The sequence below is a fragment of the Chryseobacterium sp. StRB126 genome, assembly GCF_000829375.1.
Taxonomy (GTDB): Bacteria; Bacteroidota; Bacteroidia; order Flavobacteriales; family Weeksellaceae; genus Chryseobacterium.
The window spans coordinates 2,419,477-2,477,147 of record NZ_AP014624.1 but is presented as its reverse complement, the minus strand read 5'-3'; the positions used below and the strand labels follow the sequence as shown (position 1 = coordinate 2,477,147).

Sequence of the window (57,671 nt, the reverse complement as noted above, 5' to 3'; positions counted from 1 at the left end):
GCTTGATTGGACTCTGAAACAGACTCAGCAAAAAACCTTCAGCATTGGTCTTATCTTATATCTTTTTGTTGAAGGAATCCGCTATGGAAGTAATTTCATGAATTTGAATACAGCAACCCGCGAATTCATCTATGCAGACTATATTCCGCCTGTGTTACCTTTTCTCCTGAATACAATAGGGTTTGGGATGATGCTTATTACAGGTTTTATGTTGATCAGTCAATATATTTCTGAAAAAAGCTGGGCGATGGATCTGGCAAGAACAGGACAAATGACTCTTACCCATTATGTATCTCACCTCAGCATTGGTCTTATTGTATTGGCTTTATTCCAAGGGAAAAACTATTCGGAAGTGGTAAGTGGAAAAAACACGTTGGAACCTCTTTATATTTTACTGTATTCCATAGGATTTTTTATACTCAGTATGTATTTCAGTAAAATTTGGGGCAAAAAGTTCAAACAGGGTCCCTTGGAAATGCTGATGCGAAAAATAACAGGTTAAAAATATAAATCATTTAAAATCAATAAAAACAACCCGTTATAAAATACTCTAGTAACTTCCAGTCTCCTGCTGCCAGCTTTCCTCTGTTAAAAATCTTTGATTTGTACCATTTTCATTCTGATTTCTATCAGTAAAGCCTCATAGACCTTCTCTAATTTTGTATCAATAAATTTTATAACAATGACGGAGATAAATCAGAACGTACAGGAAATGATTCATTGAAGCTTTTTCAGTTTTATGCTGAATAAGTGTTATCCAGGCAAAATGATAACGCCTGTAGTGAATCTGTTAAAAGTGAAACTGGAAGACTGGCTAGTGCATTCTACTGCTTTTACACCTGTGCTTATTGGTCTTACCATCACCATAGAGAATGAGGAATACCGGGCACTCAGCTTTAAACGTTGAACCTTACGCCCAGCCCGTTTTCTTTCTCCAGATTAAATATCCTTCATCTTTTCCATCAATATCCGGGATCTCTTCCACATCAGGAATTTGACTAATTTCTTTTTCTGATAATAGAGGTAAATTAACTTCTTCCCGTACCCTATTCAGGTTTTCTTTGTCTTCCACCGGAAAAGGGATTCCGCCAACAATAAGCTGAGTACCATATTTTTGAGGCATGCCCTGAAATACCCTGATCCGATCATAGAGATATGCTCTATTTTTTAGATTAATATCATGACTGTTTTCTGTCATCATCTTGTAACACTCCTTCATAAATTTAGGTTCCCCAATAGAATGCTGAATGATAAGCCATGCAGCATCACTTGCTTTTTGACCGACCTTTGAGATTGTTGGAAATCCTATTTCATTTATGATTTCCCGAAGCCTTTGCGCATTGCTTTTATGAACAGTCTCCATTTCCGGATGATATCCCTGAGATAACTTTCCTTCAGAGAATAGCTTTTCCCTGACTGCAAGATCATATTCTGCAAGATCTATTAATTCTTTTTCAGATGGATCAATCATTACAATTTTTTCAACAGATATTTGGGAGATTCTGTATATCCTTGTCTGTAATAAAACCGATGAGCCTGTTCTCTATGGAAATTGCAATGCAGCTCTATTCTATCACAGTTTCGTTTCCGGGCTACCTGTTCGCAATACTCTTCTAGAATTTTTCCAATTCCCGAACTTCTGTAATTTTCATCAACGGAGAAATAACTAATTCTTGCAAAATCTCCTCGGAGAGCAATTTGTGGAATAATATGAATAGATATAAAACCTACAACATTTCCTTCAGTATCTTCTGCAACAGTGAGGTATTCATCAGGATCCTGTAAAAGGTTTTTCATTTTGAGGGGCAGAAATTCTCCGGTATTAGGATATCCCAACTGATCAAGTAGTTTTACAACTGCTTCCAGATCTTCTTCATTCATTTTTCTCAGATTCATGGTTAAAAAATATCTAAAGTGTATTTAATTATTTAAAGTTACAAAAAATGAGTACTCATAAGTAAAATACACCCAAAAAACTCAATTTTTATGATGCTCTTGAATAATTTCAAGAATAAATCTGATTCGTTTCTCTACTGTTATTCTTGGTATCTCAATGATGTGATAACCATATTCCCGATAAGTCTTATACATACATTCAAAAGTACGTTCAGCGATTTCAAATGTTTGTTTTCTTTCAGGATCGTTTTCATAAATCTCTTTCCAAGGTGGAAGGATGAACACATCTGTATTATACTGTATTTCATGAGCAATTCTATCCATTTCTTTGGCAACAGGAAGCTTTTCCAACTTGAGATAGCCAATAGTGTCTAATATTCCACGATCAAAAAAAACAGGGTCAGTCCCAGAAATTTCGACTATTTTCTGATAACTTTTTACAGAAGCCTCAAACATCAGTTTTGCAAAAAGTTCTTTATCAATCCAGGGCAGTCCATTTCCATTGGAGTTTAGCTGCTCTTTGATAATTTTTCGTCCTTCTTCAGGTACAGTAGTAAATCCGATGGCGCTTAACGCTTCCAGTAAAGTGGTTTTCCCTGCTCCCGGACCTCCGGTAAGGATATAGAGTTTTTGAGAGGTATTATTATTTTTCATTTTCAATTTTTATGAGGGTTAATCAATTCTTTCAGGATGATATTGAGAAAACAGAAAAAAATATTTCTGCTTACAGTGCTAAAACAAGAAAAATACGGGGAATGTAAATCTAGAAATAAATGAATGCCCGAAAACAGGTAGAAAAAACCGGAATATTTCGGAATAAAGCTCCAATTCCATTATAAAATCAATGGAATATCCGTAAAGATAATTTATTTTTATGAAAATGAATAGGGAAACATCTGCTATTCTTTAGGCGGAAAAATAATTCCTTCATCCTGAATCAGATCATATCCATATTTCATGATGGTTTCAATTACCGGAATTGCTTTTTTTCCTTTTTCGGTAAGGCTATATTCAACTTTTGGAGGAACAACAGGATACACCTCACGATGGATCATTTCTTTACTCTCCAGCTCTCTTAGCTGGCTGGTCAGCATTTTGTCTGTGATATGAGGAATATCTTTTTTAAGTTCACTGAAACGAAGTGGTTTTTCCTGCAATCTCCACAAAATAGGCATCTTCCAGGTTCCGCCAATATGGCTTAAAGCAAATTCAATCGGCGTATAATACAATCTTTTATCGTGGAAAAACTGGGGCATAATACTGTTTTTTATTATTACACTTTCAAAAAGGTAAGTATAGAACTAAAAGGTAAGTATATAGTTTTCTGATAGTCTATTCTGCAAATTTGCACAAAAAAATTATGAAATCGAAAAGAAATCTTTATGTGCTTGCGTTAGGTGTATTCGGAATCACAACAACAGAATTTGGAGTGATTGGAGTATTGCCGGAAATTGCATCTACCTTTGGTATTTCCATTGAAAAAGCAGGTTGGCTTCTGAGTGCTTTTGCTTTGATTGTAGCCGTTTTTGGCCCATTTATGCTTGTTGTATTGTCATCATTTAAAAGAAAAAGTCTGCTGGTTTCTTCTCTGCTTATTTTTGCCGTAGCCAATATTCTCTCTGCTTATATTGGAAATTTTTATGTATTACTGGTAGTCAGAATGCTTCCTGCCTTTTTTCATCCTGTTTACTGGTCCATTGCTTTATCTTTTGCTGAAAAAGCTTCCGATCCTTCAGACAAATCAAAAGCAGTAAGTATTATTTTTTCCGGGCTTACGCTGGCTACTGTGTTGGGAGTTCCTTTAGCTACTTTAATGTCTGATCTATTTTACTGGCAGTCTTCTTTTTTATTAACAGCTGGCATTAATATTGTGGCATTCATTGGAGTTCAGCTTTTATTACCAGCCATTGAAAAAGAAATAGAATTTCCAATGGTATTTGATCTCAACATTTTTCAAAATAAAAACTTATGGATTGGTTTATTGATCGCATTCTTCACCATTGCGGCAATGTACTCTACCTACGGTTATATGGCAGAATTCCTGAAAAATGTAACCCATATGAATGGTAAACAAATCACTATCATGCTCTTTATGTTTGGTACGGTTGGGGTTTTGGGAAATAAAATTGCAGGAAAATATATGAGTAGGTTTCCGTTTCAAACCACTTGTATATTTTTGATTTTACTGACTGGCATCCATGTATTGATCTATGGTTATGGCAGTTTTTTTGCACCCATGGTTTGGATCATCGGATTCTGGGGGTTTATTCATTCAGGAGGGTTTCTCATCAGTAATCTCAATGTCACGTCTTCTGTTTCCGGCTCATCAGAGTTCATTAATAGTATCTTTACTTCCTGCGGAAATTTTGCTGTAACCACCGGAACTTTATTCGGCGGATTTTGGATTGCTCATTATGGTATTGAAAATAGTATCGGGGCAAGCATTATCTTTATAACACTCGCTTTGATAATGTTATTTATTAAAGTAAAACTTGTAAAATAAAACAACAGCTAACAGGAGAACAGCTCCTATACTAAGCGATATTTTTTTCATTTTAATATAAGATTATTTAAAGATAATTAAAATCCTCTACAGAAGATCACTTTTGATTTCAAGACCAGAATTACTTCCCTCTTCCAGCCTCCGGCTTCCTGACATTACAAAAAACACAAAACCCTCGCTTATGGGCAAGGGTTTGTTTTTTTATATTAATTAGTCGTTCCTATTATGGTTCCTGCATAATTTTTTTAACTTCATTAAATTCACTTTCAATAACTGTATCAGGTTTGTAGGTCAATAGAGAAATAATGATATTAGTTACTAAAGAAAGGATGAATCCAGGAATAATTTCATACCAGTCTTTCAACGGATGCTGAAGATATACCCATGCCAGGACTGTAATTCCTCCTACTAACATTCCGGCAAAGCCTCCCTGCCATGTTGTTTTCTTCCATAAAAGAGACAACAGGATCAATGGTCCAAATGCGGAACCAAAACCTGCCCAGGCATTTCCTACCAGATTAAGAATACTGTCTTTAGGATCTAATGATAAAAAACCGGCAATAACTGCTACCAATAAAACGGAAAGCCTGCTGGCCACCAAAAGCTGCTTGGGTGTTGCTTTTTTATTCAGGAAAGCTTTATAAATATCTTCTGTTAATGAACTTGAAGTTACCAATAACTGAGAAGAAATGGTACTCATTACTGCTGCCAGAATCGCTGTTAACAGGAATCCTGCAATAAAAGGATGGAATAAAATACGGGAGAAGTAAATGAAAATAGTTTCTGCTTCTGTCTTTGATCCATCGAATTTCATCATGGTTTCTATATCGAATTTCTGCAGATAAGCAATTCCTACCAAACCAATAGCTAAAGCTCCTGCAACAGTGAAGATCATCCATGTAATCCCGATTCTTCTTGCTTTCACCAGATCTTTTGGCTTATCAATAGCCATGAAACGAACCAGAATATGTGGCTGGCCACAGTATCCTAATCCCCACGCCAATAAAGACATAATACTCACGGTAGTGGTTCCTCTGAATAAATCCAGGTATTTGGGATCTTTAGCCTCAATTAATGATAAAGTCTCTCCTACACCTCCAATCTGAATAATGGCCACAATGGGCACTATAACCAATGCCAACACCATAATGGTTCCCTGTACAAAATCCGTAAGACTTACCGCCAGGAATCCACCTAAAAATGTATATAAAACTACTACTAAGCTTGTCAATAGTAACCCTACAGTGTAATCCATTCCGAAAGCTGATTCGAAAAGTTTTCCACCGGATACCATTCCTGCTGATGTGTACAGGGTAAAAAATACCAGAATAAAGATAGAAGAAGTAATCTTCAAAAGGTGGTTTTTATTTTTAAACCTGTTTTCAAAAAATACAGGTAAGGTGATGGCGTTTTGAGCCACTTCGGTATAAATCCTGAGCCTTGGTGCCACAATAATGTAATTGAGAAATGCTCCAAGTGTTAGCCCTATCGCAATCCATGAGCTGGAAATACCTGAAAGATACATGGCTCCCGGAACTCCCATCAACAGCCAGCCACTCATATCTGCAGCTCCTGCGGATAATGCTGTAACAGCAGCACCCATTTTTCTTCCTCCAATTAAAAACTCTTCTGAGTTGTTGGTTGATTTTCTATAAGAATATATGCCTATACCTATCATTAATAACAGATACAACCCCACAGAAATCCCTTCATATACTTGCATATCATATTTTTTATGAAGCCGAAGATAGCCATTTTCTGAGAAACAGACAGGCTGCTAGCTGGTAATAATGTTATCAATTTGTTTTCAATTTTTTAATTATGCTTTTATGAAAATCGGTTTTCCTTATTCCGCACAATCACATCCAACTGAGAGAGTCCGCAACATAAACATTTTCAAAAATTTCATCTTGTTTTCTCTTAATAAATACTTCTAATTACTTTACCAGCTTCTGTGCTCTTCTCAAATTATCTGTAGCCTGTAGAATTTTATTTTTCAAAATAACATTATAATCAGGATTTTTCAAAAGAAACTGATTAACAACCTCAAGTGCTTTTGGATTCTGATAGCTGCTGAACGTAGAACGAAGCCAGTTATCCGGGAAAAATATATCTCCGGTTTTCTGAATTTCCTGTAAAATATCTAAGGACTTAGAAAGGTAATGGATAGAAGTCTGTTGTCTTAGCGGATGATGCAGATACCCCAATGCTGAACCCACTGCAGATTCATTGGCTCTGTTTTGTTTTTGTATAAGCCCGTTGAAGAAATCATCACGCACCTTCTGATCTGATGAAGCAGCCTGCATGATAATCTTAAATCGATTGATCCTATCCTGGTTTTTAATTCTCGTTAGCTGTTCCTGCAACAGCTCATTATTATTTGAATTTCTTAATGACAACGCAAGAGCAAGATTGGTGAAGTCTTCATCATTAAGCGATACTCCTTGTGGTGGCATCTGAGACTTCCAGATCGTGTACAGATTATCATACGCTTGTTGAGACTGGAAAATATTCTGGTAACCATCAAATATAATCTTTTTGTTATTTTTTGCCGTCTGCACCTGTAATGCTTCCCATAGCCGGTCTTCCAGATTTCCGGATTCCTTCAGTCTGGCATTTTCAGGTAAAAAATTCCAATAAATAGAGGAAATATAACCTGTAATCAAACGAAGATTCAGTTCTGTAGTTTCTTTAGGCAACTGTTCTGTAAAGAAGCTCAATACTTCCTGCGTTTCAACTTCTGAACTGTTCAACATATTTTCATATAGCGAAATATAGGCGCTGGCACGGTTGATAGGGTCTTTCATCAAAGCAAAGTTTGACATGACTGTTCTGTCTGTTTTAAATACTCCATATCCTATTCCGGATGAATTTTGTAAGACAAACAGAGGTTTTGCTTTTCCTTTTAATTCTGAAATTTCCTGTTGCTTACCATCCAGTTTCACCTTTACTTTTTCAATTTTATCGGTATAAAAAAGGCTGATTTCAAATTCCTGTGGCCACAGTTTTTGTTCTTTTCCATATTCCGGCTTTTGAACAATGATAAATCGTTCTATTTTGTCACCTTTATATTTTACATCGTAATCAATAGTAGGTCTCCCGGGGTCATTCACCCATACTTTATTCCAGCTTTGCAGATCTTTTGGAGTATGTTTATCAAGGATGGCAATAAGATCCGGCCAACTTGCATTATTATATTCATACTTTGTGAGGTATTCACTTACTCCTTTTTGGAAATCCTCCTCTCCGATCAATAATTCCAGCTGCCGCATCATAATCGGAGCTTTGTTATAAATAATTGGGCCGTACATCATTCCTGCATTCTGCAGATTATCCAAAATCTGACGGATAGGATTTGCTCCTAATGTACGATCTACAGAATAAGCCGCCGGAAAATGGGTGGTTAAAAACTTCAGATCGTATACCCTTTTATCCGAGGATGCTCCGGTACTTTTATCTGCCATAAAATTGGCAAAAACTTCTTTCATCCAAACATCATTAAACCAATCCATTGTTACCAGATCTCCAAACCAAAGATGAGCTACTTCATGGGCAATTAAATTGGACCGGTTATTCAGCTGGTTCTGTGTCGCGTTTTTATCTAAAAACAAGGTAGAATTTTGAAATAATATAGTACCAGGATGTTCCATTCCTCCGAATTGGAAATCCGGAATAGCCGCCATTCCGTGCTTTTGGAAAGGATGTTTGATACCTGTCCATTGTTCATAATAATCAAGAGAATTACGATACAGCGTGAAGATAGAGTCCATGCTGTTCTTAATTTTTGCAGTATCGGTTTCACGGTATAGGATTCTGGTATCCTGCTGACTGATTTTCTCCGTATGATTTTTAAAATCTCCGGCAGCAAAAGAAAACAGATAGGTAGGAAGCAGATCTGACTGATTGAATTTCAATGTCTTTTGTCCTTGTTCTACAGTGGTATCATTCAGTTTCCCGTTGGATATTGCACTCCATTTTTCAGGAATGGTAAGAGTCAGGGAATAATGAGCCTTCAGATTAGGCTGATCGAAACATGGAAACATGGTTCTGGCACGATCCGGCACAAATAAGGCATACAGGTAACCGTCACGTCTGTTCAATGCACCGTTTCCTGCTAAAAAAATAAAATTAATCTGATTGGATCCTGATTTTAGGTATTGGGCATCAATAACCACATGTTCATTTTCCAAAATCGGTTTTATCACCTGACCGTTCACTGATACGGATAAAAGTGATGAAGGATCTTCTTTAAAATCGATCAGCAATGGAGATTCGCGTTGTTTTTTATATTGAAAACGAAGAACTTCAGTTCCGGAAATCCTTTCCGACTTATTTTCAGGAATTTTCAGACTGAGTTCATATTTAATCTCACTTAATGTACTTTTTCTAAACTGAGCCAGTTCATACGAAACCCCAGATTCAATCTTGGGCAAGGATTTCATTTGTGCATGGTAACCCGTATTGAAAACAACTAAAAATAATGCTAACAGACGTACTTTTTTCATACATCAAATATAAGAATTGGGATTGTGATGCAAAACATTGTATTCGGCTATATCTGTTGACCATTTTCAAAATGCAAATGCTCCATTGATGCACTTGTAAATCTTTGAATAAATTTTGCCCCTTTCTGATGCTCATTTTTAGCTGTAAAAAAATCTTTTTTTATGGCCCAGTCATAAAGTCCTTCATCTAAAGGATATTTGTTTAATATTCCGCTTAAAGAATATTTTTCGATCCATTGTTTTGCATTTTCTATCGTCGTAAAAACACCGGATGGAAACTGAGCTTCATTTCCAATAAATATATATACTCCTTCTTGCATTATTATTTTTTTCTTAAAACTACTAAGAAAAGTAGCTGCTATCCAATACTTCTGCATGATTTGAGTTTCAATCTAGTCCCTTTCCATCGGTTTATCTTTATAATCAGAAAGCTTTTGTTATTCTTTGATTCAAAAATCACTTCTTATCTTTCTAAATACCACATATAAAAAAGTCAATACCACAGCACCTACTATGATAATGAACCACCAATAAGGGAGTACCCAAAATAGAAAATATTTCAGAGAATTAATTCCATAAGATAAAATAGTATGAGAAGGGTAAACCTGCTGGAAGGCACTGTCTGTAAGCCCAAGTACATAGACTAATACAGACAGCAGTATTATGTTGAAAATAAAAGGCTTTATTATATTTTTTCTCATTATTCAATTGTATTTCAAATTAGTCAAGTTATAATTTAAGATCAATATTTCATAAATTCTACAAAATTTAGAATTTCTTTTACTCCTCTTTTATTATTGACTTAACACCTTTGTCAATTCACTTTCATAAAGCTATAAACTATTATCTCACCATATCATACTATTTTTTCATGAAATTAAATATATTTCCACAGAAAACAGACAAATAACCCTATTAATAAATGCTTTACAAAAAATCATCCGTCTTGTTTTTTTATCTATTTATATTAATTCCAGATAAACGAAATTATTTTCACTTATTATCATAAATTATTAATACTTTAGCGGAATAATTTAAAACGAATGGGCATACTCCTTAAACCAATTGATATTGTAGATGACATTTCACAAGAAGATTTCCGTGAAAAATATCTTAAGCCTCGCAAGCCAGTGGTAATCAAAAACATGGCGAGAAATTGGCCTGCATATCAAAAATGGACAATGGAGTATATGAAAGAAGTAGTTGGTGATGTTGTTGTTCCTTTATACGACAGCGCTAAAGCTGATCCTGCAGCTCCCATCAACACTCCCACTACCAAAATGCCATTTGGTGAATACGTTGACCTGATCCAAAGGGAGCCTACAGATCTAAGAATCTTCTTTTTTGATCCTATCAAGTTTGCCCCTAAATTGTTGGATGATTATATCCCGCCCAAGAATCTGATGGGTGGATTTTTAGATAAATATCCAAGTATGTTCTTCGGAGGGAAAGGTTCGGTAACGTTCCTTCACTATGATATTGATATGCCTCATATCTTCCATACTCATTTCAACGGAAGAAAGCATGTTCTTCTCTTCGAATACAAGTGGAAAACCCGTTTGTATAAACTTCCCTATGCTACTTATGCACTGGAAGATTATGATATCTCTAACCCTGATTTTGAAAAATTTCCGGCGTTGGATGGTATTGAAGGAATAGAATGTTACCTTGAACATGGAGACACCCTGTTCATGCCTACCGGTTGGTGGCACTGGATGAAATATCTGGATGGATCTTTCTCTCTTTCTCTTCGTGCATGGGATAAAAGCTGGGCTGTAAAAGCACATTCTTTATGGAATCTTGCTGTTCAGCGTAATTTTGACAATTTCATGAAAGGCAGGTATAAAAAAAGATACATGGACTGGAAGGAAAAAAAATCTATTGAAAGAGCCAATATCGCTCTGAAGAAGGGACTTCCGAAATAAATTACATCTACATCACCGGTTTTATGCGAGCTGCAATTTAAAAATGATTAAATTGCATAGTGAACCCGTTCCCTTAATACCTCGCGTATGTTCGAAAAATTGATTGACAGTTTCGAGAAGCTATGTCTTCAGATTATCATTGAAATTTTACTGGTCCCGGTAACTATTTTTAGATTGTTTCAGGATCCCCGCCGTTGTTATGATCTGTCTGTTCATGAAATGGAGAAAGAAGAAACTGATCGATTTCACGACTACCTGTCCCCCATCAAGCTCTCTGTATATACTTCTGTTATTGTATCTGTTCTGTTAATGGATTATGGCGGGCAACATAATTTCCTATCGAAGATCAAGGGATTAAGTATGGTGGAAAAAGCCTTATTTATCTTCCTGACAAACAATTTTACGGCAGTAATATTCAGTGTTGTATTGTTATGGTATAAAAAGGAAAAAGTGAATACTGTAGCTTTCCGTACCTTACTTTTTTCTTTTATCTATACTACTGTTTATACTTCTACTCCTTTTTTTATCCTTATCTTTTCGGCGATGTTCCTAGGACAGACCATAGATGTACAATCCTATATTGACCATCTTGACAAAATTGCAAGCTCCGGAGCCTACAGTTCCAGAGATTACATCTTTTTTATTATTTTCTTTGTGTTTTTTGCCATAGGAATCATCGGTTTTTTTAAACTATTCAAAGCCCTTCATCATATTCTGAAAGAAAACTTCCGTTATCATCCTTATGTGGTATGGTTCTTTACCTTATTATTTTTTCTTATACAACTTTATTACGCGAAAGGTTTTGTATAGAAATACAATCTGAACTCAGAATAATCTATTTGTATTCCTGTCATTATATCATGCAATTTGTCATCATTAAAAAGGGAGTTATTAAGATTTAATGAGAACTATAACCTTTTTTATTGACACGTTACAGGCTATTCAGATTAATCCAGCACAATTATCAAAATTTTAACAATAATAACTTTCCCCTTCTATTTAACCACAGATGACACATATTTTTACAGATCATGAGGTATATCATGACGTAGCAAAGTAACTATTAAAGTTTAACGAGAAGATCTTTTATCTTTTATCTTTTATCTTTTATCTGTCACATTTTCTTCACTAAGTTTGTCTTAAAAAGAAATATCATGCAGGAAAATTACAACAGGCTGCTTACCTATGCTTATAATATTACCGGATCTTATGAAGATTCTCAGGATTTGGTACAGGATGTAATAGAAAAATATATTTCTTTGGATAAATCTGAGATCAGGAATGAGGCCAATTTTCTGATCAAAAGCACCATTAATCATGCGATTAATTTTAAAAACAGGCACAGTAAAAAAATGGTGTATGGGGAATGGCTTCCCGAACCTCTTTCTTTTGAAAATGCAGAAAATAAACTGATTAAAGAACAAACTGCCCGTTATACCCTGCTTGTTCTTTTAGAAAAACTGAATCCCAGAGAACGTGCAGTATATATTTTAAAAGAAGCTTTTGACTATTCTCATCAGGAAATTGCAGAAACCCTTGATATTTCAGTAGAAAACTCCCGAAAGCTGTTAAGCCGTGCAGGAAAGCAATTACAGGATATAAAATACAAACCGGACAGCTTCAATTCCTCTGTTCATACTGATATTCTTCAGCAATATCAACGGGCTCTAAGTGAAGGAGATGTTCCTAATATTGAAAAATTGCTTATTGATGAGATCAGGTTGTCTGCAGATGGTGGTAAACGTGTTCGTGTTATTAAGGCTATGGAAGTTGGAAAATCTGCTACAGCACAGCTTCTGGCTTATGTACAGCAACAGTTTTTAGGTAAAAAGCCTCATACTTTCCATATTTTTAATCATCAGCCGGCAATTTGCTTCTGGCAGGACGGCCGTATTTATAACTGTCACATCCTGGATATAGATTCTGAGGGAATGATCCGAGAAATTTATTCTATTGTAGATCCTGAAAAATTAAAAAGATTGCAATAATCTGTCACGTTTCAAAAGTGTGGTGTGTCTTTAAAGAAAAAAAGAATGAACACACTTCTAAGAATCGACAGCAGTTTAAGAACAGAGCAATCTTACTCACGAACATTAGGCGACTATTTTATTCAACAATGGAAAATAAAAAATCCTGATGGAATTATTATGGAAAGAGATGTTACCAGACAGCTTATTCCTCACATTACCCAACAGACCGTAAATGCTTTCTTCAGTGAAAATCCTGACACGGAAAGTATTCATCTATCTGACGAACTGATTGATGAATTATACCAATGTAACGAAATTCTGATTACCTGTCCCATGTACAATTATGGAATTCCTTCTTCATTAAAAGCCTACTTTGACAGCGTGATCAGAACCAAGAAAACGTTTACAGGAAATACATCTTTTAAAGGGTTGCTTGAAAATAAAAAGGCCTATATCATTTCTTCAATGGGCGGTATGAGTCCCGAAACACGAAACCCTCTGGAAAACCATCTGACCTTACTATTAAATCATATAGGAATTACTGACATCTGCTATTTCCCATTGAACGGCACTGTGGTAGATGAGATCAGCAATGCAGCGAAAATCGCTTTACAACAATCCGAAATTTTAAAACACCTCAATTAATTATGGAACAGATTAAACAGGCCATTGAACAATTTATTAAAGGTGGCGACAATAGTGATACAGCATTGTTGGAAAGTATTCTTCACAAAGATTATCAGAACATTCAGGATGTTTTTTTTGACAAAACGGGAATCTTCATTATTCCCAAATATGAATACATCGGCTTGGTACGTGATAAAACATTTGGTGGAAAGCCTCGGCAAATTACCTACCATTCTCTGGAGCAGAAAAATAATATCGCTTATGCACAGGTTTCTCTTGAGAGTTCAACATTACGGTTTTCGTCTCTCATTACCTGTGTAAATGAAAACGGAAAATGGCAGGTTATCACCAACATTCCCTCTATAGAAACTAAATAATTTAAAGGTTACAGATGCACGCATAAAAATACATGAGAAATTCATTCGTGAACCTGTGTCTACGAGAACCTGTAGGATTATTTTTTCAATAAACTGTTTACAAATGTTATCGTTTACTCCTCTATTTCATTTATAATTTTGTGTCATAACAATCCCCTTATGAAACAGATTATCCAACAGGTTTTCAGTAATATTTTAGAAAATCCTACATTTGATTTATCATTAATTGAAAAATATTTCTCGAAAGATTACATTCAGTTTGTAGATCATACCCAACTTAATTATGAAGAGTTCATTCTGCATATTCAGAAGCTGAAAGAAAAAGTTACTGAGCAAAAGATTGACATCCTTAATTACGCTGAAAATGGGAATACTATTTTTACCCATCATACTGCAAAATCAATATTGAAAGACGGAAGTATAGTACGGCATAAAGTACTGGCTGAATTCACCATTCAGGAAGGTAAGATTATACGATGTGATGAGCTGACTTTGCTCTTGGAAGGAGCCGATCACAGTAAGAATCTGGGGTCTGAAATTTGAAGACAGGTTTTACACAAAACCCTCCACTTACGGTTTCCCGTAAATAAATTATAGTATTGCTGGTTAATTTTGGCTCACAAAATAATCTAAAAAACAATAATCATGGCTTGGAGCTACAGAAAGAGAATCAAAATAATACCTGGTGTACACCTTAATTTTAGTAAAAGAGGAATATCTACTACTATTGGTGTAAAAGGAGCCAGTATTAACTTCGGCAAATCCGGAACAACTGTTAATACTAATGTTCTTGGATTTTCTACCCGTCATAAACTGTCCGGTTCTCCATCAAGACCTAAGCCAGTTTCATCTTATCCCGCGATTCCTGAAGCTCAACCTTACCTTTTAGAAGAAAATATTTTCAGTGCTGATATTCATGAAATTACAAGCCAAAACATGCAGGGCATTAAAGAAGCTATTATTTTAGCTCAGCAGCAGAAAAAAGATCTGAATTCTGATCTCAGAAAAATTACCCGGGCGCTTTCTGCTACAAAGGCAAAAAAAATTCTAAGCTATGTATTTCTTTATGGACTTATTAAGAAAGAAATTCCGCAAAATTCAGATCGTGATATCAAAACCCAGCAGGAAGCTATTAAGCAGACAAAAGAAATGATTGAGAAATGCTATGTAAATCTCGAAATTGATTTTGACAGTGATATTAAAAGAAAATTTGAAAAAGCATATGAATCTTTCAAAAAGCTTACTACTTCTCAGAAAATATGGGATATCACCAGTGCCCATTTTCAGGATAGAGTTGCAACGCGTTCTTCTGCAGGTACAATCGTGAGCAGAAGACAGGTTAATTTTGAATTGAGAGCTATTTCTTATATAAAGTCAGATTATCAAGCATTGTACATGAAAAATGCAAATGGAGCGGATATTTACATTTATCCTACTTTCATTGTCATGTATACCAACGAAACTAACTTTGCCATTATTGGAATTAATGAACTGAATTTTCAGCAAACTTACACCCGTTTCACAGAAACTTCAACGGTTCCCAGGGATTCCAAAATCATTGGCCAGACTTGGGCTAAGGTCAATAAAAATGGCACACGAGACAAAAGATTCAAAAGTAATTATCAGATCCCGGTAGTGCGTTATGGAAATATAAGACTTTCTACCCAAACGGGACTTCGGGAAGAATACGAATTCAGCAATTATGAACTCACAGAGGAATTTGGCAAAGCGTTCAGAGAATTTCAGTCAGAATTCAGATCTTAAACACCACGCTTAAAGAGCTGTTTGCGTAGACATATGGAAACAGCTTTTTAATCTGATCAGGATTTAAAATTCCTTTATTAACAAATCTTAAAACAACGTTAATTTTAACTTCAAAGCATATCCCAAACAGACGTTTAATTTTGTTGTGATTTTTATCTAATTACAAGAAAGTGAAGAAAATTTTTACATCTGTTTTATTTTGTGCTTCTATTTTTTTTTATGCACAAACCGGCACTCTTTCCGGAAACATTAATGACGACTCTAAAATTGCACTGCCGGGAGCTAAAATCTCCTTAAGTCCGGGTAATATCTATACAACATCCGATGAGCATGGAAATTTTGTATTTCTGAATGTTCCACCCGGAAATTACACCATGAAAGTAGATTATCTGGGGTATGGTACGCATCAGTATGATGTGATTATCGCGTCTGACAAAAATACCCAACAGAACATTATTTTCAATAAAAAGGAAACAAGTATTGGGGAAATTGTGGTTTCCGGAGCTACGTTGAAGAATCAGGCAAGAGCTTTAAACAAGCAAAAGAACAACTCCAACATCACGAATGTGATCTCTTCCGATCAAATCGGACGTTTTCCTGATGCCAATATCGGAGATGCCTTAAAACGTGTCCCTGGGATTACGATACAGAACGATCAGGGTGAAGCCAGAAATCTAATCATCAGAGGTCTTGCTCCCAATCTGAACTCTGTGACCTTAAATGGAGACAGGATTCCTTCTGCTGAAGGCGATAACCGAAATGTTCAGATGGACCTTATTCCTTCTGATATGATCTCTACCATTGAAGTTAATAAAACCCTTACTCCTGATATGGATGCCGATGCCATCGGTGGTTCAGTAAACCTGATTACCAGAGCTTCTCCTAACGGACAAAGGATCTCTGCAACATTGGCGGGCGGATACAATCCTATCCGTGAAAAGGGAAACTATACTGCAGGATTGGTCTATGGAAACCGTTTCCTGAATAAAAAACTAGGAGCTGTATTCAGTTTTTCCTATAACAACAATAATTTTGGTTCAGACAATATAGAACCCGTATGGAGCCAGGCCAATGATAGGGCTCAAACGGTTTATGTAAGTAAAATGGGCGTTCGTCACTATAATGAGCACCGCATCAGACATAGTTTTGATTTGAATATGGATTATGAATTTAATTCTAAAAACAAGATCTATGCTTCAGCCATGTATAATTTCAGAAATGATAAGGAAAACAGATTTGCATTAGGCTATAAAATAAAACCGGTTTACAATGCAGATGAATCTGAAATTATAGACTGGAAAGGCAGTATCACAAGGCAAAACAAAGGCGGAGATGCCGCTAATGACAATACCCGCCTTGAAAAGCAAAAAGTTCAAAATTACGCCTTAAGAGGAGAACATTTATTGGGCTCCAAAGTTGACCTCGATTGGTCTATGAATTATGCTATTGCAAGTGAAGACAAACCCCATCAGCGATATATAGAATTTGAGAACAGTAAAATGAACTTTTCTCCGGACCTTAGCAACCCAAGAACTCCTATGTTCAATCTTCTTGCAGCAGACAACCTGGGAAGCTATAAATTAAGCGATCTTTCTGATGCTAATAGCTATACTCAGGAAAAGGAATTTGGAGCTAAGGTGAATGTACGTTTTCCGTTTTCTGTAATTGATGGTCAAAAAGGAAGACTTCGTACCGGTGCAAGGCTTCGTTTGAAAGAGAAAGAAAGAGAGAATGACTTTTATGCATTTACACCTACGAGCAGCATGGGAAGCCTTCTGTCTGTGCCTACACAATATCTTGACGGACATAACTTTCAGCCAGGAAATTATGTTCCGGGGGCATTTGTTGATCCTGCCTATTTAGGTGGATTGGATCTGTTTAATCCTGCCTTATTCAATGGAAAATCCAAACCTTCAAAATTCCTTTCCAACAATTATAGCGCAAAAGAGCAAATCTATGCAGGATATATCCGTTGGGACCAGGATTTTAATGATAAACTCTCTATGATCGTAGGAGCTCGTGTAGAAACCACCAAAATTGATTATACCGGAAATTACGTTATGAATGAGAGTGATCTGGTGGGAAAAATCAATAATACCAATACCTACACCAATGTCCTTCCTAACCTGTCTTTTAAATATGTTCCGGTTCAGGATCTTGTCCTTCGTGCAGCATTTACCACTGCCCTTGCCCGCCCCAATTATTACTCGTTGGTACCTTATCTTAACGTTATTTCAGAAGACGAAATTGTTTCAGCGGGAAATCCTAACCTGAAAGCAACCTACGCTTACAATTTCGATTTCATGGCAGAAAAGTACTTTAAGTCTGTGGGAATTCTGTCCGGAGGTATTTTTTACAAAAACCTGAAAGACTTTATTTATACTTTTTCCCGCAGAAATTATACGGCTAATGATTTTGCCAACGATTTTGCAGGACAGTCCAATCCTATTCCTGCAGGAGAAAGCAACTGGAAGTTTACCCAACAGCGTAATGGTGATAATGTAGACATTTATGGTTTTGAAGTCGCTTTACAAAGACAATTGGATTTTATTCCTGGAGCATTCTGGAAAGGTATGGGAATTTACGTAAACTATACCTATACCCATTCAAAGGCTAAAGGAATTACGAATGAAGAAGGTACTGAAAGAACGGATGTAGGCTTTCCGGGAGCTGCTCCCCATATGTTCAACGGATCGCTTTCATGGGAAAACAAACGTTTTTCTGCCAGAGTTTCCATGAATTATGCTTCTCATTATATTGATGAACTGGGTGGTAAATCTTTTGATGACCGCTATTATGATAAACAGTTTTTCCTGGATGCCAATGCTTCCTATAAAATTACAAGCCAGCTAAGGTTTTTTGCAGAAGCCAATAATCTTACCAATCAGCCGTTAAGATATTACCAGGGTATTCCAAGCAGAACGGCACAGGCAGAATACTACAGACCCAGATTTACCCTAGGAGTGAAATTCGATTTTTAAGAACATGAAGAAGATAACATATTATATAGCGGCACTTGCAACTCTTCCTTTCGTGATGAGCTGCAAAGGGCAAAACCAATCAGCAGAAAAATTAAAACCAACTGTTATTACAGAAACCGTAGTGCATGATACCGATGATCCTGCCATATGGATCAATCCCAAAGATGCCTCAAAGAGTATCATCATCGGGACAGATAAAGATACTGATGGCGGATTGTATGTCTTTGATCTGAATGGTAAAATCACCCATAAAGCATTAGGGCTTAAACGTCCTAATAACGTGGATATTGAATATGGTTTTGTGTTAAATGGTAAAAAGACAGACATTGCAGCAGTTACAGAGCGCGAAACCAATAAAGTAAAGCTGTATTCTCTTCCTGAGCTGAAAGAGGTTGGCGAAATATCGGTATTCGAAGGAGAAACAGAACGTGGACCAATGGGAATTTCTATGTATAAAAAACCGGAAACAGGAAATATTTTTGTGATTGTTGGAAGAAAATCCGGACCAAAAAACGGTTATTTATGGCAATATAAGCTTTCGGAAAAGAACGGAAGTATCACTGGAGATGTTGTCCGCAAGTTTGGAAAATACAGCGGTTTAAAAGAGATAGAAAGTATCGCAGTGGACGATGAACTGGGATATATTTATTACTCTGATGAACAATTTGGCGTTCACCAATATTATGCAGATCCGGCAAAAGGAAATGAAGAGCTTCTTGTTTTCGGACAAGGAGATTTTACATCTGATGTAGAGGGTATATCCATCTATCCTACTTCCAAAAACAAAGGATATATTTTGGTTTCCGATCAACAGAATGATTCTTTTAATGTTTATCTGAGAGAAAACCCTGCCAAAGGAAAAATTGCTGCCATCCCTGTTTCTACTCTTGAAAGTGATGGTTCGGAAGTAACGAACGTAAATTTAGGTCCAAAATTTCCAAAAGGAGTCTTTGTAGCCATGAGTAACGGGAGAGTTTTTCATATGTATGACTGGAGGCTTATTGAGGAGAGAATTCAAACCGCTATAAAAACAAAACAGTGATTTTTTAAACACAAATAACACTAATTTTCTCACCAATAGCACAATGATTCTGCATCAGAATTAATGAATATCTGTGATTAAATTTTTGTTTAGATAATTACTCTAAACCATTAGGATTAATAAAGGTTTAAGAAGGATTAAGATAAGCTTCGCTTGAAGGTGGAAATATACTTAAAATCAAAAGATTTAATCTTCATTTTTCTTGTCCTCTTTAAAGTCTTAATGGTTTATTTTTATTCAATATGTTTTCTCAAAAATTCCGCAGTATAAGAGATGTTATTTTTCAATAATTTTTCAGGTGTTCCTTCAAACAGAACTTTTCCGCCAAATTTTCCGGCACCTGGACCGATATCAATAATCCAGTCAGCCTGAGCAATAATGTCCAGGTTGTGTTCTATAACAATTAATGTATTATTCTGGTCTACAAGATCATTAAAAAAAGACAGCAGCTTTTGAGTATCGCTTGGATGAAGCCCTGTACTTGGCTCATCCAGCACAATAATCTGATTCGTATTCTTCAGTTCTCTGGTGAGTTTCAAACGCTGCCTTTCGCCTCCGGAAAAACTATCCAGCCGTTGCCCTAATGTCAGATAATCCAGCCCCAGTTTTATCAGGAGATCAATGCTTTTGGCAATATTTTTATCTGTAAAAGAATCCTTTGCCTCTAATACCGTCATATTCATTACATCAACAATATTTTGATGATGATATTGATATTGAAGAACTTTCGGATCAAACCCGGAACCACCACATACTTCACATGGCTGTTCTATATCATCCATAAAAGCTAAATCTATCTTTTCCACTCCCAATCCCTTACAATTTTTACAGGCTCCTTCACTATTCCGGCTAAAAAGTTTTTCCGAAACATGATTACATTCTGAAAACAATTTTCGTACAGTATCAGAGAGGTTTAAATAGGTTAAAAGATTAGAGCGGTTACTTGCTGTAAACAAAGACTGGTCTATCACCGTTAAATCCTGATAAAATGCAGGCAGAACATGATTAATTAAAGTACTTTTTCCGGAACCCGCTACGCCGGTAACAACAGTCATAACCCCTACCGGGATATTGACACTTATATTTTTAAGGTTATGGAGATTAGCATTTCTGATCTCAAGATAACCTTTAGGCTTTCGGTACAAGCCTTTAATAGCAGTCTTTCTCTTAAAATAAGCCCCTGTTTTTCCTTTAGATTTTTTTAAATTGGTAAAATCGCCTTCATAAATTACCTCACCGCCATTTTTTCCTGAGCCCGGTCCCATATCTATGATCCAATCGGCCCTTTTGATAACATCCGGATCATGCTCCACTACCAAAACAGAGTTGCCTTTATCCTTGATCTGTTGTATCATGTGATTAATATTCTCAAGATCCTTAGGGTGTAAACCAATACTTGGTTCATCAAAGATATAGAGCAAGTCTACGAGACTATTTCCCAAACTTTTCACCATTTTTATCCGTTGAGATTCACCTCCTGAAAGTGTGTTGGTACTTCGCTCCAGTGTAAGATACTGTAAACCGATATTAATGATATTCTGCAGCTTTCCGGAAAGTTCTTTAATAATTACTTCATAAGCTTCTGATTCCAGACTGTTGATAAACTCCAATAGCTCATCAATGGAAAGCGCTGTACAGTCTGCTATATTTTTACCTTTGATCTTACAGCTCAAAATCTTTTCATTCAACCTTTTTCCCTGGCAGGATGGGCATTCCTTCGTGACCACCACATTACGCAAAGCATCTTTTCTTGTCAGGTTTTCTTTGGAATCTTTTTTTAGAAATGTTTTTTCAATTCGGGGAATAATTCCTTCATATTTTACAGTTTTCCCCCAATTTTCATCCGGATGTTTAGGTTTATGCTCTATTGCGTATAACAAAATGTCTAACTCCTGGGAAGTAAAATCTTTCAACTTTTTATCATTATCAAAATAGCCAGACTGTGTATATCTTGTTAAACGCCATCCTCCGGGCTGAAAGGTTGGAAACTGAATTGCTCCCTCATTTAAAGATTTTGTCTGATCGATAAGGGTTTTAATATCCACTGTCTGTACAAAACCCAACCCCTCGCATTCAGTACACATTCCCTGCGGGTTATTGAACGAAAACACATTGGAATACCCTACAAAAGGATGTCCCATTCTTGAAAACAAGAGCCTCAGAGAAGCATAAACATCTGCCGCGGTTCCTACTGTGGAACGTGCATTTCCGCCCAATCTCTTCTGATTGATGATAATAGGAACATTCAGGTTTTCAATTTTATCTACATCCGGGATTCCGTAATGCTGTAACCGATTCCTGATGAAACTGTTCTGTGTTTCATTAATCTGACGCTGTGCCTCTGCTCCTATGGTCTCAAATACCAGAGAAGATTTCCCAGAACCTGATACTCCCGTAAAAACAACGATCTTATATTTGGGTATTTGTATGGAAATATTTTTGAGATTATTCTGTCTTGCCTTTGTAATTTCTATGTTTTCCATTTTAAATCATTAACTTTGTTAAAAGTTAACTAAGTTAATCAATTTATTCCATGAAACCCATTGAAAAAAAATTTTTTGATACTTTTACCGATTTCCAATGCCTTATCCTTGCCCACATGAACAAGGGAGATATCAATGGTATAACAGCATCCCATTATAACATCATTGAATTTGTCTTGCGTAAAAAAGGATCAACAGGAAAAGAGATCGCTTCCGCCTTTAAAATCACTCCGGCAGCAGTTTCAAAGCAGCTGAAACCCCTTATCAACAATGATTTTATTACTCAGGAACAGGATGAGACAGATCGCAGAAAATTCATACTCTCTGCTACTGAAAAAGGAAAATTTGTAATTGAAAACTCTGAAACATTCCGAAAAAAAATTACCCGACAAACTATGGTGATACTTAGCCCGGCTGAACTTGAACAATTTAACAATCTGTTAAGCAAGGTCCTGAGTGAAATTAAACTTTAATCCTCTTGAATCCTTGTAATTAATTGTATTTTTGAACACACTAAATTATTAAAAAATTAATTTCAACTCTATGAGTGAACTGATTAAACTTTTCCCGGCTTATGAAGATGTATTTTATGAAGATCTGGAAAACCACAAAAAATACTTCCTCCCTATTTGCTCTTTTAACCTCCAACTGCTTGATCCTTCCAAAAATGAATGGCTTCATATTGTCTCTGTAAAGGAAATCTATGATGGCTGTGTAGGAGAAGAGCGTGAAGAGTATTATACTCAGTTTACGAAAGCAGATATGCTGGGCTTTGACATCATTGATGGCAAATATAAATTCGATGCCGACTGGAATTATTTCCAGACTTCTACAGAGATCATGCCTGAACAATATGGTGAGGAATTTTCTGAGCTGGAAATTGAATACAATATGAATGAAGCCATGTACCAGTTGAAGAAAGCCTATTTCAATAAGCATGGAAAACTGTATGATAAATACTCTTACAGACCTGGACTTACCGTAGATGATATCCGCAGACTGGAAAGACTTCGTCAGCTAACCGTTGAAGATCTTGAAAAAGATGAAGATTCTGAGTATATGGTTGAAAGAGCAGAAAAAAAATTACATGGTATCTTTGAAGAGCTTAATATTGAAAAAAAGAGCCTTGAAGACAGTGATTTTGGCGGCGAAAATCTCACGAACAAGCCAGCCCTGAATGATAAATTATTAGACTATATCGGCTGTATTGAAGGATATGATTTCCAGCAAAATGCGGCAGATCAGATTTTTTTATTCCATGATGATTCCATCAAAAAGGCAGTAATCTGCTTTGAATACACCTAAAATTTTATTCACTAAAAATGTCAAAAAAATATACTGAATGTTCTCTGCACGGGAAACAGGAAATAGGGTTGCTGTGTACCCATCTTGCCCATAGCCTTCTGGATAGAATTCCTGTGGGCTTTCATGAATTTGATGATGCTGACCTTGGCCGCCCTGATGCCTGGTGTAATACATGTGAAGCATCCCAGAAACAGATTGAAACAGATCAGGACCAGGAAGACTGGTTCACCAATTGTGATTATAAAATCCTTTGTGCAGCATGCTGGGATGAAGCCAAAGAATTGAATGAAAATTAGTAATGAAAATGGTTATTTCCAACGCAAAAGGCGCAAAGATTTCTTTCATAATAATGATATAAAGTTCGCAAGGGCGTTTCACTCAGTAATGAGCTGTCATCTTCTGATAAATAAAATATTCTATGTAGCTATGTGGTTAAGAACAATTTAAATTTCATCACATTAAGCACATAGAAAATACAATAGATTTTAAAAATATTCGTGTATTCGCGGCGATTAAAAATCTGCGTAATCGCCAAAATCTGCGAGACTTTTTTAGGTTGAAAAACGCAATGGCGCAAAGATTTATTTCATAGTAATGATATAAAGTTCGCAAGGGCGTTTCACTCAGCAATGAGCTGCCATCTTCTGATAAATAAAATATTCTATGTAGCTATGTGGTTAAGAACAATTTAAATTTCATCACATTAAGCACATAGAAAATACAATAGATTTTAAAAATATTCGTGTATTCGCGGCGGTTAAAAATCTGCGTAATCGCCAAAATCTGCGAGACTTTTTTAGGTTGAAAAACGCAATGGCGCAAAGAATTATTAATATCACCTGTTTGTAAGGCGCAAGAGAATCAAAGATTCTCAGCAAAATATGCGAAAGAATTTATCAGCTAAAAATGCCCCTACTCTCCTATTTATAGGTCCCAAATAGCCTGTCCCAGATAGAGGTATAAAACCCAAAATTCTTTGTTTCATCCAAATGATGCTGGTTATGAAACCTAGTGGTTCCCACCAAAAATCGGTCAAAACTGGCAGGAAAAAATTCCCGATTCAAATGCCCTACGGTTCCCCAAATAAGATTAATAAACAGATAAATAGATATGGAAATCGCAGAAAAATCATAACACATAAGCAAAACCAGCATCATAAGTCCAAAACCTATAGTTTCAAAAGGATGAAGAACAAAAAGGCTCAGATAATTGGTACTTACATGCTCATGGTGCTTTCCATGGATCATTTTATAGACAAAAGGTAAATGGGCGGCATAATGAAAGAAGTACATGAATAGATCCATGAAAAGAAGTAATGCTATAATTTCCAGGCCGATCCTCATACCTGATTGTGAATTGTCCAGCTCAATCCAGCCATCCTTCCACAAAAACACGCCTATCAGCATGACAAGACTGTTACAGATAACGGTAAAAAGGCTTAGATAAAAATCTGATGCAGAAACAGGATGATCTTTTTCCTGCAATAGACTTTTACGGCAGGTTTTATCAATGAAAACACACAATCCAATTGAAAATAAATACAGAAAAACATTGCTAATCAGGCTAAACACGATCCATTGTGGCCAGGAAAACTGCCAAAACATCTGTAAATAATCGGAAAGTACGGTCTCATTACCATTCATAAAAGCATCCTCTTTCAACTTGATCTTATAAATGTATGAATTTTGGAATAAAATAAGCAGAGAAAGCCGATGTTAAAGATCATCCGAAGATAATTGGCCATTCTTTAATTCAAAAAACAACCGCAAGTAAGAATTAAAATGCATTATTTCTGTCTCGTCTTTCTCTTAATTTCACGAAGCCTCACAGTTAGTTTCTTTCTCAGGTCGTTATGATAAGCTCTATATTTTTTGATGCTTTCTTCAAGGTTCTTTTTATTAATCAGGTATTCTTCATACAGATTGGCCAATTCAGCAATCTGTGTTGCCACATCGGATGAAGGGGTTTCAGAATCATCTGCGGCTTCTATCAGAAGGCGATAGTATTCTATACGACTGGTGAGGCTGGTGTGAAGTTTTGGTTCTATTCCCTGCATGGTTTTAATTTTTCTTTAATGGATCTGTTAAGTTAAATGTTATAAGTCTTTGCCAACGGCTATAGGCGGAACATCACTCTGATACAAGATCTTAACTTCCCCAGAAGATGTTTCATCGTTTACAGATTTAAAATAAGATCCGTTTAGCACGGAAGAAATAAGAGTTTCATTGCGATCACCTAAAGGCAACAAAGGCAATACAGCATATTCATTAACAGAAACTTGCGGCAAAATTCCGTTACTGTACTCTCCGGAGCCATTGGCATTATATACTTTATAAATTACCGGATGCATCTGCCAACGGATTTTTTGGGGCTTACGTCTGTCTTCTATCGTAAATCCTGCCATATCTTTTCCTAACGTAATATCTCCTACCTGAATAACCTGAAGATAGGGCTTCAGATTATTAATGACTATTTCCGCCGCAGAAGCGGTACTGTTTGAAGTCAGAATATACACTTTATTCAAGCCTAAAGCATTTGTACGTAAAGTATTAAAATCAAGAGCTTTCGGATCATAAGCGATCTGTTGAGAAAATGTTCTTTTTACTTCACCGCCGTTTTTATTTCCTTTAAACGTAATGAATGGAGAAACAGATGTTATTCCGGAAGGAATCAGAGAGCAAAGAGCTGCTGCTGCTGATACCGATCCACCGTAATTGTACCGGAGATCGAGGATCAGTTCCTGTACTCCGGCAGCTTTAAATTCGGCAAATTTCTGGCTGAGTTTCTGGGTCATTCCATCCGGGAAATCATAAATATACAGATAGCCTGCCTTCTTACCGTTTTTCTCGAATATTCTGGACAATAACGGCTGTTCAAAGGATAATCCATAATATACTTTAATCTCCTTTTCATCAGTAATGGCTCCATTATTCCAATTTCCTACAGTAAGATCCAAAACGGTGAGATCTTTCATAGCTGAAGTTATGGACTCTGCATTCCCTGCTGTTACTGTTTTCCCGTTAATTCTAGTAATAATCATTCCCCGTTCAAGACCGGCATTGAATGCCGGAGAATCTTTCAGAACCAATTTAATAACCGTTATCACTTCTCCGTTTGCCTGTTGGATAACAGTATAATCGAAACCATACATATTACGGATAGAACGTGGATAACTGGAAGGATCCTCAGTATTGACAATAAAGGAGAAACGATCCTGAGGGGCGAGCAGGCTTTTAAAAAAATCTTTTACAGGAAGGTGATAGTCCGGTTTAGACGGCATCTGATCTGCCCAATAATAATACCGTTTCAAACTATCCTGTACCCAAAGATTAACGGATTCTGTGCTTCCTTCAGGAAAAACAGGAGCATTATCATCATTATTCGCACATGAAATAAAAATGATAATAATGGCTATGAACTGAAATTTTAAAAATTTTCTCATCCCTGATTATAAATATTCTGCCACATCTACATCTCCTTTTACTACCCATACTCCATTTTCTGATTTTTCCTGAAGTACAATCATATTAGCACCCATATCCTGCTTTATTTTCACTTTAATGATTGCAGATCCAGCATAAGGTTCTGTAGTTCCCGGCTTGTACAGTTCAAGGTATACAGGTGCTGCTGTACCAAAGGAATTATATATCTTCACAGGCGTAAAGCTGTCTTTCCCGATATTATCAAATTCTGCCAGTACAACACCGTTTTCTCTTTTTAAAACTCCTTTTACATTTTTAAGGGATGATCCGGAAAACTCACCCAGATTCGGGAAAATAAATTCAAAACCTATCTTCCCCAGATTCACCTGTGGCTTGATAGCCTCGGCCTGCAGGAAAATTCCTGGAAGATTAAAGAAATATAACTTTTTAAAATCTTCTACATTATCATAAGTAATATTATACTGTACCACTTGTTTCCCAGTCTCATTATTATATATTGCCAGCCTGTTGGTCTCTCCCTGATCCAGAACAAACTGAAGCGTGGTTTCTATTTTATTGGTATAAGAGGTTTTCCCGTCAATAGATACAGGTTCTCCATTGAACCTCAGCTGAAGTACATCAGGTTTAGAAAATCCTTTGATATTCACTTCTCCGGGTTTTTGTGCCACATCATATCTCTCCATCACAGTATTGTCTGTACAGGAAAATAATAGGATACATAATAGCAGTGCAAAGATCTTATTCATCTTTTATATTATTTTGAACTTAAAAATATTGCCCCGCTTATTGTGCAGGGCAATACACAATTATAAAAAACTAGTTGGATATGTTCTGGACAGCTTCTTTTTTCAAAAGTGCTATCCATTATGATGTATTAAAATGTCATGTTTTGTTTCATGGTCGGTTTTAAAAACAAAATGTTTATTTTTTAATAAAGCTTAAACGTTCTGTAGCCTTTCCATCAGTTACTTCCACTATATATACTCCTTCTGATAAATTCGCTATATTGATTGATTTTGAATACTGAGTGGCAAGAACTTTCTGTCCTGCTGCATTATAAAGATAAACTGTTGTCTTATTTTCTTTTAGTGCAGGGTTAAGCTTTAGCTGTAAGTACTCTTTTGCCGGGTTTTCTGCAATTTTCGTCAGATTTTCTTTCTTTTTTACATCCTTTGTGCTCAAGGTATTTGATGTGGCATAAATAGCCATTTCATCAATATTGATATTCATGATATTATTCCCACTGGCATTTCTGTTGGCCCACATACCAATATAAATTTTCTTTCCTGCAAAAGCTGAAAGATCTACAAGACTTTCTACAAACTGAGTAAGATCTGCCGGAAAAGGATTTAACGAAGAACCCACCTGTATTTTATAGGGACTCTGAAGATAATTTCCTGATCCGTCTACCGTCATCGCCTGGAAATCGGCTAAAACAGGAACTTGTTTTTGAGGGGTACTTACATAGATATAAAGATCTCTGCTCACAATAGTATGGGAAGCTCTCTGTCTTCCAATAGAAGAAGTAAGTTGAATTGTTCCTGATGCACTTGTAAGATCGATCTCAGGAGAAATAATCCAGTCATCTTCAGTCCCGAATCCTGCTGCACTTCCGGTCGGAACCAGGTTTGTTGAATGTCTTAAAACACCGGCACTTCCATAGGTTAAAGAAGTACCATTATGATAAATATTGGCTCCTTGAATCCACCCGTTGTTATTAGCATTCAGATCATGGAATGTCCATCCCTGAAGATCAGCGGGAGTATCAAAAGTATTTCCCCATACCAGAGTTTGTGCTGTAGCCAGCTGAGATAAAAACAGAACAGATGATAAAATTATTTTTTTCATGATACTGATTATTAAGATTTTTTTAAAGAAAAAGAAAGCAAGGAATGGGTATAAGCCGTTCCCTGCTTTTATAGTTTGTTAGTTTACAATGGCAAAATTGTATTTTGTCCAAGCTCCCTGGAATCCACCACAGTTTCTTGGAGATACATTCCAGCTTCCTTCGTTAAAGAATGGCTGGTTCATTCCCCATAATGCAGCTGTACTTCCTGTAAGAAGGTTAGCCGTTGGGATTCCTGCCGTACCATTTCCTGTAACAGAAGTTGTAAATCCGTGTACCTGAATTGAAGCTAAGTTTGAAAGTGAAGAAAGCTCAGATCCAGTATTTTCTACTTTAATTCCTACAGGATATCCTGTTACTACAGCATTGTTTAAAGTTAATTTACCATGTCTTCTGATATGGATACCGTTTTCGTAAGCAGCTCCTTGTCCAGCAGCTCCGAATTTAGCTCCAATAATAGTAAGGTTATTGATAACAGGGTTTGTGATTAATGCAGTAGATGTACCTGTAGCATTGTTATCAAGCTCAATACCGTTAGAGTCAGGGCTTCCTCCGCTTACTGTGTGCGATGAATTGTAATCAGCTAAAGAAAGAGCACATGTAATAGTTCCTGTATATCCGTTGTCAAAGTCGAAATTATCATCTTCTGCAGCAAAAGAAATAAGATTGGAAGCATTTACTGTTCCTCCGAAAAATTCAAAAGAATCATCCTGTCCGTAAGATACCTGGATATGATCTAAAGTAGTTCCACTTCCTACACCAGCTAAAGTCAAAGCATTAACTTCGTTTCCGGAATTAGCTCCTACGAAATCATATCCTGCAAATTCGATACGCACATATTTCATGATCCCTGCATTATGTCCGGAAGTTGTTCCACCAAAATAAAATTCAGGATTATTCGTAGGAAGACCCTCTACAGTTGTTGTAAAAGGTACATTGGTAGGCGCATCTCCCAAAAGAATTACCCCTCCGAAATCTCCCGGAGTAGCTGTAGTATCTTCATTTCCATCTAAAAGTCTGTAGCTTGTAAAAACAATAGGCTGAGATTCAGTTCCTGTAGCATTGATTTTTCCTGTTTTCGTAATAACAAGGATTCCCGAACCTTCCCCTATTGCATTAGGTTTTGCTTTGATGAAGGTTCCAGGCTGGATCGTAAGGGTTGCTCCGTCTTTAACGGCTACCGTACCGTCAATTTCAATGACTCCGCTCCACGTTGTATTGGAAGTAATAGGTCCACTCACTTTGGTAACAGGAAGTGCAGAAGCTGTAAGATATTCAGCTGAAGTAGATTTCATTTCAAAAGGAGTGGAAGAATCTGCTAAATGATCGTTCTGACAAGCTGTAAGAGATAATGCAGCAGCTGCAATTAGAGTTAATCTTTTCATTGTTATAATTTTTGATAGATCCGGTTATTTATTTTGATGACCGGAAGTTTTTAATATTCAGAAATATCCGCCTCTATATTTCTGCGATTTGGTTATTGTTTACCTCCTACAGACCATGAGGAGCTGAGCTGTATGAGTTCCCTATTGAGCCGCTATTTTCCGGGAAAAGGCCATAGCGTTCGGTTTTTGATTGATCCGGTACTGCTGTGCGCATCATCAGTATTATTCCGAAGCTTTTTTCAGGTTTCCGAAACCTGTACACTTCTATATAGAGAGCTCTTTTATCTTTACAAAAGTTCAAATAAACTTTTAAAATGTATAGTTGACACTTAACCCGAATATTCTTCCACTGTAAGCACGAAATACAATCTTATCAATATCTTTATCATATTTAGTGGTAGCACCGGGTACAAGCTCCTGCAATTCTCTGGCAGTCTTATTCCCTGTATTGTCAGTATATCCTAGATAAGAGTTGAAGTTGTTATAATATTCCTTTACCCTGTTGAACATATTCCTTATATTCAGCTTCAGTTCCAAATTCCTGTTTTTTAAGAATTTATATGAGATCTGTGCATCAGCTACAGCATAAGGACGTTGGATTTCTTCTCCGTTATAAGCATATCCTACAGTAATATACTGATCCCCTTTAGCATTATATAAAAAGCTGAATCCTAATCTTTCTCCATCATATATTAATCCTACATTATAAGCGTAAGGAGTTTGCCCATAAAGAGGTCTGTCTACTTCATAGGTGGCATCTTGATCTGTTGTTTTTGCTTTATCTTTAAAGGCTGTCACTTTTGTAATATTATAGGTGAAATTTCCATTGATGAAGAGCTTTTCCAGGAAAGGATTGGCTGCAATGAAGCCCAGATTTTTCCTAACTTCTGCTTCAAATCCTTTCAATTTTGCATTTTTAGAATTTCCGTTGTAGAGCTGTAAATTTCCTTCGCCGGTAATGTATCCTTCTCTTTCAATAGGTCTATCAATATCTTTGTAATACAACCCTGCTGAAAATATTTCCCCTAATCCCGGAAACCACTCAAATTTAAAATCGTAATTATTAACTGTAGACGATACCATATGGGTATTGAATATCTGCCCATTAGCAATCGGATCAAAATAAGGCAATCCGGTTCGTTCGTTAAACTGGGGACGAATTACAGTCTTACTGTAGGCTAATCTCAGATTTATTTTATTGGTGGGACTATAAGTAAAATTGGCTGAAGGCATCCATTGCCATGGCTTATCATCTATGCCCGTTTTGGGGAAATTATTGGAGTCTCTGGATTCCATTTGCTGAGAAACAAGGTCATATTGAAAATATTCTGCACGTAATCCCCAGACTAACCTGAATTTATTTTTCCAGCGGTTGTCAAACATCACATACATAGCATGCTGCTCAACTTCTCCTTCATATTTACCATCAACATACAATGGCCTGGTCTCCCATCCTATTCCCCCGGGTGCATAATGAGAGCCATCAAACCAGCTGGCAAGAGATCCGTACATTTCCAAAAAGTCAGGGTTCGGAACTATCCTTTTTCCATCTACTCTCAATAAAAATTTCTGCTGTTGATTGGTATTGGATTTTGAAGCTCCGGCATATCCTATTTTAATATCATTTTTAAAATTTTCTTTGTCGAAATTCCATTTAAAAGAAGCTCCATAATTATAATCTGTTTCTTTGCTGGCAATGAATCCTCTTGCAAAATCACTTGCAGAATTATTGGCTACATGATAATTCAGGATCTCACGTCCTATAAATTTATATAAAGTATTGTATTGGGTATAATCCTTAGTATCTGATGAAACTCCTGTTCTGGCAGCAAACCAGTTAGCTTCCATATTTCCGAACTTATGATTACCTTCCAGCTTATTCTGTAAAAACATCTGATAAACAGGATAAACTGTATTATTTGTAAAAGGTTTGTCTAAAGACGCTATTTTTGACGGATCATTATTGGGAACTATTCCATGATAGAAATAATTGTACGAAGCTTCTGCCGCTTCGGCTGAACCACTTCCACTGGTATACTCATCCCACCCTGTAATTCTTGTTAGGGTATTATCATAGATATGGGTATACGAATTACGGAATGAAAATCTGTTCCGGCCTAACTGCAACCCAAAATTCAACATTCCGGCCACCGTAGAATTATAATTATAGGAAGCTCCTGAATTTTTAAAATTATAAAAAGGCATTTTACCATTGCTATCAAAAGCAGTCCCTGTTGTATCCTGCCAGTTGCCCCTTCCTGTATGATCGATATCAAGTTTATTCTGTTCGTTCCTCATAATAAATGCTCCGGCAAAGCCCCATTTGTTATTATTTTTAAGAGCGTAAGTTCTTCCCAAGGCAAGCTGCAAATTAGAACCCATATCTCCTCTTGTCTTGTAATTTGTGAAGTTGTCATTTTTAAACTGGCTGGATTGTTCAAAAAACATCGGATTGGTCCAGTTCATAGCCTGAAGACCCTGTGGAAAATCTCTTGTTCCGTCATCGTACCCGAAATAATCATATTTTCCACGCTTGCGGGTCAGGAATTCTTTAAAAGCAGACTGATCGTTATAAGAAGTTCCCATACTTACAGTGGTAAAATTTTCGTTGGGAATATCTTTGGTTCTTACCTCTACAAAACCTCCTGCAAAACTGGCATTCATATCCGGTGTTGCCGTTTTACTTACAACAACACTTTCCACCATTGATGTAGGAATAATATCGAAAGAGAAATTCTGATTGTAGGCTTCCGTACTCGGCAGGTTGATTCCATCCATTGCTGCAGTATTCCATCTTTCTCCCATAGATCTTACGACTACATATTTATTATCTATAGTGGTAATTCCGGTTACTCTTTTCAAAGTTCCACCCACATCATTATCAGGGGTTTTAGAAATCTGTTCGGCAGAAATTCCGTCACTCATCTGGGCTGCTTTTTTCTGCTGAGCCAATAATCCCGCTTGGGTATCGGCTTTACGGGTTGCTGTAACCACTACTTCTTTAATATCTGTAATTTTGTCAGACGCTCTGTTTAATGCAAATGAAACCGTATTTGTTTCTTTATTGATGACTGATAGTTTTTCAACCCGAAGCGTATTATATTTAGGCGCTTTCACCATCATATTATAAAGTCCCGAAGGAAGATCCAGAGAGAAATCTCCATTATTATCTGTTACCGTTGTTTTCCCTGCAATATTCACCTCTGCTCCTGCAACTGGATTTCCCACTTCATCCACTATTTTCCCTGATATACGCCCGTTTCCCGGTACAGAACTAACAGATCCTTCATATTTTATTGAAATAAGATCTCCCTGTAAACGATATACTACAGGAAGTCCATTGGTAATATCTTTCAGGCAACTATTGATCGTAGAATTTTCACATTTTATCCCTTTTACCTTCAGCTCTTTGATATCAAATTTTGAATAGGCCAGTCTCATCCCTGTTTTTCCGGCAAACTCTTCTAAAACTTCAATTAATGGTCTGCTTGCTGGAACAGAAAATGACACTTTCTGAACCAATTCCTGTGCTTCTGCTGCAACAGTAAAAAATAAGGCTGCTATGGTAAAACCACATTTCAAACTTTTCATACGTAAGTGTTCTCTTTTCATTAAGATTATCTGATTATTTGTTTTTTGATCGTTATTATTTCAGGATGTAGGCATTATCGTTTTTCTGAACTTCAAACCCCAGGATAAAGGCTAATGCTTCTATATTTTCGCTCACAGTTCCTCCTGTAAAATCTGCTGTAATCTTTTTGTCTTCAGCTTCTTTCGGATAATGAATTTTTGTACCATAATTGCCTTCCAGCACTGTAATCACTTCTTTTAGAGAAACATCGTTAAAACTTAAAGACAATAACTTAGGATGCTGCTTTCCTGAAACTCCATCGGGAGCAAATGAAATAATAGCTGTTGTACGGGCAACCCCCAGATTCGTCCATTTCTGATTGGGTTTCAGATAAGAAACAGGTACTCCCGCTGAAGATACGGCCACTTTTCCTTCATAAAGATCTACTGCTTTTTTCTTCCCGGATTGGGAAACTTTAAATACCGTTCCCAATACTTTCGTACTGAAACCCTCAGCATGAACAATAAAAGGATGAGTTTTAGATTTGGCTATGGAAAAAATAGCATCTCCTTTTAAATTGACTACTCTGGTAGAGGCAGGAAATGATTTTGCTACCGTAAGTTCTGCTCCGGGTAATAAGGTTACTACAGATCCGTCTTCCAGATGAACGGTCCTGTTTTCCAATACAGCAAGATAAACATCCGGCTTAATGAATGTATGATAAGTGAAAACTCCGCCCAATGTCAAAAGCAAAATAATGACAGCGGCAATTTTATAGACATTCTTCTGAAACCTATTTCTGTATTCTGCTTTTTCATAAGGAACGAAATAATGCTCCAAGCCACTCAGCACTCTTTTTTTAGATTCCTGCAGATGAACTTCATCCAGATCTTTTTCTGCAAGAGTCTGCCATTTCTTTAAAATTTCCTTTTCTTTTTCAGAGATCTTTTCCTCTGAAACTTCACGTGTCCAGAGTCTGAAAACAAAGGCCTCGATATTTTTATAATTAAAACGTTTCATAAAATATTTCATAGTATTCACCGATACTTCTATCAATAAGACTATGAAAATGAGAAACTTCCCCAACGCATTTTTAACATTCAGTTCATATTCATATCACCGTCTTGAGATTTTTCAATCTATTTTACATTTATTAAACATTAAATTCACAATTAAGGGATATTCATCAGAAATATTTAACCTTACCATAATTAAAGTTCACAAAAAGTTAATTTTCCTTTAGGTAATTTTGTTGCAGTAATATGAGCCTAACAGATTCTACTTTATTAAAGAAAATAAAATCAGGTGACAGACCTGCATTTATGCTGATGTATGACCGGTACTGGGATAGTTTGTACCGTTTCGTTTTTGTGCGGACAAAGGATAAGGAAGTTTCCGAAGAACTGCTTCAGAATTTATGGATAAAGATCCTTGAGAATACAGAGATGATACAAACGGATGAATCAGGAAGTGCAAAAGGCTATCTGCTTCGGCATCTGCATTACCGGATTCTGGATTACTACAACAGCTTTAAAAAAATACCTCCAACATTGAGTATTGATGAATTTGATATCCCTGCAGAAATAGATGCATCAGACACTGAGTATTTTGAAATTCTGGAAGAAAATGAAATCAGTGCTTTATTATCCATGATTGATAAAGTGGTTTCACAGCTTCCCCCCACCGAACAACAGGTGTATGAAATGAGAATCCGAAGAAATATGTCTGTTCAGGAAACGGCAGAAGAACTGGGGATAAGCAACAAAACTGTAAGCAACAAACTGAGTAAGGCTCTGGGGGAAATCCGAGAACAGCTCAATCCGGATTATCAATCTTCCAAAAAATTAATTTCTATTCTGATGCTGATGGAAATTCTTACGAAATATTGATTGTAAGGAAGAAAATGAAAGTAAATATTCTACCCATTTAGAAGGCAGGCAGCTGAGCTGATTCAAAATTCAGGATTTTATAATCTGCATGCTCAAAGTTTATGATTTCAACATTATTGGTAAAAACAACAGTTTTCATCCCGGCAGCTTTAGCCGCTTTCAATCCGGAATGGCTGTCTTCAATGGCAATACAATATTCAGGCGGGATTCCCAATTGCCGGGCAGAACTAAGATATACAGCAGGATAAGGTTTGCCCTGCTCTTCAAATTCGGAGGAGTGAACAGTATCAAAATAATCCCGAACCTGAAGCTTTTCAAGAACAGCATCGGCAACACGTAAAGGAGCGTTCGTAGCCAGCCCTATCTTATATTCTTTACTTTTAATATCCTTAATAAATTCCTGAATTCCGGACATGGTACAGTCCTCAGATCGGATGAGCTCAATAACTCTGGAGACTACTTCCTGTTCCAAAGTAGGTACATCAAGGTTTTCCCAAGGAAATCGCCCATACCAGAACTCTGTTACCTGTTTCGTAGTCATATATTTCGTCTGTGCAGCCAGCTCATCTGTGATCTGAACTCCATAGGATGAAAATACTTCCCGTTCTGCTTTTGCCCAGAAACCTTCTGAGTCCACAAGAACTCCGTCCATATCAAAAATTACTGCCTTTAGAGCCATATTGAAAATAAATTTTAATGATGAAATATTACTGACTTATTTTATACACACAACGCTGTCCTCCTGAAATAATATGGTCTACCCTTTCCACGGTATATTCACTCCCAATCAGTGATTGAAAATTTGAAAGTTCCGCCCGGCAAAATCCCTGGCATTCCGTAGCAGCAGCACAAATAGGACAATGGTTTTCAATCAGAAAATATTCTTTGCCTTCTTTTTTCCATTCTGCCATATACCCTTCTTTGCTTCTGGCTTCGGCAAGAACTTCAAGACGCTCCTCTAGGGTTTTAGTCTTAGAAATAGCCTTTTCATAACGTTCATAGGTATTCTTCTCACGATCGGTAATCAACAGATCCAGTGCATTTTCTCCCAAAAGATTTTTTACAGATTGTAAAAGCTGAACCGTTACTTCCGCATGAGTATCCGGAAACTGCGCCAAACCTTTATCTGTAAGAGTATAGTAAGTAGAAGGACGGCCTACTCCTTCACTTTTCATTGTCGGTTCAATCAATCCGGCTTCTGCAAGGTTTAGCAAATGCTTTCTCGCTCCTTCTTTTGTGATGGATAACTCTTTAGCAATCAGAAGTGAAGTGGCTTCCCCTCTCATCTTTAAAAACATCAGAATGCGATCTCCTGCCGGTTTCTTCATTTGACAATATTTAGGTTGTTTTATTTTTCAACAACAAAGATAGTCATTTTCTATAATCTTCAAATAAACAAATCAAAACACTGTTTTACAATACATTAAAAATAAAAATTTCCAAATCAATAAAACAACCAATAAGTTGTTTTATTAAAATAAATTTCTACCTTTGTCCTACATTAATTAAAAATAAATGCAATGAAACCATTTACACTACCTCAGTTATCCTATGCGTATGATGCGCTGGAACCATTTATAGATAAAAATACAATGACTATTCATCACCAGCGTCACCATCAGGCTTATGTAGATAACCTGAATGCAGCACTGGAACAAACCAATGAAACCAATCCGGATCTCAATTCTTTACTACAAAGAATCAGCGAATACAGTCCGGCAGTGAGAAATAATGGCGGTGGGCACTTCAATCATTCTTTATTTTGGGAAATCCTTTCTCCTCAACCCAAATTAACTCCCGAAGGAAAACTGAATGAAACGATCATCTCCACTTTTGGAAGCCTGGATGAACTTAAGGCTGAAATGAAAAAGGCTGGGCTTGGACAATTCGGATCAGGCTGGGTCTGGTTGTTTGTAAAATTCAATGGTTCTCTTGCGGTAAGCTCTACTCCCAATCAGGACAATCCTATGATGGATGTTCTTCCGGTGAACAGAGGCTTTCCAATCCTTGGAATTGATGTTTGGGAACACGCCTATTATCTGGCTTATCAGAACAAAAGAGCAGATTATCTGGATTCATTCTGGTCTGTATTAGACTGGACATCGGTAGAGAAAAAATATGAAGAAGCTCTTTCAAAAATAAGATAATACACAATATTTCAGGATAAAACAGAAGCAATGGATACTCAGGTTTTCGTCAATAAAGCAGCTGCTTCAGGCATTATTGCTTTTGACTTTTTAGATTATAAGCCCACTACAGAAATTGTAGAATTAGATATTAAAGACCATCTTTTTATGGGAATGATTGTCAAGGAAAAGGAATTTAAAGAATCCATTTCGGCAGCAGATTATTCTGTGTATCAAAACAAGGCTGTCGGAATTATTTGTTCTACTGATGCTATCATTCCCCCTTGGGCCTATATGCTTCTTATGGAAAAGCTATCCCCGTATGCCGTTTATGTAGATTTAAAGAGTGCCGAAACGGTATTGCTTGATCTTTGGAAACGCCGTATGACCTATGCAGATCTAAAACATTTTAAAGATCAGAAAGTTGTTGTGAGAGCAAGTAATTCTCATGATCCGGCCCTTTATGTATTAGCTACTGAACTTTTAAAACCTTTGGTGAAAAGCCTGATGTACGGCGAAATAGGACTTCCAAAAGTAATTTTCAAAAAATAAAACAAAATGAAAGCAATCATATTCAACGGATCTCTGGAAAGAAGAACAGAGTCTACTTCCGGACTGATCTCTGCTTATCTATCAGAACAGCTGGAAGCGCTCGGGATCCGCACTGATATTTTTACGCTCGCAGATTCCGGGATTCCTTTATTTGATGTCACACTCACCAAAACCCCTTTGGCTGTGGAACGAATGACTCAACTATTTCAGGATGCTGATTTTCACTTCTGGCTGGCCCCACTCTATCACGGAAGCATTCCGGGAGTGATGAAAAACTGCCTGGATTGGCTGGAAGTAACTGCCAATTCTTATGAGCCTTATCTTACAGACAAAACTATAGGACTGGTGTGCTGGGCAGATGGTTTACAGGCCATGCAGGGAATTAATGCGATGGATGCTATTGCTAAGTCATTACGGGCATGGCCGCTTCCCTTCAGTGTTCCGATTCTCAGAACTTTCTTATTTGATAATGAAAATCCTAAACAGATCTCAGCATTCTATACCAGTAAACTGGATAAGCTTATCAACATAGCCACCACAAAGAAAATTGAAAAAAAGATAATAAACCAATCATAACATGATAGAAACAGATATACTGATCATTGGTGCCGGCCCTGTAGGGTTATTTACGGTTTTTGAAGCCGGCCTTCTCAAAATGCACTGCCATATTATTGATGCATTGCCACAGATGGGAGGCCAGTTATCAGAATTATATCCCAAGAAGCCCATATTTGATATTCCCGGATTCCCGAGTGTATTGGCTGGTGAACTGGTTGATAATTTATATGAACAGATCAAACAGTTTGAACCCGGATTTACCCTTTATGAAACGGCTGTACATCTTCTGAAGCTGGAAGAAAACTTATTTGAAGTGATTACCGATAAAGGGACAAAACACAGAGCTAAGGCGGTTGTTATTGCCGGAGGCCTCGGAAGTTTCGAGCCTAAAAAACCGCCTATTGAAAATATTTCTTTGTATGAAGACTGCGGTGTCAATTATTTCATCAAACGTCCGGAGGATTATGCCGGAAAACGTGTGGTGATTGCCGGTGGTGGCGATTCTGCCCTGGACTGGACGATACATTTAGCAGAAATAGCTTCCTCATTAACACTAATTCACAGGCGAAATGAATTCAGAGGAGCTCTGGATTCTGTAGAAAAAGTGAAAAAATTAAAGCATGAAAGAAAGATCAATCTGATTACTCCGGCAGAAGTTATCGGTATTAAAGGAGAAGGTTCACTACAGGAAATTGTAGTAGAAAAAGAAGGTGCTATTCAAACTATTGATACCGATTATTTCATTCCTTTATTTGGATTGGTTCCTAAGCTTGGCCCTCTAGTAGAATGGGGGCTGGAACTGGAAAAGAATGCCATTAAAGTGGATAACAGCACAGATTTCCAGACGAATATCGGTGGGGTTTATGCTGTAGGAGACATTAATACCTATCCTTTTAAAATGAAGCTGATTTTATGTGGGTTCCATGAAGCGGCTATTGCCTGCCAAAGCATTTACCAGCGACTGAATCCTAATAAAAAGTTTGTTCTGAAATATACTACGGTAAGCGGCATCGAAGGTTTTGACGGAACAAAGAAGCAGGCAGAAAAGCAAGTAGTAGCAACAATTGACTAATAACCATGAAAGATGAAATTACAATCACAGTGACAGATCAGACCGGTATTGAATATACCCTGATCTGCCCACTGGAGATGGGACTCACTTTAAAAGATATCTGTAAAGCCTATGAACTCCCTATGGAAGCCATGTGCGGCTGAATGGCGATGTGTGCCACCTGTCATTGTTTTATTCTGAACAATGCAGCATCATTGTCTGAAAAAAGTGATGTGGAGGATGCACTTCTTTCGGAACTCTTTACTTCCAATGAAACCAGCAGGTTAGCCTGTCAAATCTATCTGACAGCCCAAATGGATGGCCTTGCCATAGAAATTGCGGCAAATTAACAGATTCAAAATACAAGTTTGCACAGTTTATGATGTAATAAATTGTTGGAACTGTTTTAATTAAGTTTAGTAGGGATTTCTAAAACAGTACGTTGAAGGAATCCCTTTTTTACAACATTTTAAAAATAAAGCATATGGCTATTAAAATAACAGATGCCTGCATCAACTGTGGTGCCTGTGAACCTGAGTGCCCTAATTCAGCCATTTACGAAGGAGCCATCGACTGGCGTTGGCAGGATAAAACGAAACTTTCGGGTCATATTAACTTCCCGGATGGTACAGAAGGAGACGCAGCAACCTATAATCCGGCGGTTTCTGATGATGTTTATTATATTGTATCCGGAAAATGTACCGAATGTAAGGGGTTTCATGAAGAGCCTCAATGTAAGGCGGTATGCCCGGTAGACTGCTGTATTGATGATCCTGATCATAGAGAAACAGAAGAAGTTTTGTTAGACCGGCAGAAGTTCATGCATGGAGCTTAATTCTAAACTATACATTCCTATAAGTATTCTGCCATTCTAAATTAACTACATAAACACATCATTTTTAATAATGCTGCTAAATTTCTATTCAATCAATAGAGGCAGGTTTTAACCCGCCTTTTTATGATATTCCAATTCAACCGGCTTTAGCCGAAACTTATTTTTCTTTAATCTCATTATAAATCTTTTCAGTATAGGGAGTCTCCATATTCACCTCTTTACCATATTTCAAAACCGCTCCGGCAAACAGCTCCAGCTCATTCTCTTTTTTTCCGGAATGAATATCCAGCTGCAAAGATGTAGGCGTTTCAAAAGGAAATGTAGACGCTTTTTCAAAGGTTTTTTCAATAATATCTTCAGCAAGATGAATTTCTTTTTGATTTGCAATCTGCTTTATTTCCTTCATAATCTCTGTTGCTTCCTGTTTTTGTTCTTCATCAGTACAAACAGTTCCAATAGATGAATTATGCTTGGCGGTTACCAGTCCAAAGCTTGCAATGAAGATAAACTTAGTCCAGATATCTGTTGTAGAATTGTCTTTAAAATCAAAATCAATTTTGCTTTCCTGAAGAAGATCCGTTACCCATACAATATCACTTGAAAAATGCTCAGGATCTCTTCCTACAATCATCTTTCCTGCTTTTCCTTTATGCTCCACCGTTCCTCTTTCTTTAATATGAGAAGCCACATAAATACAGGTTGGCAGAATAACATGATCCGGAATTATTTTTCGGATTCTGTCGTAAATATCTGCTCCGTTCATCATAGGAAGCAGAATTGTATCTTTAGTAATCACTTCTTTCAGCTGTCTGCAGACATTCTCCAGATCATATTCCTTTACACAGATCAGGACAAGATCAGGATTTTTAAGATCACTGATATTCTGTTCTATTGCATTTGGATGAGTACGATTGTTGGAGTGTTCTGGTGAAAGTAAAACCAATCCGTTTTCTTTTACTTTATCATAAGTTTCGCCCCTTGCTACAAAGGAAACAGTATATTTTCCGGAAGTCTCATTTATCTGGTTAATTTTAAAACCGAAATATCCACCTACACCTCCTAATCCAACAACTACTATATGTTTTTTGTTCATGAAATTATTTTTAGCAAAGATGGATGACAAATTTCAATCTATCACTTGACAAATGAAAAGAAATGATAGTTTAAGACTAAGATTGGAAGAGGGAGGCTGGAAGCTGGAAGTTCTAGCAGGTTATAAAACAACAGACAGACCTCTTTATTAATTTTTAAAATGATTATTATTTTTCTACAAACGCAGAGAGCACAAAGATAATTTTTTGCAGTGCTTTATATTAGTTCGCAAAGGCACTTCGTTCAGCCAAGAAATATCTACACCGCTACCTTGCTGAGTGGAACGCCCTTGCGAACGAATCTAAAACATCTTACTCAAAAACTTTGCGAACACTGCGTTAAAAAATTTCCAGAAATCATCAGGCTGACAGTAACTTCCAGCTCCCAGCCTTTTACTTAATTACTTATTCTGATTTTCTTAAACGCAGAGAGCACAAAGATAATTTTTTGCAGCGCTTTATTACCGATCGCAAAGGCACTTCGTTCAGCTAAGAACTCATTACATTTTACACCTTGCTGAGTGGAACGCCATTGCGAACGAATCTAAAACATCACACCCAAAAGCCTTGCGAACACTGCGTTAAAAAACTTCCAGAAATCATCAGGCTGACAGTAACTTCCAGCCTCCAGCTCCCAGCCTTTTACTTAATTACTTATTCTGATTTTCTTAAACGCAGAGAGCACAAAGATAATTTTTTGTAATGCTTTATTACCGATCGCAAAGGCACTTCGTTCAGCTAAGAAATAAATACACCATCCACATTGCTGAGTGAAACGCCCTTGCGAACGAATCTAAAACATCTTACTCAAAAACTTTGCGAACACTGCGTTAAAAAACTTCCAGAAATCATCAGGCTGACAGTAACTTCCATCTTCCAGCCTTTTACTTAATTACTTATTCTGATTTTCTTAAACGCAGAGAGCACAAAGATAATTTTTTGCAGCGCTTTATTACCGATCGCAAAGGCACTTCGTTCAGCTAAGAAATAAATACACCATCCACATTGCTGAGTGAAACGCCATTGCGAGCGAATCTAAAACATCACACCCAAAAGCCTTGCGAACACTGCGTAAAAAACTTCCAAAAATCATCAGACAGGCAGTAACTTCCAGCCTCCATCTTCCAGCTCCCAGCCTTTTACTTAATTACTTATTCTGATTTTCTTAAACGCAAAGAGCACAAAGATAATTTTTTGCAGTGCTTTATATTAGTTCGCAAAGGCACTTCGTTCAGCTAAGAAATAAATACACCATCCACATTGCTGAGTGAAACGCCCTTGCGAACGAATCTAAAACATCTTACTCAAAAGCCTTGCGAACACTGCGTTAAAAAACTTCCAGAAATTATCAGACAGACAGTAACTTCCAGCTCCCAGCCTTTTACTTAATTACTTATTCTGATTTTCTTAAACGCAAAGAGCACAAAGATAATTTTTTGCAGTGCTTTATATTAGTTCGCAAAGGCACTTCGTTCAGCTAAGAAATAAATACACCATCCACATTGCTGAGTGAAACGCCCTTGCGAACTAATATAAAACATCTTACTCAAAAACTTTGCGAACACTGCGTTAAAAAACTTCCAGAAATCATCAGGCTGACAGTAACTTCCAACCTCCATCTTTCAGCCTTTTACTTAATTACTTATTCTGATGTTCTTAAACGCAGAGAGCACAAAGATAATTTTTTGCAGCACTTTATTACCGATCGCAAAGGCACTTCGTTCAGCTAAGAAATAAATACACCATCCACATTGCTGAGTGAAACGCCCTTGCGAACGAATCTAAAACATCTTACTCAAAAACTTTGCGAACACTGCGTTAAAAAACTTCCAGAAATCATCAGGCTGACAGTAACTTCCAGCTCCCAGCCTTTTACTTAATTACTTATTCTGATTTTCTTAAACGCAAAGAGCACAAAGATAATTTTTTGCAGCGCTTTATTACCGATCGCAAAGGCACTTCGTTCAGCCAAGAAATATCTACACCGCTACCTTGCTGAGTGGAACGCCATTGCGAACGAATCTAAAACATCTTACTCAAAAACTTTGCGAACACTGCGTTAAAAAACTTCCAGAAATTATCAGACAGACAGTAACTTCCAGCCTCCATCTTCCAGCTCCCAACCTTTTACTTATTAATATCTCTTCGGATTCTGCTCAACGAACTGTCTTTAATTCCCAGATAGGAAGCAATGATCTTCAGCGGAACATGCTGAAAAATATCCGGATCTTTCTTCATCAGATTAGCGTAACGGGTTGAAGCTTTCTGGCTTGCCATTTCGATCAGTCTGTCGTGAATATTGTGATAATTCAAAACAAAAAGAAGCCTACTAAACTCCCTGAATTCAGGAATATTGTGAAAGTTATATTGCACGTTTTCCAATCCGGTTTCCCAGAATGTACAGTCTGTAACAGTCTGATAGATTTCTTTGGTTGGCTGTTGTCTGAAAAAGGATAAAAAATCGTTCACAAAACACGGTGCAGCATAAATATTGGTCGTAATTTCCTCATTATCCTCATTCAGCAGATAGGAACGAACATATCCTTTTTCCAGAAAATAGGTCTTGGTACTGATGGTATTTTGATCCAGTAAAACATCATTAGCCTTTAACTCAAAAGATTTGAAGGTTTCCGTGATTTTCTCCACCACTTCATCTTGGATACTGAACAAGGAATGGAAATAATTATTAATCGATGATTTATCCATTGGAAATTACAACGCTATCTATTTTTAGCCTTCTAAAATAGGGATAATTCTGTGAATTTGGTTTAAAATATACATCGAAGATCTGTTGAGGAAACACCCTGTCAAAAATTCTTTGAATTTTTGACACCCAATATCATAACTCCACCACCACTTTTCCTATGGTTCGTCCAGTTTCAATCTGTTCATGGGCTTTTGCTATTTCATTGAAAGAAAATATATGAGAAATATGAGGCTTTATAATTCCTTTTTCCAACAGAGAAGCTATTTTCTGCATATCCCTGCCACTGGAATACACTGACATAAAATAGCAGGCATGCAGGTTCTTTTCACGAGCCTGCTTTTCATCATCCTGAGTATGTCCGGAAGGCAGCGTTACAATAGTCCCGAAAGGCTTTAAAACCTGAACAGATTTCTGAAAATTTTCACCGCCAATAGCTTCCAATACAAAATCAATATCATGAAGAAGCTCTTCAAAATGATTCGCTTTATAGTCAATATGTTGATCAGCTCCCAGTTCCATTACAAAATCTTGGTTAGCTGCAGAGGAAGTAGCAATAACATGAGCTCCAATATATTTTGCAATTTGTATGGCAAAATGTCCTACTCCTCCGGCGGAGGCATGAATAAGTACTTTATCCGTTGATCTCAGCTTACCATAACTGTCAAAAGCCTGCCAGGCAGTCAATGCCGCCAAAGTGCTGGCTGCCGCTTCAAGATGTGTAACATTTTTAGGCTTAACTGCTAAATGTTCTGCCGGAGCTGCTACATATTCAGCATAGGCTTTGCCGTGTCCGGCAAAATTAACCATCCCAAAAACCTCATCTCCTACCTTATATGAAGTGACTTCACTTCCAGCTTCAACAATCACACCGGAGATATCCCAACCTAAAATCAAAGGATCATACTGAGTTAAACTTTCTGCAAGTGGGGCCTTTCTACTCCGCACTTTAACATCTACAGGATTGATGCTGACGGCTTTTACCTTAACAAGGACTTCATGATCTTTGATACTCGGTTTTTCAATTTCTTTTTCCACAAGATGCTCTGTTCCACCGAACTGTTCCAATACGATTGCTCTCATAATCTTTTACGTTATATCCACAAAAATAGACTGATTTTAAGCATTAAAACAGGTATATTTCGTATATATTCAGGTATATTTTAAGGCTACGAATGCACAAGTATTTTTAAAATCCTGTGATATTTTCTGTGTGCTAATGTGGTGGAAAAATTAAACAACATTAGCACATAGACTTTAAGATATTAATAAACAACTTTCATTTAGGCATATGATTTTGGCTCAACCTAATTTAAATAATAATTTATCTGGGATTAGGCCTATTTTTGTAATTTAATCTGTTAAAGAACATCACTCCCTTTTATTGATTATGGATAAGGACTTTCAGTTTCATTTCATTGAGCCAGATCAGAGTATTTCAGATTTTGTAGAAAATCTGGGAACTTTCCATAACCGGTCGGATGCAGCAAAAGAAGTGGTTATTATTCCGGATGGAAGGGTTGATTTATTTTTTATGCAATCTTCATCGGAACCTTTTCAGGTCGCCCTTATCGGATTGGAAACCTATCCTGAACAAAGACAGATTCTGCCACAGACTCAGGCTTTTGTTGTAAGTTTTAAACCTATTGCCGTTGAATACATTTTAAATACAACCATTGCAGATGTACTCAATACAGCAAAAGAGCTTCCTAAGGATTTCTGGAACTTTAAAGCGGATGATTTACAGGATTTTGAACTTTGCTGCACCAAAGCAATACAAAAGATTAAGGAACTTATTCCCCAGAAAACAGATGAGAAAAAACGTAAGCTTTTTGAGCTGATCTATGCATCAAAAGGTGAAATGAGCGTGAAAGAACTGTCTGAAAAAGTGAATTGGAACAGCAGGCAGATCAATCGTTATTTTACAAAGCAACTGGGCCTGTCTTTAAAGGCCTATTCTACGATCTTACGTTTCAGAGCTTCTTTAGAGCATATTGCACAAGGCAGATTATTTCCAGAACTTAATTATACGGATCAGAATCATTTCATTAAGGAGATTAAAAAATTTTCTGGTGTTGTTCCCAAAGAATTATCCAAAAATAAAGATGACCGATTTATACTATTATCAGTGCTGAAGGGACAGTAATTTTGTCCTGTAAAATTTAAATACAATGCTGATAGACAATATATCAATAGCCATCGTAGGTGGTGGCCCTGCCGGATTAACACTGGCAAGACTTTTACAGCTTAAAAATGCCTATGTAAAAGTATACGAAAGAGACTTTAATAAAGAAGCACGTGTGCAGGGTTCTCCCCTCGATATGCATGAAAATTCAGGACTGGCAGCTATAAGTAAAGCTGATTTATTGGAAGAGTTTAAAAAGACATTCCGCCCCGGGGCAGATAAAACACTTATCATGAATGAACAGGCTGAAATTCTGTTCAGTGACCATGACACCAAACCAGACGAGGATTTTGGAGCTGAGCATTTCCGTCCTGAAATAGATCGTGGGCCTTTGAGAAATATGTTGCTGGAATCTCTCCACCCGGACACCGTTGTTTGGGACAGTCATTTTATCTCCATGGAACCTCAAAACGAGGGCTGGCTGATTCATTTTAAAAATGGAACATCGGCTTATGCAGACCTTGTGATTGCTGCAGATGGAGCTCATTCCAAGATCCGTCCTTATCTCACAGATAACAAACCGGTGTATTCAGGAGTCATTATGCTGGAAGGAATTGTTTCGAAACAACATGCTCCCCATATCAATGCATTAATTAATGGTGGAAAGATAATGGCCTTTGGGAATTCTAAAAATATACTGATGGGTCAAAAGGGAAATGGTGATCTTGGATTTTATGCAAGCTTTAAAGCAGAGGAAAACTGGGCTGCAAATTCCAAGCTGGATTTCTCGGATAATACAGCCATTCTTCATTGGTTTAAAACAGAATACCCGGAATGGAATGAAATATGGCATGAACTGTTTGAAAACGCTGTTATCCCTTTCATTCCCCGTCCTATCTATGCTATGCCATTGGATCAAAGCTGGGAAACAAAATCAAATATAACTTTAATAGGTGATGCTGCCCATGTTATGCCTCCATTTGCGGGAGAAGGAGCCAATATGGCAATGCTTGATGCCCTTGAGCTCAGTGAACATTTAACAGATAGCAGCTATACCTCTCTACAGGAAGCGATTTCCCATTATGAAATCAATATGCGGAAACGAGCTGCAGATGCAACCAAAGAATCTCTTGAAAACGGAGAGCGTATGCATTCTGAAACAGCCTTAGCAACCATGCTCGAGTTCTTTAGTGGACATTTAAGATAAAAAACAGGAAGAATAAGTCTTGAAATATCATTGTTTTATAGAGTGCAATAACTTTTTACTTCCCTCCTCCATCTTCCTACCTTTATAATAAAAATGGCTGCCTCAACTGAGACAGCCGTTTTTCCCTCTAAAAAAATAAATATTTCTTCTCTCCTTTTAAGATCCTGATTTCGGAGATTCATTTGTGTAAAAAAAAATATGATTAAAAAATATACTTAACATAATTTGCGAATTAAATAGCTGCCTCAAATATTAAGACAGCTATTTCCCAGCTAAGATAAATATCACTTTTTACCTCCGGTAGATTCCTTTACCGGAACCTCATTTATGTTTTATTTTTTAATTAACTGTATTGTAAGTGTTTGATCGTTTTTGATAGTCGCCACATGTTTTTCTTTATATTAACATGCTGTATCGGCAAAAACTTTAATCATTCATCACAATACAATTACAAATCTATATTTTAAATCGAAAGAAGTAAAAAAAACACCTACTACACTTGTACAGCATTAACACATGATACTGATTATCAAATAACTATAATCAAACAAAAAAAGTAAATACTATTTTTTATAAATAAAACATATAGGAAATGCTTAAAGAAAAAATACAAAAAGTCATTTTTGAAATAGTTCAGATATTATATTCTTAGGACTTCATTTCATACAGCTTCCTCAAATTCACATCCACTAACACCAAAAACACGCAAAATAATCAATCGTCTTATTTTCAATATATTAAATATTAAAATATGACCTGTAGTACTCGTGTAGTAGACCTATTTTTTATTATTTGATTAAAAATTTTCATATTTGAGCTCAAGACCACTAAGAAAATTCAGGTGGCGAAAAAAAACATTTCGAAACACTGTCTGATGTGATGCATCAGACAGTTTTTTACTTGTACATAAGTCATTAAAAAACTGATCAAAATATTGATTTCTGTGAGAAGACTAAACTGTTTCTGATCCTATATTTTTTCTGTTAAACAGTCCACTACTGAATAAAAGCATAGCTGGGCAATTTTCTTAGAAGTAAATGGAGTTTCAACAGAGCACAGAAAATCCCAATTCCCATAGCATAAAGCATTTTTGGCCTTATACTTCACTTTCCCGCCTGCCGATATTCTCATTTAGATGAACCCGAGAATCATACTCACCCAGAGTCCGGAATCTATTCTATCTTTGTTCATCAAAACTGCATGAAATAAAAAAAAGAAGGAACAAGTAAAGAAGGACACAAAATATGATGTTTTTATTATCTTAATCTAAAAGATATAGGTAAAACTTTTTATTAAGAACAATAATGTTCATTAATCATTTAATACGATCAAAGAAAACATAAATATCTGTTTCTGTGGGAATATTCATTTTTTTCCGGATTCTGTATTTTTTCTGTTGAATGGTTCTATGCTGAACAAGTGTATAATTGGCAATTTCCTTAGAAGTAAAATGCAGCTTCAGCATGGCACAGAAAACCAGCTCTGAAGTTTCAAGATTAGAGTTAATGGCTAAAAGTTGTTCTATATATCCAGGATATACTTCTTTAAAACAAGTAAGAAATTCAGAATCATTCCTTTTGGCCATCTCAATGATTTCTTCCTGCCTGTTATCATGGATCCTGTTTTTCAGGCTTTCAGCCTCTGATCTCAGGTCGGCCTTTCTTTTCCTCAAAATAGTGATGATTCTCCACGAATAGACTGCCAGTAAAGAAAATCCTGCAAGAGACAGAAAAATAACCCATTGAACCTTAGTTCTATGTTGTTCTGCACCAGTTTTTGATACTGAAATAAAAGATTCCATATCCTGATTAATGGTTGCCAATAATGCTGCATTGGTCTTATTTTTTGCTTCAGTGTAAGCATTCAGATAAAAATAGGCTTTTTCTTTATCTCCTGTTATTTCATATAAAGTCCTAAGATCGTTATAAATATACTTTGTATACTGAGCAAAAATACGCCTAGTTTTTTTATCAATCTCCAAAGCCCTTAAAAATTCTTTTTCTGCCTTATCATATTCATTATAATAAAGGTAATATTCCCCCATAATTGTATGAATATTAAGAGTAATAGCATCCTCTCTATTTCTGACAATCATTTTATTATAAGCACTTGTTATATATTTATAAGTGGAATCCTTATTTTTATGCATGTATATATAATCACTTATTGTACAATCTGCAATACCGGTTTTATCAAATTCTCTTGCTTTCTGAAAATATTCCAGAGCAGCCTTGGGATTCTTTTTTTGAGTATAATAATCCCCCTGTTGTGTATAAATATTATAAAGAGTTATCTTTTTTAATTCGGAATCGTTACTTTTCTCAATATTCTTTAATGCTTCATTATTGTACTCAAATGCTTTATCAATCCTTCTCAGCTCAGAATTAAGCTTACCGTAATAATTGTAAAATATAGCTTTATGCAAAGGATTGTCTGAATTTTCCAGAATTTCCTGAGCTTTATTAAATAGAATATTGGATTTTTGATAATTTTCCAGGGATATATTGACTCTCGCTAAGTTTATATAACATAAAGCTTTACCATCTTCATACCTTATTTTCTCTGCTATTTTGTAGTATTTTTTATTAAGATTAACCAAGGAATCATATTGCCCTGCTAATCTGAATTCTTCATTTTGCGTCATTAAAGGGATGTCAAAGCTTTTTTCGTATTCCCTTGAACTCGGGTTACAAGACATCAGAATGATGAGTACAATAAAAAGTAAAACGCGGATCATAATGCTTTTTCCTTTAATTGAATTTTTGTATAAATTAAGATTAAAAAATGACTTTTTAAACAAAGCGGTATTACATTTTTTTAAAATTGTACATAATAACATTAGTTCATTATTCTTTTAACTGCTAATTTTATCAAAAAAAACATAAATGTCCTCTTCTCTCGGAATATTAAGTCTTTTCCTGATTCTGTACTTTTTTTGTTGAACAGATCTGTGCTGTACAAAAGTATAATCGGCAATTTCTTTGGATGAAAAATGAAGTTTCAGCATGGCACAGAAGGTAAGCTCAGAGTTTTCAAGATCCGGATTGATTTTTAAAAGAGTATTTATAAAATCCGGATTAAGTTCTTTAAATTTCATCAGGAATGAGGAATCGTTTTTTTGGGCGAGCTCAGTCACTTCCTTCAGCATTTTTGCTCTTACATGGCTTTTCAATTCTTCCGTTTCTTGCTTTAAAGCTCTTTTTTTAAGCCTTTGGGTTTTAATTGTTTTCTGAACATATATCCCGGAAACAGTTAATGCAGTGATGGATAGCGCAATAGCCAGCGGCAAATCACTTCTATGCCAGTCAGACTCAGGTTTTATCTCGGAAATAAAATTCTCCGTGGCCTTATTCATTGTATCGAGACGTGCTACATCCAAACGGCCTTCCTCTTCCATATATTTTCTCAAGTAGTAATAAGCTTTACCTCCATCATTCTTTTTTTTGTAAAGCTCTGCAAGAGACTTGTAAACATTTTGGATATGTGAAGAATAAGTACGTCTTGTTTTAATATTGATTTCAAGAGCTTTTTTAAGGGCCTTTTCTGCCTGTTCATTATTATTCACCTCATTATAATAGTATCCCATGGTATAATATACCCATAGAGATTCTGCATCACTTGTCTTTTGGCTAAGCATCTTTTCATCCGACCGTGTAATATATACTTCAGCGGAATCTGTTTGGTGCCTGAATAGGTAGTATTGAGCAACCATACAGTTACTATATGCTGAGTTTTCCAATACATTTCCCTTTAAAAATGATTTCAGAGAAGTTCCGTACCATCCTTTAAAAGTATAATTAATACCTTTATTGATATAAAGCCTTGGAAGAAGTTTTCTTTTAAGATCTGAATCTTTTGCTTCTTTCAAATATAAAAATGCTTTACTATTAAATGTTATAGCTTTATCATACAACTTAAGATGTGAATAATACTGACTATAATCATCGTAGAAAGCTGCCTTATGAAAACCGTTTTCTGAATTTTTAAGGTCGTTTTCTGCCTTATTGAAAAAAAACAAAGCTTTCTCATAGTTTCCGGCAGAAATATTTACCTCTGCCATATTAAGATAACAAAGAGATATTCCTTCTTTATATCTCATTTTGGCTGCTTTTTTCAGATACTCAATATTAAGTTCAATAAGCGCTTCATACTCACCTCCCAACTGTAAGTCTGTACTCTTTTTTATCAGAATAGAATCAAACTTTTCCCTCTCTTTGTTCTGAGAATTCTTTTTACATGAGACAATACACAACAATATACCTATGCTCATTGTACAGATCATTATCTTTTTTATGAGTATTGAATATGGTATAATATTTTTAATAATAACTAGTTTTTAATTTACATTGGTATTTTCGCATACCTACCTATACACTTTTTTATAGTTAAGTTGAAAAACTTATCCATAATTTGATATTTTCTTTAATTCATGATATAAATATACATAATTTATATCCTCAATATATATAATAAGACTACCTGAAATTTAAAGTGTTACATTTTCTGTACTACATTCTAAAAAATATGTATAATTTTAACTTATTAAAAACAAAAAACTAAACTATATTCATATATTAAAAAAATAACTTTAAATTATAATCATAAAATCCATCATGAATATAGAATATCGAAAACTTTTATCCCATGAAAGCTCAATGTATCGGATGATTCGTCTAGAAAGTCTTGAACAATTTCCTGATTCTTTTGAGGCTAATTACCAGGAAGTCCTAAACACCGAGAAACTTAGAATGGAAATTGATATTGAAAATCAAACTCCCGAAAAGTTTGTATTTGGCGCTTTTGCAGATCAAAAGCTTATTGGTCTCTGTACTTTTGTTAAAGATGAGGCCAATTCCGGGAATATCTACCAGATGTATGTAAATAAAAACTTCCAAGGAAAAAATATAGGCTCCGGATTGGTACAGGCAGTTATTTATGAAGCCAAGGAAAAACTTAATGTAACTGAGGTGTATTTAGAAGTTGCTCATAACAATGAATCTGCTTATCATCTATACAAAAAGAACGGATTTAATGAAATAGAACCTCAAAACAGCGGAGATGAAATATCAAAAGTTACTGTTATGAAATATATAGTATAAAACAAAAAAGAACTACAAAATTGTAGTTCTTTTCATTTGTGACCCGGCTGGGATTCGAACCCAGGACCCATACATTAAAAGTGTATTGCTCTACCAGCTGAGCTACCGAGTCGGCCACTTACTTTTTCAAGTAAATCCCTTTGTTTAAGGGACTGCAAAGATAGAAAAATATCCTTTAAATACAAGCGTTACGCTACTTTTTTTCATCTGAAAATTTAACCCTTCCCCTTAAAAGTCTCAGTATTATTTTCTGATTCACATCAACCCTGCCATGCAAGAGATTGATAAATAATTATTTATCATTAAAATGCGACATGAAAAATTTTCACATCGCATTTTTATCATTCTATTAAAAAAAATATTTTTTCAAATTAAGGAGGTGCCTTTACTACAACTACCAAAGAAATGGAGCTTTGTCTCCATTTTTATTTTCGGCATAATAAAGAGAAGGAAGAACCTGTGCGAGATAAGTAAACTCACTGTAGCAATGCTCCATAAGTCCAAATCCTACCTCATCTGATAATTGATTTTCACGATCCGCCATTAATGCTCCAAGATAAAAATGGCTTCTCAATGTACAGCCTTGTACCGTATCCCTCACCACATGGAACATATAGCCGTCAATAGGATCCCCATTATGATCCACAGGTGTATTTTCACCAAACCCTATCCTTGCATAAACAACAGCACTAACCGATCCATCCGCATACGCCTGTTTTAGAACATCCACATTAAAGATATCTGCAGGATCATGGAATTTTATAGTAGCCTGCACAGGAGGAATATCACCCAGAGATTCTGTAGCATGTATGGTTGCTCCAATGTAATTCTCGTATTTAATCCATTTACTGTCCCAGCCACCGTGCTCTACATGGTCATGAGGATGCCAAAGTTTAAGATCGGCCGTTGTTTCAAAATACTTGAACCACCAATCCAGCATTTTTCCTTTACAATGATGCAAAACATTCCTCATTGCAATATGGAGCATTCCGTTTTCCAATCTACTGATGCCCGCTTCAAGTGCTATAGGTTTAGGAGATAACAGCGTATTAATATTCCTGAACATTACTTCTTCGGTTTCCTTTGTCGGTTTCATACTTACTATTTTAATTACATTATTTAATCTTTCAACCGAACATCCATGAAGAAAGCTAAGGCTCATTCTGGATCCTTCCTTAATCATTTCTTGAACTGTTGATTGTTGTACAAATGTAAACCAGACGGATTCTCAAATCATTGTATTATTTTCTAATAGACCTGTACAATTTGGAAACATATGGTCATGAGATTACCCGTCTTTAGAATCTCATATATAAAACGTAAAATGTAATTAAAAAAGAGAAATGCCGAAGCGTCATTACAAGCAGTCATTCAACTTCTTGAACTCCTCGGGAGTACGTCCTGTTTGTTTTTTATAAAACCTGGAAAAGTAAGCCGGATCTTCAAAATGAAGATCGAATGCAATCTCTTTTATTGTCAGTTCTCCGGAAATCAACATTCTATCTGCCTCTACAATAACCCTTTCATGCAGCAGCTGAGTAAGCGTTTTATTCATTTTCTCTTTCAGAATCTGATTGATCCGTTTTTCACTGATTCCCATCTTTGAAGCATAAAACTCTGCCCTGCGCTCAGTTTTATAATATTCATCCATTAACATAATGAACTGATAGACTCTTTTCTGATGGATATCCTGATTTAAAAAATAATGCTGACTGGTACGGATTAAGTTCAGAAGAAATACTTTTAGCAATGACTTTAAAACCAGATAACTTCCCAATGCACTTCGATATTCTTTCTCCATCAGTATGCTGAGATATTGAAGTGTCTCTACAACATCATTATCCAGATAGAGACTGGTATACTGCCCATGTATATTGAAAAGATTGAAAACATCAAGTGCAAACTCTTTATCATCTTCTTCCAGATATTCCCTTTTAAAGGCGATCACACATCCTTCCTTTCCTTCAAAATTTATTTTTTCAGAGCGATATAACGGTATCAGATAGATACCATGACCTTTATCTGTAGCCTCCGGATCATTTCTGAACCACATCATTTCCAGGAGATGAGCCCGTTGAGAGCTCTCCATATAATGATCCGGGCCGTTTTGGAATTCGAAAAAGATAAACTTTGATGGATCAATCTGATGGATGAATTTCATATTCCTCGCTCAATTTTATAATGCTATACAAATATACGAGACTAAAGGATTGGGATAAAAATAAAAAAAGAACCACTGAAATAGTAGTTCTTGTTATTGATAACCGCACAGAAATGCAGCTTGTATATTTTTATAAGAAATTTAATATTACTTAATCACTGTAGCTTTGAAAGAAAAGGATGAACCACCATTAGAACCGGTATCATATATATAAACAGTTACGGTATTTGCTGATGTTACCTTAGAGGTGTAGACCGGCGGATAATCTCCTATTGAAATATTACTTATTGGATTTACAATAACCGCATCCCCTACTGCTGCCCCAGCGACAGTAATTGTAAGTGAAGCCAGAGAACCTGGAGCTGGCAGAGTTATAGTATTTGTTCCTGTTAATAATTGTATGCTGCTACCACTGCTTGGGGTAGACCAAGTTCCATCTCCTCTAAGATAAGTAGAAGAACTTGCAGTACCTGAAGTTGTCGCTATTTTTGCCATTGTAACGGAAGCATCAGCAATCTTAGATGTAGTTATTTTATTAGCTCCAACAGTTACTACTCCTGTGGCATTTATTGTTGCGTCACCAGTCATACTAACAGGAGTTCCGGGTGAAAAAGGTGCCGTTGAGTTAGTTAAAATTATTTGCCCACCAGCCGTACCATTAGAAAAACCATTACCTTGTGGACCTTGCGCCCCCGCTACTCCCTGAGCTCCTGTGGCTCCCGTAATTCCCTGAATACCTTGCAATCCCTGAGCTCCTGTAGCCCCGGTTGCTCCTATTAGCCCTTGGGGTCCTACTGCTCCAGTAGCTCCCTGAAGACCTTGCAAGCCTTGTGGTCCGGTTGCTCCGGTTGCTCCGGTTGCTCCTACTAACCCTTGGGGTCCTACTGCTCCAGTAGCTCCCTGAAGACCTTGCAAGCCTTGTGGTCCGGTTGCTCCGGTTGCTCCTACTAACCCTTGGAGTCCTACTGCTCCAGTAGCTCCCTGAAGACCTTGTAAACCTTGTGGTCCTGTAGCTCCTGCTATCCCTTGAGCTCCCGTTGCTCCGGTAATCCCCTGAATACCTTGAGGTCCTATAGCTCCTTGAGGACCAGGAATGGAACTTCCTGAAGTTTTTGCATATAGAGCATAAGGAACACTTAGCAATTGCGACGTTCCTGTTATAGTATAATTATTTGATCCATTAGGATCTGTTTCTATTTTCATAAAATAAATATCTGAGCCCCAATCAATTGTAGAGTAAGAACCACTAACTAAAGTACCGGCACCAATTTTTGCAGTTACTAAACCGTTAATATTGGTAGTTTGAGATTGGGTTTCTGAGTATACTACAGTTCCTGTTATGGAACCTTTCAATATAGAAAATTTCATTCCTACATTCTGGTTACTTACCAATTGATTACTTGAATTTCTAATAATAGCCTGATAGCTCATTGCATCCTGCACTTGTGAAAACATCAAAGCAGAAGCTAAAGATGCTACTAGAATGGAAAGTTTTTTCATAGGTAATTAGTTTTATATTTTATTTATTTGTTTTTTAGAACCTTAAAGATTTTGATATCTTTTCCCTCCTTTGATATTTTTAATAGGTACATTGCAGCAGGATAAGATGTCATTGTAATTTGAGTTTGTGACTGAAATATAGGCTTACCAATCAGTAGTCTGCCACTGCTGTCATAAAGATCATAGCGATATTTACCGTAATCTTTAAATCCCATTTTCAAATTAAGAATATCCGTTGTAGGATTAGGGAAAACACTAAGGCTCAAATTGATTTCGGTAACCTTGACTCCTAATGTTGGTATGATTTCATAAGACTGTTGAACACCTGCTGTAACACTTCCCGCAGAAGATGGTATTGTTTCATAAAAACTTTGGCCAATAGAAGCTGTGGCACTGCCTGTGGTACCAGACATATTATTACCACCAGTATTTAACGTTTCTTGTGCAGAAATCTGAATAGAGAAACTAACAAGAAATAACGAAAGTGTAAAAAATGTAGTTTTCATATCATATTGATGTATATTATTAGTTTTTCGATTATTATTCAAATATATAACTATATAATGATAACTATATTAATATATGATTAAAAACATACAAGCTATGGCAAATATCCAATTAGCAATATAACATATCTCTTACCCTTTCTATATTCAATAGCCTATAAATAAAAAAAATCTTTTTTTAAATTCTTCTAACAACTATATAAGTTCTCTTAAATAATCTCTATTTTGTTTTACAGAAGGACAGTCTGGTCTTGATAGAGCTGCTTTTTCGTTGTATTCATTAGCTTTTTTATACTCACCCAGAAAAGAGAGGCAGACACAAGCCTCAATATTGGGTATATATCCAAAATAATCAGAAAACGCAAAACCTACGGAATGAGATTTTGGCAGCTTCGTTGCCAAATCAAACCATTTAAAAGCCTGATTATAGCTCTGTTTATCTTTATAATAATAGCCTAATTCACAGCAGATTTCCGGTCTGGGAATATCATATTCGAAGCTTTTTAGTAAAATTGGTAAGATTTTTTCCGGAGTGCCATTCTTTTTATATTCAATGGCTAATTGCTGACAGCAGGTTATCACATCTTCTATCCAACCTGATCCTGATTCTAAAAATTTTTCAAAAAAAGTTATGGCCTTATCTG

54 protein-coding genes and 1 tRNA gene (2 of these 55 only partly in view) are annotated in these 57,671 nt (G+C 36.4%); 25 read left to right on the top strand and 30 right to left on the bottom strand.

The annotated features are described in order from the left end of the window. Positions 1-502: the 3' portion of a DUF418 domain-containing protein gene (locus tag CHSO_RS11140; RefSeq protein ID WP_045495901.1), read on the top strand. It extends 578 nt beyond the left edge of the window; only the last 502 of its 1,080 coding nucleotides appear in the window; the start codon falls outside the window, past its left edge; it ends in the stop codon at positions 500-502. 264 nt (positions 503-766) lie between these two features. Further along, positions 767-907 carry a hypothetical protein gene (locus CHSO_RS25945; protein WP_171817638.1) on the top strand — a complete coding sequence of 47 codons (141 nt, stop codon included), beginning with the start codon at positions 767-769 and terminating at the stop codon, positions 905-907. Between the two features lie 3 nt (positions 908-910). Here CHSO_RS25945 and CHSO_RS11135 read toward each other — a convergent pair whose 3' ends face one another. From CHSO_RS11135 to CHSO_RS11120, 4 genes are all read right to left on the bottom strand, one after another. After that, entirely contained in the window at positions 911-1,471 is a 561-nt protein-coding gene (locus tag CHSO_RS11135) for a DUF6624 domain-containing protein (RefSeq protein ID WP_045495899.1), read from the bottom strand. Next, a complete protein-coding gene (locus tag CHSO_RS11130; protein ID WP_045495898.1) occupies positions 1,471-1,896 on the bottom strand; it encodes a GNAT family N-acetyltransferase in 426 nt (141 codons plus the stop codon). Before CHSO_RS11130 ends, CHSO_RS11135 begins: the two co-directional genes overlap by 1 nt. A gap of 81 nt (positions 1,897-1,977) precedes the next feature. Further along, on the bottom strand, positions 1,978-2,550 hold the full coding sequence (locus tag CHSO_RS11125; RefSeq protein ID WP_045495897.1) for an AAA family ATPase: 573 nt from the start codon (positions 2,548-2,550) through the stop codon (positions 1,978-1,980). 245 nt (positions 2,551-2,795) lie between these two features. Continuing rightward, positions 2,796-3,152: a winged helix-turn-helix transcriptional regulator gene (locus tag CHSO_RS11120; RefSeq protein ID WP_045495896.1), complete on the bottom strand. Its 357-nt coding sequence runs from the start codon at positions 3,150-3,152 to the stop codon at positions 2,796-2,798. A 104-nt stretch (positions 3,153-3,256) separates the two neighbouring features. Here CHSO_RS11120 and CHSO_RS11115 point away from each other — a divergent pair, with 104 nt between their 5' ends. Then, positions 3,257-4,399, top strand: a complete 1,143-nt coding sequence (locus tag CHSO_RS11115) for an MFS transporter (protein ID WP_045495895.1) — start codon at positions 3,257-3,259, stop codon at positions 4,397-4,399. A 223-nt stretch (positions 4,400-4,622) separates the two neighbouring features. Here CHSO_RS11115 and putP read toward each other — a convergent pair whose 3' ends face one another. The 4 genes from putP to CHSO_RS11095 all read right to left on the bottom strand — a co-directional run bounded on the left by putP (position 4,623) and on the right by CHSO_RS11095 (position 9,605). Continuing rightward, a complete protein-coding gene (putP, locus tag CHSO_RS11110; RefSeq protein ID WP_045495893.1) occupies positions 4,623-6,122 on the bottom strand; it encodes a sodium/proline symporter PutP in 1,500 nt (499 codons plus the stop codon). Positions 6,123-6,336: 214 nt separating this feature from the next. Then, positions 6,337-8,904, bottom strand: coding sequence for a M1 family metallopeptidase (locus tag CHSO_RS11105; protein ID WP_045495891.1), 2,568 nt, complete (start codon positions 8,902-8,904; stop codon positions 6,337-6,339). Positions 8,905-8,951: 47 nt separating this feature from the next. After that, complete coding sequence (locus CHSO_RS11100; protein ID WP_045495886.1) at positions 8,952-9,224, bottom strand: hypothetical protein; 273 nt, start codon at positions 9,222-9,224, stop codon at positions 8,952-8,954. 129 nt (positions 9,225-9,353) lie between these two features. Then, complete coding sequence (locus tag CHSO_RS11095) at positions 9,354-9,605, bottom strand: hypothetical protein (protein WP_045495885.1); 252 nt, start codon at positions 9,603-9,605, stop codon at positions 9,354-9,356. A 342-nt stretch (positions 9,606-9,947) separates the two neighbouring features. Here CHSO_RS11095 and CHSO_RS11090 point away from each other — a divergent pair, with 342 nt between their 5' ends. The 9 genes from CHSO_RS11090 to CHSO_RS11050 all read left to right on the top strand — a co-directional run bounded on the left by CHSO_RS11090 (position 9,948) and on the right by CHSO_RS11050 (position 19,590). Continuing rightward, entirely contained in the window at positions 9,948-10,829 is an 882-nt protein-coding gene (locus tag CHSO_RS11090; RefSeq protein ID WP_045495883.1) for a cupin-like domain-containing protein, read from the top strand. 87 nt (positions 10,830-10,916) lie between these two features. Further along, the gene (locus CHSO_RS11085) at positions 10,917-11,639 is read left to right on the top strand and encodes a hypothetical protein (protein ID WP_045495882.1); all 723 of its coding nucleotides are present in this window, start codon (positions 10,917-10,919) and stop codon (positions 11,637-11,639) included. A gap of 344 nt (positions 11,640-11,983) precedes the next feature. Continuing rightward, a complete protein-coding gene (locus tag CHSO_RS11080; RefSeq protein ID WP_045495881.1) occupies positions 11,984-12,817 on the top strand; it encodes a sigma-70 family RNA polymerase sigma factor in 834 nt (277 codons plus the stop codon). Between the two features lie 45 nt (positions 12,818-12,862). Beyond that, positions 12,863-13,444, top strand: coding sequence for an FMN-dependent NADH-azoreductase (locus CHSO_RS11075; protein ID WP_144428902.1), 582 nt, complete (start codon positions 12,863-12,865; stop codon positions 13,442-13,444). A gap of 2 nt (positions 13,445-13,446) precedes the next feature. Continuing rightward, positions 13,447-13,803 (top strand): nuclear transport factor 2 family protein, encoded by a 357-nt coding sequence (locus CHSO_RS11070; protein WP_045495880.1) that lies wholly within the window; start codon positions 13,447-13,449, stop codon positions 13,801-13,803. A 159-nt stretch (positions 13,804-13,962) separates the two neighbouring features. Next, on the top strand, positions 13,963-14,346 hold the full coding sequence (locus CHSO_RS11065; RefSeq protein ID WP_045495878.1) for a nuclear transport factor 2 family protein: 384 nt from the start codon (positions 13,963-13,965) through the stop codon (positions 14,344-14,346). A gap of 102 nt (positions 14,347-14,448) precedes the next feature. Further along, positions 14,449-15,567, top strand: coding sequence for a DUF4236 domain-containing protein (locus CHSO_RS11060; RefSeq protein ID WP_045495876.1), 1,119 nt, complete (start codon positions 14,449-14,451; stop codon positions 15,565-15,567). A gap of 170 nt (positions 15,568-15,737) precedes the next feature. Next, a complete protein-coding gene (locus CHSO_RS11055) occupies positions 15,738-18,548 on the top strand; it encodes a TonB-dependent receptor (protein WP_045495874.1) in 2,811 nt (936 codons plus the stop codon). Between the two features lie 4 nt (positions 18,549-18,552). After that, positions 18,553-19,590, top strand: a complete 1,038-nt coding sequence (locus tag CHSO_RS11050; protein WP_084220966.1) for a phytase — start codon at positions 18,553-18,555, stop codon at positions 19,588-19,590. Between the two features lie 233 nt (positions 19,591-19,823). On the opposite strand, the gene CHSO_RS11045 is transcribed toward CHSO_RS11050, so the two are convergent. After that, on the bottom strand, positions 19,824-22,073 hold the full coding sequence (locus CHSO_RS11045) for an ATP-binding cassette domain-containing protein (RefSeq protein ID WP_045495870.1): 2,250 nt from the start codon (positions 22,071-22,073) through the stop codon (positions 19,824-19,826). Between the two features lie 50 nt (positions 22,074-22,123). Here CHSO_RS11045 and CHSO_RS11040 point away from each other — a divergent pair, with 50 nt between their 5' ends. The 3 genes from CHSO_RS11040 (at position 22,124) to CHSO_RS11030 (ending at position 23,674) form a co-directional block, all read left to right on the top strand. Further along, positions 22,124-22,546, top strand: coding sequence for a MarR family winged helix-turn-helix transcriptional regulator (locus CHSO_RS11040; protein ID WP_045495868.1), 423 nt, complete (start codon positions 22,124-22,126; stop codon positions 22,544-22,546). A 70-nt stretch (positions 22,547-22,616) separates the two neighbouring features. After that, positions 22,617-23,378 (top strand): hypothetical protein, encoded by a 762-nt coding sequence (locus CHSO_RS11035; RefSeq protein WP_045495863.1) that lies wholly within the window; start codon positions 22,617-22,619, stop codon positions 23,376-23,378. 17 nt (positions 23,379-23,395) lie between these two features. Further along, positions 23,396-23,674 carry a hypothetical protein gene (locus CHSO_RS11030; RefSeq protein WP_045495861.1) on the top strand — a complete coding sequence of 93 codons (279 nt, stop codon included), beginning with the start codon at positions 23,396-23,398 and terminating at the stop codon, positions 23,672-23,674. A gap of 624 nt (positions 23,675-24,298) precedes the next feature. Here CHSO_RS11030 and CHSO_RS11025 read toward each other — a convergent pair. The 8 genes from CHSO_RS11025 to CHSO_RS10990 form a co-directional block, all read right to left on the bottom strand. Next, entirely contained in the window at positions 24,299-25,021 is a 723-nt protein-coding gene (locus CHSO_RS11025) for a sterol desaturase family protein (RefSeq protein WP_045495859.1), read from the bottom strand. A 143-nt stretch (positions 25,022-25,164) separates the two neighbouring features. Then, entirely contained in the window at positions 25,165-25,434 is a 270-nt protein-coding gene (locus tag CHSO_RS11020) for a hypothetical protein (RefSeq protein ID WP_045495856.1), read from the bottom strand. Between the two features lie 39 nt (positions 25,435-25,473). Beyond that, positions 25,474-26,820: a S41 family peptidase gene (locus tag CHSO_RS11015; protein ID WP_052480568.1), complete on the bottom strand. Its 1,347-nt coding sequence runs from the start codon at positions 26,818-26,820 to the stop codon at positions 25,474-25,476. Between the two features lie 6 nt (positions 26,821-26,826). Continuing rightward, on the bottom strand, positions 26,827-27,567 hold the full coding sequence (locus tag CHSO_RS11010) for a hypothetical protein (RefSeq protein ID WP_232509186.1): 741 nt from the start codon (positions 27,565-27,567) through the stop codon (positions 26,827-26,829). A 175-nt stretch (positions 27,568-27,742) separates the two neighbouring features. After that, a complete protein-coding gene (locus CHSO_RS11005) occupies positions 27,743-28,669 on the bottom strand; it encodes a T9SS-dependent choice-of-anchor J family protein (protein WP_045495855.1) in 927 nt (308 codons plus the stop codon). 78 nt (positions 28,670-28,747) lie between these two features. Then, positions 28,748-30,052 (bottom strand): hypothetical protein, encoded by a 1,305-nt coding sequence (locus tag CHSO_RS11000; RefSeq protein WP_045495854.1) that lies wholly within the window; start codon positions 30,050-30,052, stop codon positions 28,748-28,750. Between the two features lie 309 nt (positions 30,053-30,361). After that, a complete protein-coding gene (locus CHSO_RS10995) occupies positions 30,362-33,643 on the bottom strand; it encodes a TonB-dependent receptor (protein ID WP_052480567.1) in 3,282 nt (1,093 codons plus the stop codon). Positions 33,644-33,698: 55 nt separating this feature from the next. Beyond that, positions 33,699-34,643, bottom strand: a complete 945-nt coding sequence (locus CHSO_RS10990) for a FecR family protein (RefSeq protein WP_232509185.1) — start codon at positions 34,641-34,643, stop codon at positions 33,699-33,701. A gap of 242 nt (positions 34,644-34,885) precedes the next feature. On the opposite strand from CHSO_RS10990, the gene CHSO_RS10985 reads away from it, so the two are divergent. Next, positions 34,886-35,512: an RNA polymerase sigma factor gene (locus CHSO_RS10985; protein WP_045495849.1), complete on the top strand. Its 627-nt coding sequence runs from the start codon at positions 34,886-34,888 to the stop codon at positions 35,510-35,512. A gap of 37 nt (positions 35,513-35,549) precedes the next feature. On the opposite strand, the gene hxpB is transcribed toward CHSO_RS10985, so the two are convergent. Together hxpB and CHSO_RS10975 are read right to left on the bottom strand one after the other, a co-directional pair. Further along, a complete protein-coding gene (gene hxpB / locus CHSO_RS10980; RefSeq protein ID WP_045495847.1) occupies positions 35,550-36,191 on the bottom strand; it encodes a hexitol phosphatase HxpB in 642 nt (213 codons plus the stop codon). Positions 36,192-36,219: 28 nt separating this feature from the next. Next, positions 36,220-36,840, bottom strand: a complete 621-nt coding sequence (locus tag CHSO_RS10975; protein WP_045495844.1) for a helix-turn-helix transcriptional regulator — start codon at positions 36,838-36,840, stop codon at positions 36,220-36,222. 192 nt (positions 36,841-37,032) lie between these two features. Between CHSO_RS10975 and CHSO_RS10970 the strand changes: the two genes are divergently transcribed. The 6 genes from CHSO_RS10970 (at position 37,033) to CHSO_RS10945 (ending at position 40,634) form a co-directional block, all read left to right on the top strand. Continuing rightward, on the top strand, positions 37,033-37,659 hold the full coding sequence (locus CHSO_RS10970; RefSeq protein ID WP_045495842.1) for a superoxide dismutase: 627 nt from the start codon (positions 37,033-37,035) through the stop codon (positions 37,657-37,659). A 30-nt stretch (positions 37,660-37,689) separates the two neighbouring features. Further along, entirely contained in the window at positions 37,690-38,190 is a 501-nt protein-coding gene (locus CHSO_RS10965) for a DUF2480 family protein (protein ID WP_045495840.1), read from the top strand. A 6-nt stretch (positions 38,191-38,196) separates the two neighbouring features. Next, positions 38,197-38,766: an NADPH-dependent FMN reductase gene (locus tag CHSO_RS10960; protein ID WP_045495839.1), complete on the top strand. Its 570-nt coding sequence runs from the start codon at positions 38,197-38,199 to the stop codon at positions 38,764-38,766. Position 38,767: 1 nt separating this feature from the next. Then, complete coding sequence (locus CHSO_RS10955) at positions 38,768-39,820, top strand: NAD(P)/FAD-dependent oxidoreductase (RefSeq protein ID WP_045495838.1); 1,053 nt, start codon at positions 38,768-38,770, stop codon at positions 39,818-39,820. 194 nt (positions 39,821-40,014) lie between these two features. Next, positions 40,015-40,149, top strand: a complete 135-nt coding sequence (locus tag CHSO_RS25595) for a hypothetical protein (RefSeq protein WP_232509184.1) — start codon at positions 40,015-40,017, stop codon at positions 40,147-40,149. 134 nt (positions 40,150-40,283) lie between these two features. Further along, positions 40,284-40,634: a 4Fe-4S dicluster domain-containing protein gene (locus CHSO_RS10945; RefSeq protein ID WP_045495836.1), complete on the top strand. Its 351-nt coding sequence runs from the start codon at positions 40,284-40,286 to the stop codon at positions 40,632-40,634. 157 nt (positions 40,635-40,791) lie between these two features. Here the strand turns inward: CHSO_RS10945 and CHSO_RS10940 are convergent, their stop codons facing one another. The 3 genes from CHSO_RS10940 to CHSO_RS10930 form a co-directional block, all read right to left on the bottom strand. Further along, positions 40,792-41,727 carry a ketopantoate reductase family protein gene (locus CHSO_RS10940; RefSeq protein ID WP_045495833.1) on the bottom strand — a complete coding sequence of 312 codons (936 nt, stop codon included), beginning with the start codon at positions 41,725-41,727 and terminating at the stop codon, positions 40,792-40,794. A gap of 2,125 nt (positions 41,728-43,852) precedes the next feature. After that, positions 43,853-44,431, bottom strand: coding sequence for a Crp/Fnr family transcriptional regulator (locus tag CHSO_RS10935; protein ID WP_045495831.1), 579 nt, complete (start codon positions 44,429-44,431; stop codon positions 43,853-43,855). A gap of 133 nt (positions 44,432-44,564) precedes the next feature. Continuing rightward, positions 44,565-45,512: an NADP-dependent oxidoreductase gene (locus CHSO_RS10930; protein WP_045495829.1), complete on the bottom strand. Its 948-nt coding sequence runs from the start codon at positions 45,510-45,512 to the stop codon at positions 44,565-44,567. Between the two features lie 307 nt (positions 45,513-45,819). Here CHSO_RS10930 and CHSO_RS10925 point away from each other — a divergent pair, with 307 nt between their 5' ends. Together CHSO_RS10925 and CHSO_RS10920 are read left to right on the top strand one after the other, a co-directional pair. Next, a complete protein-coding gene (locus CHSO_RS10925; RefSeq protein WP_045495827.1) occupies positions 45,820-46,575 on the top strand; it encodes a helix-turn-helix domain-containing protein in 756 nt (251 codons plus the stop codon). Between the two features lie 25 nt (positions 46,576-46,600). Then, on the top strand, positions 46,601-47,761 hold the full coding sequence (locus tag CHSO_RS10920) for an FAD-dependent oxidoreductase (RefSeq protein WP_045495818.1): 1,161 nt from the start codon (positions 46,601-46,603) through the stop codon (positions 47,759-47,761). 1,315 nt (positions 47,762-49,076) lie between these two features. Here CHSO_RS10920 and CHSO_RS25010 read toward each other — a convergent pair. Both CHSO_RS25010 and CHSO_RS25005 read right to left on the bottom strand, forming a co-directional pair. Continuing rightward, positions 49,077-50,498, bottom strand: a complete 1,422-nt coding sequence (locus CHSO_RS25010; protein WP_171817636.1) for a tetratricopeptide repeat protein — start codon at positions 50,496-50,498, stop codon at positions 49,077-49,079. 117 nt (positions 50,499-50,615) lie between these two features. After that, positions 50,616-52,031 carry a tetratricopeptide repeat protein gene (locus CHSO_RS25005; protein WP_052480565.1) on the bottom strand — a complete coding sequence of 472 codons (1,416 nt, stop codon included), beginning with the start codon at positions 52,029-52,031 and terminating at the stop codon, positions 50,616-50,618. Positions 52,032-52,374: 343 nt separating this feature from the next. Between CHSO_RS25005 and CHSO_RS10905 the strand changes: the two genes are divergently transcribed. Beyond that, positions 52,375-52,860, top strand: a complete 486-nt coding sequence (locus tag CHSO_RS10905; RefSeq protein WP_045495816.1) for a GNAT family N-acetyltransferase — start codon at positions 52,375-52,377, stop codon at positions 52,858-52,860. Positions 52,861-52,899: 39 nt separating this feature from the next. Here the strand turns inward: CHSO_RS10905 and CHSO_RS10900 are convergent. The 6 genes from CHSO_RS10900 to CHSO_RS10875 all read right to left on the bottom strand — a co-directional run. Continuing rightward, positions 52,900-52,972: transfer RNA gene (locus CHSO_RS10900), tRNA-Lys, on the bottom strand. A gap of 282 nt (positions 52,973-53,254) precedes the next feature. Then, the gene (locus tag CHSO_RS10895; RefSeq protein ID WP_198408396.1) at positions 53,255-53,956 is read right to left on the bottom strand and encodes a DAPG hydrolase family protein; all 702 of its coding nucleotides are present in this window, start codon (positions 53,954-53,956) and stop codon (positions 53,255-53,257) included. Positions 53,957-54,217: 261 nt separating this feature from the next. Beyond that, positions 54,218-55,021, bottom strand: coding sequence for a helix-turn-helix domain-containing protein (locus CHSO_RS10890; RefSeq protein ID WP_052480564.1), 804 nt, complete (start codon positions 55,019-55,021; stop codon positions 54,218-54,220). Positions 55,022-55,168: 147 nt separating this feature from the next. Further along, positions 55,169-56,521, bottom strand: a complete 1,353-nt coding sequence (locus CHSO_RS26510; RefSeq protein ID WP_052480563.1) for a collagen-like protein — start codon at positions 56,519-56,521, stop codon at positions 55,169-55,171. A 23-nt stretch (positions 56,522-56,544) separates the two neighbouring features. After that, a complete protein-coding gene (locus CHSO_RS10880) occupies positions 56,545-57,027 on the bottom strand; it encodes a T9SS type A sorting domain-containing protein (protein WP_084220965.1) in 483 nt (160 codons plus the stop codon). A gap of 195 nt (positions 57,028-57,222) precedes the next feature. Further along, positions 57,223-57,671, bottom strand: partial view of a glycosyltransferase family 2 protein gene (locus tag CHSO_RS10875; RefSeq protein ID WP_045495813.1) — the 3' portion only. 619 nt of this gene lie beyond the right edge of the window; the window shows 449 of its 1,068 coding nt (coding positions 620-1,068); its start codon lies beyond the right edge, outside the window; its stop codon occupies positions 57,223-57,225.

Excerpts from the sequence above, each read along its gene's own strand:
- CHSO_RS11000 (WP_045495854.1), bottom strand. The coding sequence starts at position 30,052 with ATGAAAAGATTAACTCTAATTGCAGCTGCTGCATTATCTCTTACAGCT.
- CHSO_RS11045 (WP_045495870.1), bottom strand. The coding sequence starts at position 22,073 with ATGGAAAACATAGAAATTACAAAGGCAAGACAGAATAATCTCAAAAAT.
- CHSO_RS10925 (WP_045495827.1), top strand. The coding sequence starts at position 45,820 with ATGGATAAGGACTTTCAGTTTCATTTCATTGAGCCAGATCAGAGTATT.
- CHSO_RS10880 (WP_084220965.1), bottom strand. The coding sequence starts at position 57,027 with ATGAAAACTACATTTTTTACACTTTCGTTATTTCTTGTTAGTTTCTCT.
- CHSO_RS10920 (WP_045495818.1), top strand. The coding sequence starts at position 46,601 with ATGCTGATAGACAATATATCAATAGCCATCGTAGGTGGTGGCCCTGCC.
- CHSO_RS11015 (WP_052480568.1), bottom strand. The coding sequence starts at position 26,820 with ATGAGAAAATTTTTAAAATTTCAGTTCATAGCCATTATTATCATTTTT.
- CHSO_RS10945 (WP_045495836.1), top strand. The coding sequence starts at position 40,284 with ATGGCTATTAAAATAACAGATGCCTGCATCAACTGTGGTGCCTGTGAA.
- CHSO_RS10985 (WP_045495849.1), top strand. The coding sequence starts at position 34,886 with ATGAGCCTAACAGATTCTACTTTATTAAAGAAAATAAAATCAGGTGAC.
- CHSO_RS10990 (WP_232509185.1), bottom strand. The coding sequence starts at position 34,643 with ATGAAACGTTTTAATTATAAAAATATCGAGGCCTTTGTTTTCAGACTC.
- CHSO_RS25010 (WP_171817636.1), bottom strand. The coding sequence starts at position 50,498 with ATGATCCGCGTTTTACTTTTTATTGTACTCATCATTCTGATGTCTTGT.
- CHSO_RS11125 (WP_045495897.1), bottom strand. The coding sequence starts at position 2,550 with ATGAAAAATAATAATACCTCTCAAAAACTCTATATCCTTACCGGAGGT.
- CHSO_RS25945 (WP_171817638.1), top strand. The coding sequence starts at position 767 with ATGATAACGCCTGTAGTGAATCTGTTAAAAGTGAAACTGGAAGACTGG.
- CHSO_RS11040 (WP_045495868.1), top strand. The coding sequence starts at position 22,124 with ATGAAACCCATTGAAAAAAAATTTTTTGATACTTTTACCGATTTCCAA.
- hxpB (WP_045495847.1), bottom strand. The coding sequence starts at position 36,191 with ATGGCTCTAAAGGCAGTAATTTTTGATATGGACGGAGTTCTTGTGGAC.
- CHSO_RS11065 (WP_045495878.1), top strand. The coding sequence starts at position 13,963 with ATGAAACAGATTATCCAACAGGTTTTCAGTAATATTTTAGAAAATCCT.
- CHSO_RS10905 (WP_045495816.1), top strand. The coding sequence starts at position 52,375 with ATGAATATAGAATATCGAAAACTTTTATCCCATGAAAGCTCAATGTAT.
- CHSO_RS11050 (WP_084220966.1), top strand. The coding sequence starts at position 18,553 with ATGAAGAAGATAACATATTATATAGCGGCACTTGCAACTCTTCCTTTC.
- CHSO_RS26510 (WP_052480563.1), bottom strand. The coding sequence starts at position 56,521 with ATGAAAAAACTTTCCATTCTAGTAGCATCTTTAGCTTCTGCTTTGATG.
- CHSO_RS10995 (WP_052480567.1), bottom strand. The coding sequence starts at position 33,643 with ATGAAAAGTTTGAAATGTGGTTTTACCATAGCAGCCTTATTTTTTACT.
- CHSO_RS11080 (WP_045495881.1), top strand. The coding sequence starts at position 11,984 with ATGCAGGAAAATTACAACAGGCTGCTTACCTATGCTTATAATATTACC.
- CHSO_RS10890 (WP_052480564.1), bottom strand. The coding sequence starts at position 55,021 with ATGAAATTCATCCATCAGATTGATCCATCAAAGTTTATCTTTTTCGAA.
- CHSO_RS11030 (WP_045495861.1), top strand. The coding sequence starts at position 23,396 with ATGTCAAAAAAATATACTGAATGTTCTCTGCACGGGAAACAGGAAATA.
- CHSO_RS11075 (WP_144428902.1), top strand. The coding sequence starts at position 12,863 with ATGAACACACTTCTAAGAATCGACAGCAGTTTAAGAACAGAGCAATCT.
- CHSO_RS10930 (WP_045495829.1), bottom strand. The coding sequence starts at position 45,512 with ATGAGAGCAATCGTATTGGAACAGTTCGGTGGAACAGAGCATCTTGTG.
- CHSO_RS10975 (WP_045495844.1), bottom strand. The coding sequence starts at position 36,840 with ATGAAGAAACCGGCAGGAGATCGCATTCTGATGTTTTTAAAGATGAGA.
- putP (WP_045495893.1), bottom strand. The coding sequence starts at position 6,122 with ATGCAAGTATATGAAGGGATTTCTGTGGGGTTGTATCTGTTATTAATG.
- CHSO_RS11010 (WP_232509186.1), bottom strand. The coding sequence starts at position 27,567 with ATGAATAAGATCTTTGCACTGCTATTATGTATCCTATTATTTTCCTGT.
- CHSO_RS10935 (WP_045495831.1), bottom strand. The coding sequence starts at position 44,431 with ATGGATAAATCATCGATTAATAATTATTTCCATTCCTTGTTCAGTATC.
- CHSO_RS11135 (WP_045495899.1), bottom strand. The coding sequence starts at position 1,471 with ATGATTGATCCATCTGAAAAAGAATTAATAGATCTTGCAGAATATGAT.
- CHSO_RS11095 (WP_045495885.1), bottom strand. The coding sequence starts at position 9,605 with ATGAGAAAAAATATAATAAAGCCTTTTATTTTCAACATAATACTGCTG.
- CHSO_RS10895 (WP_198408396.1), bottom strand. The coding sequence starts at position 53,956 with ATGAAACCGACAAAGGAAACCGAAGAAGTAATGTTCAGGAATATTAAT.
- CHSO_RS10955 (WP_045495838.1), top strand. The coding sequence starts at position 38,768 with ATGATAGAAACAGATATACTGATCATTGGTGCCGGCCCTGTAGGGTTA.
- CHSO_RS11100 (WP_045495886.1), bottom strand. The coding sequence starts at position 9,224 with ATGCAAGAAGGAGTATATATATTTATTGGAAATGAAGCTCAGTTTCCA.
- CHSO_RS10965 (WP_045495840.1), top strand. The coding sequence starts at position 37,690 with ATGGATACTCAGGTTTTCGTCAATAAAGCAGCTGCTTCAGGCATTATT.
- CHSO_RS11025 (WP_045495859.1), bottom strand. The coding sequence starts at position 25,021 with ATGAATGGTAATGAGACCGTACTTTCCGATTATTTACAGATGTTTTGG.
- CHSO_RS11005 (WP_045495855.1), bottom strand. The coding sequence starts at position 28,669 with ATGAAAAAAATAATTTTATCATCTGTTCTGTTTTTATCTCAGCTGGCT.
- CHSO_RS10970 (WP_045495842.1), top strand. The coding sequence starts at position 37,033 with ATGAAACCATTTACACTACCTCAGTTATCCTATGCGTATGATGCGCTG.
- CHSO_RS25005 (WP_052480565.1), bottom strand. The coding sequence starts at position 52,031 with ATGAGCATAGGTATATTGTTGTGTATTGTCTCATGTAAAAAGAATTCT.
- CHSO_RS11035 (WP_045495863.1), top strand. The coding sequence starts at position 22,617 with ATGAGTGAACTGATTAAACTTTTCCCGGCTTATGAAGATGTATTTTAT.
- CHSO_RS11130 (WP_045495898.1), bottom strand. The coding sequence starts at position 1,896 with ATGAATCTGAGAAAAATGAATGAAGAAGATCTGGAAGCAGTTGTAAAA.
- CHSO_RS11120 (WP_045495896.1), bottom strand. The coding sequence starts at position 3,152 with ATGCCCCAGTTTTTCCACGATAAAAGATTGTATTATACGCCGATTGAA.
- CHSO_RS10960 (WP_045495839.1), top strand. The coding sequence starts at position 38,197 with ATGAAAGCAATCATATTCAACGGATCTCTGGAAAGAAGAACAGAGTCT.
- CHSO_RS10940 (WP_045495833.1), bottom strand. The coding sequence starts at position 41,727 with ATGAACAAAAAACATATAGTAGTTGTTGGATTAGGAGGTGTAGGTGGA.
- CHSO_RS11060 (WP_045495876.1), top strand. The coding sequence starts at position 14,449 with ATGGCTTGGAGCTACAGAAAGAGAATCAAAATAATACCTGGTGTACAC.
- CHSO_RS11070 (WP_045495880.1), top strand. The coding sequence starts at position 13,447 with ATGGAACAGATTAAACAGGCCATTGAACAATTTATTAAAGGTGGCGAC.
- CHSO_RS11105 (WP_045495891.1), bottom strand. The coding sequence starts at position 8,904 with ATGAAAAAAGTACGTCTGTTAGCATTATTTTTAGTTGTTTTCAATACG.
- CHSO_RS11090 (WP_045495883.1), top strand. The coding sequence starts at position 9,948 with ATGGGCATACTCCTTAAACCAATTGATATTGTAGATGACATTTCACAA.
- CHSO_RS11085 (WP_045495882.1), top strand. The coding sequence starts at position 10,917 with ATGTTCGAAAAATTGATTGACAGTTTCGAGAAGCTATGTCTTCAGATT.
- CHSO_RS11115 (WP_045495895.1), top strand. The coding sequence starts at position 3,257 with ATGAAATCGAAAAGAAATCTTTATGTGCTTGCGTTAGGTGTATTCGGA.
- CHSO_RS11020 (WP_045495856.1), bottom strand. The coding sequence starts at position 25,434 with ATGCAGGGAATAGAACCAAAACTTCACACCAGCCTCACCAGTCGTATA.